This window comes from Neorhizobium sp. CSC1952 (assembly GCF_030378245.1).
Taxonomy (GTDB): Bacteria; Pseudomonadota; Alphaproteobacteria; order Rhizobiales; family Rhizobiaceae; genus Neorhizobium; species Neorhizobium oryzae_A.
This window is the reverse complement of sequence record NZ_CP128416.1, coordinates 3,678,866-3,735,802: the sequence shown is the minus strand read 5'-3', so window position 1 is coordinate 3,735,802 and position 56,937 is coordinate 3,678,866. Positions and strand designations below refer to the sequence as shown.

Below are 56,937 nucleotides of genomic sequence, written 5' to 3'. Positions count from 1 at the left end.
CCGGATCCGGCGGGTCAACATCGCTTCGATCGCCGATAGCCCGTCATAGATCAGCACCGCGAGCGCGCCGACGATCAGGCCGCCCTGTAGGATGAAGGCGAGATTGTTCGATTGCAGCCCGGCGATGATCACCTCGCCGAGCGTCCTTGCCGCCACCGTCGAACCGATCGTTGCCGTCGCAAGGCTGATGACCACGGAAAGCCGGATGCCGGCAACGATCACCGGCAGCGAAAGCAGCAGTTCGACCTGGACAAGACGCTGCAGCGGCGTCATGCCGGAACCGCGCGCCGCTTCCATCACGGAGCGCGGCAAGTTGGTGAGCGCCGTCAGCGTATTCTCGAAGATCGGCAGCAGGCCATAGAGGAAAAGCGCTATCAGCGTCGGCTTCTCGCCGAAGCCCACGGCCGGCACGGCGAGCGCCAGCACCGCAACGGGCGGAAAGGTCTGGCCGATATTCACGAGGCTGCGGGAAAGCGCCAGGAATTCCGCGCCGAACGGCCTTGTGACGAGGATCGCCAGCAGCACAGCGATGATCGTCGCGGCCAAAGTTGCGATGAAGACCGTCCTTAAATGCTGGAGCGTCAAACCGAGAAGGCTTCCCTGATTGTAGATGGCCGGTGCATTCGGCTGCACCAACGGCTTCAGCAGCGGCTCGAAACTCCCCGGCGACACCAGAAAAGCAACCAGCAGAACGAGCAGCAAGCCGCGAAGGATCGTCGGCGCCCAGACCTTCATCGGCGCCTCGCGCCGCGCTTGAGAAGTGTTTCGAGAGTGACCCGCCCCATGGGCGCGCCGCTGGCCGAGATGACCGGCAACGCTTTCCGCCCGGTCCAGATCAGGTCGGCGAGCGCCTCCTGCTGGCTCCTGTCCTCGCGGATCGGCTCGCCCTCCGCCTCGCCGGGCTCCGCCGCCGCTCCGGTCCTGGCGATCGAAAGCAGGCGGAACGGCCGCTCGCCATCGCCGATCAGCGTCTCGACGAAAGGTGTGGCCGGAGCCCGCACGAGTTCTGCGGGCGGACCGTATTGCAACACCTTTCCCTTGTCCATAACCGCAATGTTATCAGCCAGATGGAACGCTTCGTTCATGTCATGCGTGACGAGCACGATCGTCGTGCCGAAATGCTTCTGAATCGCCAACAGGTCTTCCTGCGCCTTGGCGCGGATGATCGGGTCGAGCGCTCCGAAAGGCTCGTCCATCAAAAGCACGTTCGGTTCGGCGGCAAGCGCCCGGGCGACGCCGACGCGCTGCTGCTGACCGCCGGAAAGCTCGTGCGGATAACGCGGCCCGAAGGTCTTCGGGTCGAGTTGGAAAAGCGTCAAAAGCTCCTCGACCTTGGCGTCGACGCGCGACTTCTGCCAGCCGAGCAGGCCCGGCACTGTGGCGATGTTCTGCGCCACCGTGCGATGCGGGAAAAGCCCGTGCCCCTGGATGGCGTAACCGATCCGGCGACGCAGTTCATAGCCGGGGATCGAACGGTTGTCCTCGCCGTCGAGCCTGATCGATCCCTCGCTCGGCTCCACCAGCCGGTTGATCATCCGGATGAGCGTCGTCTTGCCCGAGCCGGACGTGCCGACAATCACGGTGACGGTCCGCGGCTCGATCACCATCGAAACATCGTCGACCACGGTTATGCCGTCATAGCGCTTGGTGATGCCGTCGATCTCGATCATCTGCTGCTCGCTCCGTTCGGTCCGCGCGTGTTCATTTCGACCAGGGCATCCAGCACGACAGCCGCGGCGAAGGCGAGCGCCACGGTCGGCACGGCGCCGAGCAGCACGAGATCCATGGCGGTCTGCCCGATGCCCTGGAAGACGAAGACTCCGAAGCCCCCGCCGCCGATCAGCGCCGCGATCGTCGCCATGCCGATGTTCTGAACGAGCACGATGCGTATGCCTGTCAGGATGACCGGCAGCGCCAGCGGAAACTCGATCTGGAAGAGCCGCTGCCGATCGGTCAAGCCGATGCCGCGGGCTGCATCGTTTGCCTCGCGCGGCACGCCGGCAAGACCGACGACTGTGTTGGCGACCACCGGCAGAAGCGAGTAGAGGAAGAGCGCTACGAAAGCCGGCGCGACGCCGATGCCGTGAATGCCGATCGCCGCCGCACCCGGCACGGTGGCGGAAATCCATGCCAGCGGCCCGATCAGGATGCCGAACAGCGCGATCGACGGGATCGTCTGGATGAGGTTCAATGTATTGAGCACCGCTGCCCGGAGCGGTTCAACCCGGTGACAGAGGATGCCGAGCGGCAATCCCACCACGACGGCGGCGAACAGCGAGCCGAGCGCCAGCGTCACGTGCCGGCCCGCCTCGATCCAGAAGACGTCGGCGCGGCCGGCATATTCCTTCATGATCGACAGCCCGTCCCAGCTTCCCGACATCAGGATCGCTCCGACCCCAATCGCCGCAAGGATCAGGAACAGCACGCGCATCCAGGGCGGCGGCGCAAGCCGCGTGATCGCATCGGCGGCCAGCAACGCGGATGCGAACAGCAGGAGCCAGAAGCCCGAGGCCGGAGAGACGCGGGCATAGCTGTTGCCGTCGGGTGTCAGAAAGCTTGCGGCGAGACCGATCGAAAGCGTCAAGGCCGCCAGTGCAGCGGCCGCCGCGACCAGCTTCAGCCATGGGGAAGTTCGGAAGAGTGCTGCGATTGCGGCCATGAACAGGATAGCGAGCAGGCCGAAACCCGCCCATCCCGGCAAGGCGTCGAGGATCGCCCTCGCTTCTCCCTGCAATATGCGATTGGGCTTGAGCGTTGCAAAGGCCGCCCAGAAAGTCCCGTAGGCCGCGATCAGGGCGATGACGATGCCGAGCTTGTCGAACTTTATCCTCAAACCGCTCCCCTGCCTCGCGGTATCCAAATCCCGATGAAAAAGCCGGATGCTTCGAGGCACCCGGCTCATGTTGGCACGAAAGCCGCCCGAAACGGAACTACTTCAGGAAGCCGTTCTTCTTGAGGAAATCCTCGGCGACCGCCTTGGCCGGCTCGCCGCCCACCTGGACGCGGCCGTTGAGATCCTGCAATGTCACGAGATCGAGCTTTTCGAAGACCGGCTTCAGCAGGCTTTCGATATTCGGATTTTTCTTGAGCGCCTCCTCGCGGATGATCGGCGCGGGCTGGTAGACCGGCTGTACGCCCTTGTCGTCTTCCAGAACCACGAGACCGGAAGGCGCGATGCCGCCATCGGTGCCGTAGACCATGGCCGCATTCGCCCCGTTGGTCTGGTTGGCAGCCGCCGCGATCGTCGCGGCCGTATCGCCGCCCGACAGCGTGATCAGCTGCTCCGGCTTCAGCTGAAAGCCGTATGTGGTCTGGAAGGCCGGCAGTGCCGCGGCGGAATTGACGAATTCGGAAGAGGCCGCGAGCACGATCTTGCCGCCGCCCGCAACATATTTGCCGAAATCCGTAAGCGTCTTCAGGTTGTTGGCCTCCGCGACATCCTTGCGCAGCGCGATCGCCCAGGTGTTGTTGGCGGAGGACGGCGTCAGCCAGACGATCTTGTTGGCGTCGTAGTCGAGCTTCTTGACCGCTTCATAGGCCTGCTCCGGATTTTTCCAGGCCGGATCGTCGCCCTTTTCGAAGAAGAAGGCCCCGTTGCCCGTATATTCCGGATAGATGTCGATCTCGCCGGCGGTGATCGCCTTGCGGACCACCGGCGTCGCGCCGAGCTGGATACGGTCGGTCGCCTCGATGTTGTTGGCCTTCAGCATGGCGAGGATGATATTGCCGAGCACGCCGCCTTCGGTATCGATCTTGGAAGAGACGACGACCTGGGCATTGGCCATGGTGGCCGAAACACCGAGCGCGAAAGCAATGCCCAGCAGCTTCGTTTTCAGAGACATAACAGGACTTCCTCCAGATTGCGGGCATATGCTCGCATAGATTCAAAACGAGAACAAATGAAAAACCTCCGTCTATGTAGGGCGGCTCGCGGAATGTGCGAGTCCCCTTCAACGGTCCTCGGTTTGAATTCAACGACGCTAATGAACGAGCAAGGAGGTACGGGGCTCAGGTGCCGGGCACGATCACGTCGGCACGATCACGTCTGAATGGCCACTGCCGGCCAGGGACTGACGGACAAGACCGCCGGCCTTCATCTCCGCGACGAATGCCGCAACGAACTGTGCCGCGAGGAGCCTTGTCGAGCTGACGCCGACGGCCTGCGGAATGGTCATGAACGGTGTCGGCATCACAACGAATGCGGGGTGATCGGCCGCCACCTTCCGCATCGCCTGCCGAACGCCGGCAAGGCCGTCGAGCTGACCGGCATCGAGAGCTGCGGTTGCTTCGGCGAAACTGTCGAAGCGCGTGAGCCGGCCGCCTTTGCCGCTCCGCGACAGGTGGAGTTCGTAAGCGCTGCCCTTGACAGCCCCGATCCGCAGCTGAAGCCGGTCCACGTCTCCCGGCGTTTTCGCCTTGCCATCGGCGCGGACAAGATACGCTCCTTCGATCAGCACATAGGGTTCGCTATAGGCGATCCGCTCGGCGCGCTCAGGGTCGATCGCCAGAAAGCAGACGTCCCATTCGCCTGTATCGACGCTGCCGGAAACCGCGCCGGCCCTGTCGTAATGCCGGAAGGCGATCGGAAGCTTCAGCCGGTCGGCCAGCGCCCTCGCCAGATCGACGGAAACACCGCTCGGGCTGTCTTCTGTCGGCCCGCGGCGAACAAGGACGACGTTCCCGTGATTGAGCGCGCATTTCAATGTACCGGAAGGCGCGATCTCCTTCCGGACCGCATCGAGATCGAACGGCCGCAAGATTTTCCTCCCGATTGTTTTCAGGGCGCCTGGATCGATTTCATCCAGTCGTCTTCGCGCGGATACTGGGTCACCATGAGCTCCAGTCCGCTCTCGCCGGCCTGGAGCATGGGCGCGTCATCGCTGGAACGGACGAAGATCAGCGAAAACGGCGTGTAAATCGCACCTTCGAAGATCAGGCTGCCGTTCAGGACGATGAGAAATTGGCCGCCGGACGCGCTCGGATCGGGCGCCCGCGTTGTCATCGACGGACCGAGGCGGATGACCTTGACGTTCATTCCGTCATCGTCCGGCTGTTCCTCGATCACCGTCTCGACGGAAATCTCCGTACGGTCGCGCAGAACAGGATCGATGGAAAGCGTCACCGGCTCGGAAACGCGGTGACGCCGCTTGGTCGGCCGCAGTTTCTCGCGGATATCCGGGGTGGTCAGATAGACGAGGCCGGCGTCCGTCTTGCTGCGCAGCGTAAGATAGGAGAGGCCCTGGGCGCCGGCGATCAGCGGCCCGTAACCGGTGTGATGGTCGGCATAGTGGACCGTCACGAGACGTACTTCGTCCCGGCCGATCGTGCCGCTCCCGGCGACGAAGACCTGGAACTGATCGACGATGTGAAAATGCGAATCGAGCTTCTGGTGGGCATTGAGATCGAGGCGAAACGCCTGGGGCTCCGGCGTCGCGACATCGGAATTCTTGCCGAACAGGTTGATTTTCCAGGACTGGCCGCGGCGAAAGCGGCTCGGTTCCTTCTCTGAATACGACGCGGCCTGCATGTTGATCCTCCTCTTGTTGACAAACTTGCCATCCCCTGCGGCGGCTGATCCGCTGTCAGCCGACGACCTTCATGTCGAACTGATGCTTGCTGGCCCCGCAATCCGGACATATCCAGTCGTCCGGCACATCCTCCCAGCGTGTACCGGGCGGCACGCCGCCATCGGGATCGCCGAGCGCCTCGTCATAGCGATAGCCGCAAAGCACGCATTCCCAGATTTTCAAGCCGTTTCGGTCCGCCACATTTTCCGACGTCGCCACCATTCTCCTCCAGAATGAAATTGACCCAGGAAACGCTACGCCACATGGTGGCCTATCACCAGATGTTAAGCCTCACTATCAGACATAACAAACCGGCATAACTCGAATGGGAGGAAAGAATGGACATTCGGCAGCTCGGATATTTCGTGCGCGTGGCGGAGCTCGGCAGTTTCAGCCGCGCTTCGGCGTTTCTGCATGTTGCACAGCCTGCGCTCAGCAGACAGGTGCGGAACCTCGAGATCGAACTCAAGGAAAGGCTGCTCGTCCGCAACGGCCGCGGCGTGGAAGTCACCGAGGCGGGCGAGCGGCTGCTCAGCAACGCCCGCGGCATTCTTCGGATGGTCGAACGGACCTATGAGGACATCGACAATGCGCGCACCGGCAAATCGGGAAAGGTCGCGATCGGCCTGCCCGCCACGATTTCCATCGCCATCGCCACCGCACTGATCCGCCGCCTGCGGGAGGAGCTGTCGGACGCCCAGGTGACGCTCATCCACGGCCGCTCCAGCCAGTTGCAGGAATGGCTCCTCTCGGGCCGCATCGACATGGCGATCATGTACAACGCCCCCTCCTCGCCCATGCTGGAAATTCATGATCTGGTCGACGAGAACCTCTATCTGATCGGCTCGGAAGATGCTTTCGACGACCCGGACCCCGTGCCTTTGGAAGCCTTGGCGTCCCTGCCCATGGTCATAGCCTGCCGCCCCAACAGCACGAGGGTGATCGTAGAGTCGGAACTGGCGCGCATGGGTCAGAAACCGAATATCGTGTTCGAGCTCGATCCGCTTGAAACGATGTTCGACCTGGTGCGTGATGGTTATGGTTTCACGGTCGCGTCGATGCGGACGCTGAAATCCAAAGGTGCCGGCTCGGGCCTTGCCACGCGCAAGATCGTCGGGCCGGAACTCGTTCTCTCCGTGGAGCTCGTCCAGCCAGCCCGCAGGCTCAACAACAGGCTTCATGAGGCCGCCTTCCGGATACTCAGGGATCTGAGCCTGCAGCTCCTCAAGGACGCGCAGGCGTAGCATCTCCAGATGCAGCGATGCCTCAGGTATCGGCGGCCACCATGTTGACGACCCGCTCGGGCCTGCCGTCCAGAAAAGCCTCGATCAGGCGAACGGCATCGCCGTAATAGGTGCCGAGCATCTCCCGCGTGAAATAGCCGAGATGCGGCGTGATCACCACATTCGGCATGCTGCGGAACGGATGATCCGCCGGCAGCGGCTCTCTTTCATAGACGTCGAGCCCCGCCCCGGCGATCGAACCGCTTCTCAAAGCATCGATAAGGGCTCGCTCATCGACAATGGCACCCCTCGCCGTATTGATGAGGAAGGCGCTTTTCTTCATCGCCTGCAGTTCCGGCGCCCCGACGATGCCGCGGGTCCGGTCGCTGAGAGCGAGATGGATGGTGACGATATCGCTGGTGGCAAAGAGCTCTTCCTTCGACACGCGGCGGGCGCCGGCGGCCTCCGCCTGCTCGTCCGTCATGTTCTGGCTCCAGGCCTGCAGGTCCATGCCGAAGACCCGGCCGATCTCGGCAACGCGGCGGCCGAGCCCGCCAAGTCCGAGAATGCCGAGCGTCTTGCCGCCGACGGTCGTTCCCGCATGATGCTGCCAGCCGCCCTGCCGCATCATCCGGTCCTCGGAGGCTATGTGCCGGGCGGCCGACAGGATCAGCCCCCAGACGAGCTCCGCGACCCCGCCCGCGCCGGCACCGGAGACCGGCGTGTTGGAGACGGGGATGCCGCGGGCCGCAGCAGCCGCGACATCCACCGTGTCGTAACGCTTTCCCGTCACGACGATATATTTCAGCCGCGGCAGCCGCCCGATCAGCGCGGCCGGGATCGGCATCCGTTCCCGGAGCGTGCAGATGACGTCGAAGTCGGCGAGTTCCCTCGCCGCCTCGTCCGGTACGGCAAGCGGCCTGTCGAACACGACCACGTTGGCACGGGATTTCAACGGCTCCCAATCGGCGATCTTCTGTGAAATGCCGATATAATCGTCCAGAACGGCGATGTTCATCGTCATTGGAAATCCCGTGCTTCGTGGTGTCTCGACAAGCTGGCAATCACGGCGACCGGATTATTTCCGGTCCCATTCCTCCGCCCATATCGCCAGGGGATCGAGCGTGCCCTGCCGGAAATTCACCAGGTCGGGCACCGCCACATAGGCGCGCGGATAGAAATAGAGCGGCAGCATCGGCAGATCGTCGGCGAAAATCTTCTGGACGTCCGCCCATTTCTCCTTGGTGGTTTTCGGGTCGAGAGCCACTTCCAGTTCGGAAATCGCTTCATCCATGGCCGGGTTCGCATAGCCGGAGAAATTATTGCCGACGCCGTTGTTCTCCGCCTTCGGAATGGAATCCGAACCGAGCGCGATGTGCGGGGATACCGACGGTGAGAAGTCGATCGAGGACATCATGAGCGCCTTGAACTTCCGCTTGCGCGCCATCTCGCCGTTGAATTCCTGGAGCGGCACGAAGTTGTTCTTGATCTCGACGCAGACGTCCTTCATCTGGCTTTGGACGACCTGGGCGATCTGCTCGCGGGTCTGGTTGCCGGCGGTCGACACCAGTTCGAGCGAAAGACGCTCGCCCTTGTCGTTCACGCAGATGCCGTCCGGGCCCGGCTTCCAGCCGGCGCTCGCCAGCAGCTCCTTGGCCTTCTCCGCATCGTATTTGTAGATCGTCATGTTCTTGTTGTAATAGGCGTTCTCGTCGCTGAGGATGCCGTTCGCCACCGGCTGCAATCCGCCGAACAGTTCGTCGCTGATCGCCTGCCGGTCGATCGCGTAAAGAAGCGCCTGCCGCACCGATTTATCCTGCAGGATCGGATTGTCGAAGTTGACCGCGATGCGCTCCACGTTAGTGCCGTAGTCGATATAGTATTTGAACTTGGTCGGCTGCTGGCCGCGCAGGTCGAGCATCTGCGAAAAGCTGATGCCGCCGGGGCTGACCGGCACCGCATCCACCGCGCCGGCCAGAAGGTTCTGAAGCAGTGCCGACGAATTGTCGCGATAACTGAAGATGATGCGCTGCAGGTGTGGCTTGGTGCCCGGCCAATGGGGATTGGGCTGGAAGACGATGCGCGTGCCGATCTGGTAGTCGCTCAGAAGAAAGGCGCCGTTCCAGAGGCCGGGATTGGTCGGCTGGGTATTGTAGAGCGATTGCTTGACATAGGTGTCGAGCGTCGGATTGGCGGCATAGACCGGCCCTTCCAGGTGCTCCGGCAGGATCTGATCCCATGAATTATAGCTGGAGAGGACCTGCGGCAGGGTCAGGACGACGGTGCGGTCGTCGACGATCTTCAGGTCCGTGGCGCGATCCCAGGAATTGTAGTTGGAAAATCCGATCTTCGGATCGCGCGCCATCTTCCAGGTGAACTCGATGTCCTTGGACGTGACCGGTACGCCGTCTCCCCAGGCGAGCCCTTTTCTCAAGGTGAGCGTTACCTGCATGCCCTTCTTGCCGTCGGGCAGGTCGACGATCTTGGCGAGCCCGTTCTCGATCGTCGGCAGCGTCTCGCACAGAATGCACTGATTGACGACGTTTTCGTCGAAGGCGGTGATCGGCCTCAGGGAATAGTTGATCGTCAACCGCTTGGTGTTGTTGACCTGGATCAGCGGATGAAAATTGGTCAGGAACTGGATCTGGCCGACGACGAGCTGATCCTTGCTCGGCTGGGCCATCGTCGTTGTCGAAGCCAAAATCGCGATTGCAGTCCCGGCCAGCGCGACCTTGGCGAATGTTTTGAATTTCAACCCTACAGACGTCATTTTCTCCTCCATAAGACTTCTGTTTTCAGGCATGTCTCAATGCGACCGCGAGCCCGTCTCTGAGCGCGGGTCGAATGCGGACCGCACCCCGTCGCCGACGAAATTCACCGCCATCACCGTCGTGAAGATCAGGAGACCCGGATAAACCGCGAGCAGGGGCGCAGAGATGATCAGCTGCTGGGCGTTGGTCAGCATGTTGCCCCAGGTGGGAGTGGGCGGAACGATGCCGAAGCCGAGGAAGCTGAGGGTCGATTCGAACAGGATGATGCGCCCGACCGACAGCGTCATGGCGACGATCAGAGGGGTCGCGATATTCGGCAGCACGTGCACGAAGACATTGTACGGTCCCTTCGCGCCGCTCACGGTCGCCGCCCGCACATAGTCGACGTCGCGCACGGTGATCGTGCCGGCGCGGGCGATCCTGGCGATCGTCGTCCAGTCTACCAGCGCGATGATGATCACGATCCTCAGGAAAACGACGGCCGGCGAGCTGGCTGCCTCCGGGCTCAAGCCGATCTTCGTCAGATCGACCGCGCCGAGCACGATGAGAACGGGGATGAGCGGCAGCGCGATGATGCAGTCCGTCATCCGCATGAGGATATTGTCGAACTGCCCGCCGATGTAACCGGCCGTGACGCCGATCGCTATGCCGATCACCGCCGTGATGAGGGTTGCGAGGAGCCCGACCGCGATCGACACCTGGCCGCCGTGTAGCAGCCGCAGCAGAACGTCGCGGCCGAGATCGTCGGTTCCGAGCCAGTGCTGGGCCGACGGCGGCCGGAAACGCCGCAGAAGGTTCGTCGCGTTCGCATCGATGCCGGTGAAATGTTCGATCGGGCCGGCCATCGCGCAGGCGATCGCCATGAGTGCCAGGAAGACGAGCGAGATCATCGCCAGCTTGTTGTGCCGGAAACGCTCCCAGCGCTTGCTCCAGACTGAATTCCTGCCGGCCTCTGCCGGCGCTTTGTCGGCGGTGACGGTGCTCATTTCAGGGTAATCCTCGGATCGAGCCAGGCATAGGCGAGGTCGGCAAGCAGGCTCGACAGCAGGGTGACGATCGTCGCGAGCAGGAGCCCGACCAGGGCCAGGTTGAAATCGATATTGCTGATGGCGTCGTAGATGATCTTGCCCATGCCGAGCATGCCGAAGATCGTCTCCACGACGAGCGCCCCGGAAAACAGCGAGCCGAAGCCGAGGGCCAGCACGGTCACCATGGGGATCAGCGCATTGCGGAGTGCATGGCGCATGACGACCGTCGTCTCCGACAATCCCTTCGCCCGGGCGGTGCGGACGAAATCCGAATTCAGCGTCTCGATCATCGAGGCGCGCACGTAGCGCACCAGCGGCCCGACATGGAAGAACGTCAGCACCGTCACCGGCAGGATCATGTGGACGAGCTGTTCCGACATGGACGCATCGCTGAGAAGCGGCGTGCCGCTGGCCGGCAGCCAGCCGAGCTTGACCGAGAAGACGATGATCAGGATGAGCGAGGTCCAGAAGCCCGGAAGCGAGATGCTCGCGAATGCCAGCAGGCTGATGATGCTGTCCGTCCAGCCGCCGGGCTTGCGGGCGGCAAGCGCGCCGAGAAGCATTGCGAGCGGGATGCTGATCAGTTCCGTCAGGACCAGAAGCTTGGCCGTCTGGATGATCGCCGGTCCGAGAACGTCGAGCACGGGCCGGAAATAGACGCTGGAATAGCCGAGATCGCCATGGAGCGCCGAAGTGAGCCAGTGCCCGTAGCGCGTATAGAGCGGCTGGTCGACACCGTAGAGCGCCCGCATCTGCGCCATGGTCTCCGGCGTCAGCGCCGGGTTTCCCTCCAGCATGTTCTCCACCGGATCGCCCGGCATCAGCCCGATCAGCATGAAGAGCAGGAGCGACATCACCAGTATGACGAGGACCGCTTGGAGAAGGCGCGATATCGTGTATCTCAACATCGGCTCAATCCTTGAAATGACAGGCAGAAAGCTGCGTTGGCCGTCCGGGGGCCGGCAGAAGCGCCGGCCTTTCCCTGCGGCATATGTCCTCCGCCCGCGGGCAGCGCGTGTGGAAGACGCAGCCCGACGGCGGCGAAAGCGGCGACGGGATCTCGCCCTTGAGGATCTGCTCCTTCTTGCGCCGTCCCCTGCCGATGCGAGGCACGGCGGCAAGCAGCGCCTGGGTGTACGGGTGGCTGGGCGTGACGAAGAGATCGTCGCGGCTCGCCACTTCCATCAGCCGTCCGAGATAGAGAACCGCGACCCTGTCCGCGAGATGCCGAACGACGCCGAGATCGTGGCTGATGAAGATATAGCTGATGCCGTGCTCCTGCTTGATGTCGTCGAGGAGATTGAGCACCTGGCTCTGGATCGAGACGTCTAGCGCCGAAAGCGGCTCGTCGGCAACGATCATCTCCGGCTCGGCGATCAGCGCGCGGGCGATCGCGATGCGCTGCCGCTGCCCGCCGGAAAACTGATGGGGGTAGCGGCGCGCCGCTTCCGGCGGCAATCCCACCTGCCCCAGCACCTCCGTCGCCCGCGCCAATCGCTGTTCCGACGGCACGCCCTTGAGCCTCAACGGTTCGGCGACGATCTCGCCGACCACCATGCGCGGGTCGAGCGCCGAAAACGGATCCTGGAAGATCACCTGCACGGGACGCTTGCCGTCCTCGCCGTCGACGGGAGCGCCGTGGAAGCTGACCGTACCCTCGCTTTGCCTGCGCAGGCCCGCCACGACGTAGCCCAGCGTGCTCTTGCCGCTGCCGCTTTCGCCGACGAGCGCCAGCGTTTCGCCCCTAAGAACCGTCAGCGAGACGTCGTTCACCGCCTGAAGCCAGACCTTGGGCTTCAGAAAGCCACCCCCGAGGGGAATGTTCACGCTGATATTGTCCAGTCTCAGAAGCTCGGTCATGGCGCCACCTTGAGGCAAGCGACCTGATGACCGGGAGCAACCTCCGCGAGTTCCGGTTCGACCTTCCGGCACCCCTCATCGGCAAGCGGACAGCGGCGAGCGAAACGACATCCGGCGCTAATGTCCGAAACCACCCGGCCCGGTATCACATAGAGCCGCTTCACCTGCCTGTCGGGATCGGGAAGCGTCTTGATCAGCCCTTGCGTATAGGGATGCAGCGGATTGGAGAACAGTTCCTCGGCCGGCGCGTATTCGACTGCCTTGCCCGCATACATGACCATGATCGAATGGGCGACCTCGGAGACGACCGCGAGATTATGGCTGATGAACTGGATCGACATCTGCGCCTCGTCCTGAAGCGTCAGCATCAGGTCGAGGATCTGGGCCTGGATGGTCACATCCAGGGCGGTCGTCGGCTCGTCGGCGATCAGAAGCTGCGGCCGGCAGGCGAGCGCCATGGCGATCATGGCGCGCTGGCGCATGCCGCCGGAAAGCTGATGCGGATAGTCCTCCGCCCGCCGCGCCGGAGACGGGATGCCGACCTGTGCCAGCAGATCGACGGCGCGTTTGCCCGCCTCCTTCTTCGAAAGCCCCTCGTGCCTGACCAGCACCTCGGCGATCTGGCGCCCGACGTTCATCACCGGGTTCATAGCCGTCATCGGCTCCTGGAAGATCATCGCGATCTCCCGGCCACGGATATGCCGCTGCTGCCGCTGGGTCATCGAAACGAGATTTCGACCGCCGAAATTGATCTCGCCGCCGATCGTCCCGTTGGCGGGAATGAGACCCAGCAGGGCGAGCGAGGTCATCGTCTTGCCGCAGCCGCTCTCGCCGACAATGCCTAGGGTTTCGCCCCGGGCGATCGAATAGCTCAATCCCCGGACGATGTGCGTGCTGCCCGCTCCGGCAGGAAAGCTCACCGTCAGATCGCGGACATCCAGCAGTGAGACGCCGTTCGCGGACAAGGCGACCGGCTGCCCGCCGTCAACGCGCTGGCTGGCCTGTTGCATGCGTTACCTCCCTTTCGCTCGACGGCCGGATTTCGATAAAAACTCCGGCCATCGTTATCTGCGCTGAACCTCTGGCGACATCCTCCTCCGCCACCGGTTCACGCCTTCTTACTAGAGGTCGACGATCCCGACACCGTTCTCGATGACCACCCTGGTTCCGAACGGTTCGGACAGGCGGCGGTAGCGATCGAGGATGCGGACGGCGTCTTCCCCCTTGGCGAGCATCGGGCGCCCTTCCGTGAAAGGATGCTCGCCGTTGCCCGTCCGGCGGGTCTGGCCCGCCTCAGGCGTGGATTCGCGGCCCATTTCCACCGGGTGCAGGCGGATACGCTTCAGCTTGCGGTCTTCCATCTCGAGCTGGATGACCGCCGAGCTCCACCAGGTATCCGAAGGAGTGTCGAGACCCGGATGCAGCGGATGGGCGGCGGGCGTCAGCATCGGCAGTCGGTCCACGTCATGACCCCACGCGTCATAGCTGTCGTAGGGTACGCGCTGGATGAATTCCGACTGGGCGAAGAAATTGCCGATACCGTAGATGATCGGCTTGCCCTTGTAGATTTCGATGCCGAGCGTGCGGTGCCAGCCATGCCCGACATAGATGTCGGCGCCGCCGTCGATGACCGCATGGGCGAATTCCTTCACGAATCCCGGAGGCGTGTCGCCGCGCGGTCCGTCCGAGACGCTGAAATGGTGCGCCACGATCACCAGGTCGGCCATCGCACGCGCCTCGTCGACGGAGCGCAGATTGCGTTCCAGATCGCGCTTGTGGCAGCGGCTGATGATCTCGAAATGATCGCCGACGAAGAAGGAGTCCGGATCGCCCCATTGCTGCGCGCCCGGCAGCTGGATGCCGAACGACCCCTCGCGTCCGTGCTTCGGCTTCTTCATGACGTTCAGCTTCTCGCCGAAATCCTTGAGATTCCTGGCCGTCTGCTCGTCGACCATGAATTCGAAGGTGAGCCGCTGGGGATTGACGCCGGGGCGGCCGCGCAGCGCGCCCTTCGGCTGGCCCGCCCACATGAAGTGCTGGTTGCCGGAGCTCGTCGAGACGAGCGCGACACGACCGTTCCTCTTGTCGACATAACCGGGCTCGCTCGCAAGTTCCAGATCGGCGCCCGTGCCGGCGGTGACGATGCCGGCCGACTTCATGTGCTTCTTGGTCGCGAAAAGCCCTTCGGGACCGAAGTCGAAACTGTGATTATGGGCCGTCGACATGATGTCGAAGCCGGCCCATTTGAGATCCTTGGCAACCTCCGGATCGGCCATCATGAAGCTGCCGATACCCTGCCCCCGCGCCGGCCACTTGAGCTCGTCATATTCGGCAAAGTTCATTTCCAGATGGCCGTAGGTGACGTCGGCATCCTTCAGCAGCTCCCAGACCCGAAGGAACTCCGGCTCCTCGTGCATGTTGAACGGACGGCACACCATGCATTCGCCCGCCAAACTTACTCTCCAACTCCGCGATGATGTCATCAAATCCTCCACACGCCGAGCATGGCGGTCGGTGACCATGCACCGACGCCGCGCCCCCGCCGCATCCGCCTACGATTTCCTGGGTCTGAAGCTCTCCCGATGCGACAGCGGCGATCTATCTCCCCCGTCGCATCTTCACGGTATCACTACAGGGAGATATTACTAGTTTCGCTGATTTGCTTTCAGATATAGCAAAGCGGCATAGAGCACGATGCGCCCCTCAGCGTGTCAGATAATCGGCGCAGACGAAGGCGAAGAGGATGAGCAGCCAGGCGCCGGCGCCGAGCGCGGCGATCCGCTGCAATCCTTCTTCCTCGTTGAGATGCATGTAGTGCCAGTAGATCAGGCCGGACTTGCCAAAGGCTATGCCGAGGCTGACGGCCAGGCCGGCAGGTCCCTTCAACATGAAACTCGCCGTCACCGTCGCGGCCAACAGCAGCACGAGCGCGAACCAGACGAGGACGAACGAAACGGTTTTCTGCATGCCGTCACCGCGCCAGATAGAGGACGGGATAGAGGAAGACCCAGATCACATCGACCAGATGCCAGTAGAGCCCGGCCGCCACCGGTACGATCACGCGCTCGGGCAGCAGCAGTCTGCCGGAAACGGCGCGGATCGCTATCACCAGAAGCAGGAGGATGCCGATCAGAAGATGGAGGGCGTGCAGACCGGTCGCCACGAGATAGAGGTCCATGAACGCCCGCTGGACCGGGGTAGAGATCTTCAACGGGGCGCCCAGACCGGGCAGCAGGCCCTCCGCATGTTCCAGGGAATATTCATAGACTTTGATGGCTAGGAAGACGGCCCCGAGCGAAGCTGCAGAGAAAAGCCACGCGCCGGTGCCGCGCCTGCGGCCCCGCTTCGCACAGTCCACCGCGAGCGCCACGAATAAGCTGGAGGTCAGCAATACCGCGGTGTTGATCGCGCCGATCCAGACATGCAGCGCCTTCGAAGCCTCCACCACCTCTGCAGGATGCAGAAGCCGCATCACCGCCGCGACGGCGAAGAGGCCGCCGAACAGCATGATCTCGCTGCCAAGAAAGACGTACATGCCCAGCATCGCCGCATCGCGTTGCTGGCGGGCATCCCGGTAGGGCTCGGCGACGGGCCTCGTCTCAACCATCCTCGCCCTCCATCTCGATCTCGTAATCGTAAGGCGGCCGGTCGACCACCGGGATTTCATCGAAATTATGCTTCGGCGGCGGCGACGGTGTCGTCCATTCGAGCCCCGTCGCACCCCAGGGATTGTCGCCGGCCGGTGCGCCGTAGCGCATCGACCACGTGAGATAGACGAGCGGCATCAGATAAGCGAGTCCGAGGAGACTGGCACCGGCGGACGACAGCACATGCAGCATCTGGAACTCCGGCGCATAGACGTGGTAGCGCCGCGGCATGCCGAGATAGCCGAGCAGGAACTGCGGGAAAAAGGTGAGATTGAAGCCGAGAAAGATGAAGATCGCCGCCAACCGTCCCCAGACGAGCGGATAGGTGCGGCCGACGATCTTCGGCCACCAGTAATGCAGCGCGCCGAAGAAGGCCGAAACCGTGCCGCCGACCATGATGTAGTGGAAATGCGCCACCACGAAATAGGTGTCGTGGACATGCACGTCCACCGCCAGCATCGCAAGCATCAGTCCCGTCAGACCGCCGACGACGAAAAGGCCGATAAAGGTCATGCCGTAGAGAAAGGGCGGATCGAGCGAGATATGCCCCTTATAGAGCGTCGCCGCCCAGTTGTAGACCTTGATGCCGGAGGGCACCGCCACCGCGAGGCTCAGGAAGGAAAAGACGGCGCTCGCATACATGGACTGGCCCGCCACGAACATGTGATGACCCCAGACGAAGAAGCCGATCACGGCGATGGCGATCGAGGAGCCGGCGACGAACTTGTAACCGAAGACCGGCTTGCGGGCCGCTGCGGCGACGAGCTCGCTGACGACGCCGAGCGCCGGCAGCACCATGATGTAGACTGCCGGATGGCTGTAGAACCAGAAGAGATGCTGGTAGAGCAGCGGGTCGCCGCCGAGTTTCGGATCGAAGATGCCGAGGCCGAACAGCCGCTCCGCCGCGATCAGCACAAGCGTGATGGAAAGCACCGGCGTCGCAAGCACGAGGATCAGCGAAGTTGCGTAAATCGCCCAGACGAAGAGCGGCAGCCTGTCCCAGGTCATGCCCGGGCAGCGCAGCTTGTGAACCGTGACGATGAAATTGAGGCCGGTGAGGATGGATGAGAACCCGGCGATGAAGACAGCGACGGCAGCCAGCACCACGTTGCCGTGAGAGAACATCGACGAAAGCGGCGTATAGAAGGTCCAGCCCGTGTCGACCCCGCCGGCGATCAGTACGAAGAGCGTGAAGCCACCGGCAAGAACGAAGATGTACCAGCTCAGCAGGTTCAGTCTCGGAAAGGCGAGGTCGCGCGCGCCGATCATCAGCGGGACCAGGAAATTGCCGAACGTGTTGGGGATCGACGGGATCAGGAAGAACCAGACCATGATCACGCCATGGATGGTGAAGGCGCGGTTGTAGCCCTCGTTGGTCAGGAGATCGCCCGCGGGCGTCAGCAAATCGAGACGCATCAGCGCTGCGGCGGCACCGCCGATCATGAAGAATGCGGTGATGGCGAAGAGATAGAGGATCGCGATCCGCTTGTGGTCGCGCGTGAAGAACCAGGACCCGAGACTGTACCCGGCACGCAGATAGCTCTGCCGCTCGGTCTCCGTCTCCGACAACCCTCTATCATGCCGATCGGCCTGATCCGGCCACTCTTGCAGCGCCGTCATTGCGTCAGGTCTCCAGGCCCCAGCGATTTGATATAGGCGACGATCTTCAGCACGTCTTCTTCGGACAGCACGTTCTCAAAGGTCGGCATGATCGCCGGGTAACCGGCGGCGACCTGCTTCTGCGGCAGGAGAATGCTGTCGCGGATATATTGTTCGTCGGCGATGATGGTGGCGCCGCCTTCGAGGGCCACGGGCTTGCCGAACAGCCCTTCGAGCGGCGGCGCTTTCACGGTGGAGGCCGGTCCGTGGCAACCGCTGCAGCCGCGGCCGCGAAAGAGCGCTCCGCCCTGGGCGGCCAGAGAACAGTCGACCGTCGACTGCTGCAGCCAGCGGGCATATTCGGCCGGCGTCTGGATGACGAAGCTGCCGCCCATGACGGAATGGTCGGTGCCGCAGAATTCCGCGCAGGCAAGCCGGTAGGTACCGGGCTTGTCGGCATTGAACCAGAGCACGGTATAGCGGCCCGGCACCACGTCCTGTTTCAGCCTCAGTGCCGGGATGTAGAGGCTGTGAATGACGTCCTGCGAGGCCATCACGAGTTTCACCGGCTCGCCCGTCGGCACATGCAATTCGTTGATCTCGCCCTGCCCTTCGGGGTGCTGGAACTTCCACATCCATTGCCTGGCGACGACATCGATTTCCAGCGCATCCTTCGGCGGATGGTAGAGCCTGGCGAAGAGGTCGGTGGACCAGACGAAGAAACCGATCAGCGCGAAGAACGGAATGATCGACCAGGAAACCTCGAGCCAGACATTGCGGTCCTGCGGATGCTCCCGATCGGCCGGTCTGCCACGGCGATATTTCGCAGCGAAGAGGACGATCACGACGAAGACCGGCGCCGAAAGCGCCACGATCAGCACCGTGAAGGCGATGACGAACAGATCGATCTCGCCGCCATAGCCGGAGGCCTGCTCGGGCCAGAGGGATAGCGGACCGCTCATGTCCGCCCCTCCCTTGCGCGACGCCGCTCCCTTAACAGGGCGACCGCGATGGCACCGGCTCCCACAAGCGCCGTGCCGCCTCCGCCGATCCGCAGCGCCGTCCAGACGATCGAGGAATATCGCCCCGTCGCCGGATCGTAGTGATAGCAGAGCAGCAGAAGCCGGTCGCCCCAGCTTCCGGTCCGGCCCTGCCCCGCTTCGGTCAGCGCCAGCTTGAGGTCGTTGGCCGCGGGCGCCAAGCCGTAGAGCCAGCGGCTCAGCCTGCCCTCCGGCGTGAGGACCGCAACCGCCGCGAGATGGGCATATTGCTGGATCGTGTCGTCCCAGGCGTAGCGGTAGCCGAGCGCATCGGTAACGGCGCGGATGTCCTTCTCCGTGCCGGTCAACGCGTGGACGCCGGAGGAGGCGGTTTGCGAAAAGCGTTTGCGCAGTTCCGTGAGCGAATTCGCCGCTTCCTGCCGTCCCTCCTTCGGATCGATGCCGAAGGCGATGATCGTAAAATCCCGCCCCGGCTGGAAATCCTGCGCCTCAACCGCCTCCATGAGACCGGAAAGCGTTACGCCGCAGATATTCGGGCAATCGTGCAGCACGGGCGCGAGCAGGATCGGCTTACCCTCTGAAAGCTGCCCCAACGTCGTGGCACGGCCGTTCTCGTCCGTGAACGGCAGATCGAACGGCACCTGGACGCCTGGCCTCTGATCGATCCCGGTCGCTTCGAACGGGTTTAGGGCGAATGCTGCCGATGGCAGCAGCAGAAGCCATAGAAACATAAGATATCTCATGGCCCTCCCTCCCTTCGATCCCGATCCGGCCAGCCTTGCGTTGCGATGATTTCCATCGCCCGTTCGATCGGGATTCGCGCACGCCCTGTGTTCCGATCGGCCCAGCCATATCCCTGCAGCCTGGCCCGGATTGCCTCTTCGGCCCGTGGCTGGTCACCGGCGGGGTTCACCTCCAGCCGTGGTCCGGCACGAAGGTTTTCAGCCCCGAATTGCGACGGTGGCGGCGCCTCCTCCGGTGAAATGCCGGAAACGATGAGCGCGACGATCCCGAAGAACATGGCGACGAGCAGGAACAGGCCGACAAGCGCCAGCACCACATGCCGGGCCGAGACATCTTTCCGCTCGAAACCGGAAGCCTCGCTCATGCGCTCCTCCTCCTTCTCGCCTTTGCCGCGACGGCTGCCGCCCCCAGGAAAATGGCCGAGGGATAGAGCAGCAGCATCCCGATCAGCGCCAAGCCGAAAGAGGCTGTTGCAAGACCCATTCCGGCTCCCGCAGACGGCAGGACCAGCCAGGCGCATTCCAGCAGGCCGCCGAAAAGCACGATCACGGAAAGCGCAATCAAAAAACGCCGGTGCCCCCGGATAGGCGGAAAGAACAGCAGGAAAGCCGGCAGCAGACGCGATGCCGCCATCAGGTACTCGACGATCGCCCAGCCGCCCTCGCCTCTCTGCCGGTACCACGCGACGCCCGGCGGCAGGTTGCCTGACCACAGGATGAAATATTGCATGAAGGCGACATAGGCCCACAGCAGGAGCAGGGTCAGCAGCAAGGGGCCGAACACCGCGATCTGCTTCTCCCCTCTGCCGGGCAACCGGAAGACGATCAGTGCCGCAAACGCCGTCAGCACCTGAGCAGCGAGAATATAGAGCCCGAAGCCGGACGAATGGAATTTGGGATCGAGCGACATCAGCCAATCGACGGAAAGCACGCCGTGCAGGGGCACGAAGGCGACGAGGCCGAAGACCGAAAGCGCCGCCCGGCCGGGCGGCTGCCTGCGCAGCGCAATGACGAGCAGCGACGCGCCGCAAAGGATGACAAGGGTTCGGACGGCAAAGAATGCCGGTGCCAGATAGGCGGCCTTGAAGCCCGAAAGCTCGGCGCCTCCGGCCCAGGGATAGATATCCGGCAGCCCGAACAGGACCGGCAGAACGAGCACGATCAGCAGCGGGAAGCCCAGAGCCACAAGGTCCGTCTGCGGCTGGAGCATCTCACGCCACTGACCGGGAATGATCCGGAGCGTCAGCGCCAGGCACAGGCTCCCGAGCGGCAGCGCACTGACGAACGCGAAAGCCGCGAGCCAGCCGGTGAGAGCTGCGTGGGCATCCATGCTCGCCATCGCAAGCGCGATAAGGCAGAGCAGCGCCCCGACCGCGCCGGAAAGAGCGGCTATCCTGCGGTCCTCGACCGTCATGATCCGCTCCCTTCGAGTTTCCGCCTTTCGTCTTCGGAAAGTGCCGAGGCAGGCGCATCCTGCGACAACTGCAACGCCCGGACATAAGCGGCGATCGCCCAGCGGTCTCGGGGCTCGACCCGGTCCGCATAGGAGTACATGACGCCATGTCCCCGAGTGATGACATCGGTAAAATAGCGGCTTGGAGCATCGCGGAGCCGCTCGATATGGAAACTCGGCGGCGCCGGAAAACCCCGCGCCGGGACACGGCCCCGCCCGGTGCCGGCCTCGTCATGGCAGGGCGTGCAATAGATGCCGAACCGCTCGCGGCCGCGTTCCATGAGAGCCGTGCTCATCTCCGGCCTTTCGGCAAGCTCCCGCTCGCGCGCCGGATCGCCGCGCGCCACGGTTCCTTCCGGCGGGGCCTGCAGCGCCTTGCCGTCGGCAAATAGCGGGCTTTTCTCGTAGGAATCGTAACGCGGCTGATGGCTCATGTCGTCGCAGGAGCCCAACATCAAGATCAGAGGGAGAAGCGCAGGCAGAGACTTCATGCCGGCTCCTCCGTGTGTTCCACGACGGTAATCCGCACCGGCGAGAGGCCTTCAAGAAACCGCTGCGTTTTGGCCTTGTCGAAGTGCTCGTCATTGCTGAAGACGACCAGGAAAAACTTGTCGGAACTGGCGAGGTGGAACTCGTCCACGTCGAAGACGGGATGATGCAGCCGCGGCAGCCGGTTGAGGATCAGCATGCCGAATACGGCCGCGAGCACTGCGAACAGCACCGTGAGCTCGAAGGTGATCAGCATGAACGGCTGCCAGGCGATGATCGGCCGGCCGCCGATCTCGATCGGATAGGCATGGTTCGTCCAGACCTGCAGGCCGAAAGCCGTCACCGCCCCGAGACATCCTCCGGCAAAGGTCAGCCAGGGAAGCCTGTTCTCGTCAAAGCCGATCGCCTCAGCCATCTCCTCGACCGGATAGGGCGAATAGGCATCGAAGGCCCGGATCCCCGAACGGCGCGTCATTCTCACCGCTTCGACCAGTTGCTCCGGCCGTTCGAACTCGGCAAGCACGCCGAAGACTTCCGTTTCGGGAGACGGCTCACGCATGTTCGAGGTCTCCTGTCTCGCGCAGCGCTTCCTTCACTTCGAAGGCGGAAATGACCGGCAGGAAGCGGATAAAGAGCAGGAAGGGCGTGAAGAAGACGCCGAGCATGCCAAGGTAGAGACCCCATTCCCATATGCTCGGATGGTATTCGCCCCAGGAGGAGACGAGATAGTCGCGATAGAGCGACGTCGTCAGCAGCATGTAGCGCTCGTACCACATGCCAACCGTCACCGAGAGCCCGATCAGAAAGAGCGCGACCGGCTTCTTGCGGATGCCTGCGAACCACAACAGTTGCAGCGGCAGGAAGTTGAGGATCACCGCGCTCCAGTAGCTGTAGGCATAAGTGCCCGCGAGCCGGTCCGTCAGCGTCGCCAGATCCTGCTGCTCGCCGCTATAGAGCGTGTCGTAGATCTCGGCCCAGTAGCCGTAGGCAGTCATCAGCCCGGTCGCGAGCAGGAAGCGGCCGAGGAGATCGAGATGCCGGCCGGTCACGAGGTCCGCAAATCCGAGCGCATGCCGCAACGCAACCGCGATCATCAGCACGACTGCAAAGCCGGAGAAGGCGGCTCCCAGCACGAAATAAGGCGGAAAGACAGTTGAGTTCCAGCCGGGGATCGGCCCGGCGGCAAAGAGAAGCGAAATCTCGGAATGCACGGAGACGACCAGAGGCACGGCGATCGCAGCCGTCATCCGGTAGGCCTGGTTCCAGCGGGCCCAATGCCGCGCGGAGCCGCGCCAGCCGAGCGACAGCAACCCGTAGAAGACCTGCTGCCCGCGCTTCTTCGCCCGGTCGCGCACCGAGGCCAGGTCGGGAATGATGCCGATGTACCAGAAGAGCACCGAAACCGTGAGATAGGTCAGCACCGCGAAGAAATCCCAGGAAAGCGGGCTCTTGAACTGCGGCGAGATGGTCATCGTGTTCGGATAAGGCGCCATCCAGTAGAAGTACCAGGGCCTGCCGAGATGCAGGATAGGATAAAGGCCGGCGCAGACGACGGCAAAGAGCGTCATCGCCTCGGCGAAACGGTTGAGCGAATTGCGCCAATGGGCACCGAGCAGCAGGAGCAGGGCCGAGATCAGCGTACCGGCATGGCCGATCCCGAGGAACCAGATGTAGTTGGAGATCGCCAGCCCCCAATTGACGGGGATGTTGTTACCCCAGATGCCGACACCGTAGATGAGGAGCACCGCGGCGGAGACTGCAAAGCAGAGCAGCAGGAGAAGCGAGACGGCGAAGAAAGCCCACCAGACGCGCGGGTGGGGATAGCGCAGCGGAATGCGGGTGATCTCGTCGGTGATGCGCGCGTCTGCCACGATGTCGCTCATCCGACATCCTCCCCGGATGTCCCGCCCGCCTCTATCCGCGCCAGATAGGTCGTGCGCGGGCGGGTATTGACCTCCTCCAGCAGGGCATAGTCCCGCGCCTCGGCCTTGCGGCGGCTGACGGTGGAATTGGGATCGGCGACATTGCCGAACGTGATCGCCTGGGCCGGACAGGCCTGCTGGCAGGCCGTGACGACTTCGCCGTCGCGGATCGGCCGGCTCTCCTTGTCGGCCGCAATCTTGGCTTCCGCGATCCGCTGGACGCAGTAGGTGCATTTCTCCATGACGCCGCGGCTGCGCACCGTGACATCCGGATTACGCATCGCCTGGATGGAAGGCGGGTCGTCGCCGGTGAAATCGAACCAGTTGAAACGCCGCACCTTGTAGGGGCAGTAGGAGGAACAGGTGCGCGTGCCGATGCAGCGGTTGTAGACCTGCAGGTTCAGCCCATCGATCGAATGCACCGCGGCGTTGACGGGGCAGCCCATCTCGCAGGGCGCCTGTTCGCAATGCATGCAGGTCACCGGCTGGTGATAGGATTTCGGCGCGTCTGCCTCACCCTCGAAATAATGGTCGATGCGCAACCAGTGCATTTCGCGGCCCTGGGCGACGAGCTCCTTTCCAACGACCGGAATGTTGTTCTCCGCCTGACAGGCGGTGACGCAGGCATTGCAGCCGATGCAGAGGTCGAGGTCGATCGACATGCCCCACGAGGGATCTTCCACTGGTCGCCTGGGATAGAAGGACGGAAATTCTCCGGCGGCGGCGACCTGCCTATCCTCGGCCTCCACCGTCCGCACGAAATCGAAGCCGTCCATGGCCTGATGGGCCTGCGTCGTCGCGATGAGCTGCCGTTCACCGGTCTTTTCGATTTCGGCACCGGCGATGTGCCAGGGAGCACGGGTGCTCCGGAGGATATTGGCATTGTAGCCGAGCCCGGCCGCAATCGAATCCCGATGCGACCGGCCATAGCCGAGCGTCAGCGAGATGGTCTCAGCCGCCTGCCCCGGCATGATCCAGATGGCGCCGAGGATCGATTGGCCGGCAACGGACACTCTCACCTCTTCGCCATTGGCCAGCCCGCGGTCTCGGGCAAAATCGGGACTCACGCCGACGACATTGCCCCAGGTGATCTTGCTGATCGGCCGCGGCGTTTCCTGCGCCCAGGCATTGTCGGCCAGCGATCCATCCCAGACACCGGCGTCGGGACGGATATGCAGAACCATCCCGCTCGCTGGAGCGGGCGGCGCGGAAACGGCGCGATCGACGATCGGAGGCACCGAAAGCGGCAAGGCGCTGCCTTCGACAACCCCCTTGTCGAGGATCGCGCGCCAGCGATCGTCGAAATCGGCACTCCATGCCTGCCGCCATGTCGCTTGGACGAGTTCGCGATCGTTCGCCTGCCGGCCAAGCAGGTTTTCCAGCACCACATGCGGCGAGCGCACGTCGAAGAACGGCCGCACCAGCGGCTGGATCAGGACGACCGATCCATCCACGGCACGGGCATCGCTCCAGCTTTCCAGATCGTGCTGCAGCGGCACGTGCCAATGGCAGAGCGCCGCGGTCTCGTCATCGTAGAGACCGGCATGGATGCGCAGCCCGACTCTGTCCATCGCCTTGGCAAAATCCAGATCGCCCGGTGCGGCATGGACCGGATTGGCGCCGAGCACGGCAAGGACCGTCACGCGGCCCGCCCGCATGTCTTCGGCCAGCACTTCGAGCGATCGCGCGCCGTCCGGCGCCGAGGCCGGGATCGGATCGGAGAAGCTTAATGTGCCGCCGAGACTGCCGAGCCTCTCGTTGATCAGCAGCGCCAAGGCCTGCAGGTCAGGGGAATAGCAGGAGCCGGCCAGCACCAGCGATCGTCCACCTGCGCCGCGCAACGCGGTTGCAACCTGGCTCAGCCAGTTTCGATGCCGATCCGAAAGGCTTTCCGGCAGGCTGCCGATCCCGAACTCCGCCCCGAGCGCCTGAAGCAACGTCGAAATCTCGTCCACCGAAGCAGCCACTCGTCTGTCGGCACTTGAACCGGTGATCGACAGGACGGGCTCCGCCACCATCAACCGAGATGGTCCCTGCCCTTGCTGACGCATCCGCCGCCGGTCGGCAAAGAGCCCGGCATTCCTTGTCTGAGATGGGCCCGGCCCCAGAAAGTCGTCGTCGAAGCTGACGATGACCTCGGCCCTTTCGAATGCGGCATGCATTTCCATCGGTCGGCCGAATATCTTCTCCGTTGCCGCCGTCCGGCCGTCGGCCGGGACGGGATCGCAGATATGCCAGCGCGCTTTCGGCCATCGCTCGATCAGCAGGGCGATCTGGCGCAAGAGGGTCGGCGAACTCGTAGGGCCGGTCAGCAGCCGGAATCCATCACCCTGCACCGCGTCGAGATTTCCGGCCTGCTGCGCCATGGCGGCGTCGAAGGCGCTCCAGTCCGCCGGCTTGTCGAAATGACGCGGCGCCTGCGATCGGTCGGGATCGTAAAGCCCGAGCAGCGACGCCTGCGTGAAGGCGTCTGTCGCGCCACGGCTGGCTGAATGGTCCGGATTGCCTTCGAGCTTCACCGGCCGCCCCGCAAAAGTCTTGCCGAGCACCGGCTGGGCGTAGCCCGCGAAGCCGACCGCGGTGGCATACCAACGCGCCTCACCCGGCGTCATGCCTTCCGGCATGTTGACGTAAGGATAGGCCTTTTCATCGGCCTCTCCCTTGCATGCGGAAAGTCCCGCCAGGGCAAGCGAGGCACCCATGACCTTCAGGAGCGTGCGCCGGTCGATCTCCCTTGCCGCGAGGGAAGGAAAGCGCTCCTCCATGAAGGTCCGGAACTCGGCTGTCCCCGTAAGCTCCTCCAGGCTGCGCCAGAACTGCCGGCCGGTCCTGCCCTTGAGCTTCGCTTTAATCGTCTCGACGGCATTGGAGGAAACGGCCGACATGATCCCTCACCGGTGACATATGTTGCATTGAGTGAGCTTGGCGGGCTCGATCCCGTAGGTCTTCGCCATCAGCGCGCCGTATTCCTTGTGAGCACTGGGATCGCGATCCCAGTCTGTCCAGTCCATCCGGGTCATCTCGTCCGGGGGCCTGAGATTCGGCGCCGGGTCCCTATGGCAATCGAGGCAGAACTTCATCTGAAAGGGCTTTGCACGCGACATCAGAGGCATCTGGTCGACGCGGCCATGGCAGCTCACGCACGGGACGCCTTTGGTCACGTGGATGGAATGGTCGAAATAGACGTAGTCCGGCAGCCGCGCGACGCGGTTCCATTCGAGCGGCTTGCTCTCGGCAAGGCTCTGCCGCACCGGAGCGAGCATCGCGGCACCCGTCCATATCTGCGAATGACAGCTCATGCAGATATGGGTGGCCGGCAGGCCGGCCTTCGCACTCGTCTCCACGGACGTATGGCAGTAACGGCAGTCTATGCCGAGACCGGCGACATGATGCTCGTGACTGAAGGGCACCGGCTGGTCCTGCACCCACCCGACCAGCGTGCCGTAGCTCGACTCCGCATAGCCGCCGACGAAAGTTGCAAGACAGACGAGAAGGATGAGGATCCCCAGCAGGATCGCACGAAGACGCGTATCAGCGGACGCCGTGAAGATCTGTGCCAACAGAAGAACCCCATCCACACGAAGGTACAAAACACCGTTCGCAGCGGAAGGTTCCAGCCCGGGAAAAGCTTGCTGCGCCGCAGTAACGTTACTGTTCCCTCCAGGAACCTAAGTGGGCTTCCGGCGTTTCGAATGCTTCCACAGCCAATTCTCAGAGGCATATCGTGGCCCAAGTTCAGCGCACCGTTCCCGATGACGAGGCGAACCGCCCGGCCGATCCCGAAGACAAGGACCGGACCGAGGAACCGCAGGCATCCGCCCATAAGCAAGATGAAGAGAAGCGGTCGCTGGTCCGGCGACATCCCGTCTGGACCGCTCTTGCCGCCATCGTCCTGATCGCTCTGGCGGTTGCTGTCTATTTCGTCTGGTCGATCTATTTCCACCCTTACGAGACGACGGACGACGCCTTCGTCGACGCCCGCAGCTTCTCGCTGGCAGCCAAGGTTTCCGGTTATATCGACGAGGTGGCGGTCACCGACAACCAGCACGTCGCTGCGGGAGCGGTGATCGCCAGGATCGCCCCGCGCGACTACCAGATTGCCGTCGGCCAGGCCGAGGCGCAGGTTGAATCCGCAAATGCGGCGATCGCCAATGCGGCCGCACAGATCGAGGTCGCAACCGCCGCCGTGGACGAGGCCCGCGCGCAGGAAGCTTCCACGCTCGCAGCGCTGCAGTTCGCCAAGGACGAAGCGGCCCGCCAGCGGCAACTCCTCCAGGGCGGTGCCGGCAGCCTGCAGACCTCGCAGCAGGCGGAATCGAACCTCAGACAGGCTCAGGCCGCCTATAACCAGGCGCAGGCGAGCGTCACGTCGGCGATGAAGAACAGGACGGCGGCCGAAGCCCAGCGCAACAGCGCGGCAGCAAGCCTCAAGCAGGCGCAAGCGCAACGCGAAAGCGCCGAACAGAACCTGGGCTACACGACGCTGACCGCAGCCCAACCCGGCCGGGTCGTGAGGCTGAGCGGCTCGAAGGGCCAGTTCGTCGAAGCCGGCCAGGCGATCGCCATGTTCGTTCCGGACGAGGTTTGGGTGACTGCGAATTTCAAGGAGACGCAACTCGCCGACATGCGGCCCGGCCAGCCGGTCGACCTGACGATCGACGCCTATCCGGACCATGTTCTGCACGGCAGGGTCGACTCGGTCCAGCCCGGGTCGGGCACGGCCTTTTCGCTGCTGCCGGCGGAAAACGCGACCGGCAACTACGTGAAAGTGACCCAGCGCGTGCCCGTGAAGATCGTCGTCGACCAATGGCCGACGGACGTTGCGATCGGCCCCGGCATGTCGGTCGTGCCGACGGTTACGGTGAGACCGAGGAGCTGACGTGGCAACCGCAGGAGCGATAGGCGGCGCCGAGCCGGTCGACAGCGGCCGGAGCACCAATCCTTGGCTGGTGGCGGTGGTCGTGGCGCTGGCCGTCTTCATGGAAGTGCTGGACACCACGATCGCCAACGTCGCGCTGCGTTATATTTCCGGCGGCTTGGCGATCAGTTCCGACGAAGCCTCCTGGGTCGTCACGACCTATCTCGTTTCCAACGCCGTGGCGCTGATCGCTTCGAGCTTTATCGCCCAGCGCTATGGCCGCAAGCGCTTCTATCTCGTCTGCCTGGCCCTCTTCACCGTCGCCTCCATTCTGTGCGGGCTCGCCTGGAACCTGCCCTCGCTCTTGATCTTCCGGATGATACAGGGCTTTGCGGGCGGCGGCATGGTGCCCGTCTCGCAATCGATCCTGACGGATTCCTTTCCGCCGGAAAAACGCGGCCAGGCTTTTGCGGTCTTCGGCATCGCCGTGGTCGTCGCTCCGGTGGTCGGCCCGACGCTCGGCGGCTACATCTCCGACAATTTTTCCTGGCACTGGTGTTTCCTGATCAACGGTCCGGTCGGCGCCTTCGCCTTCGCGCTCGTCTATTTCCTCGTGCAGGAGCCGGAAGCGCTCCGCAGGAAGCGCGAGGAGATGCGCCGAAAGGGCATCCGCTTCGACGTGACCGGATTTCTTCTGGTGGCGACCTTCCTCGGCGCCCTGGAACTGGTGCTCGATCGCGGCCAGGTGGAGGACTGGTTCGACTCCACGTTCATCATCGTGGCGACCGCGATCTGCGTCGTCGCGCTGCTCGCCTCGATCCCGTGGCTGCTGACCGCCAGAAACCCGGCGGTCGACATACGGCTGCTCGCGACCCGGCAATTCGGCTCCTGCGTCGTCGTCATGCTGGCGATCGGAGCGATCCTGATCGCCACGACGCAATTCGTGCCGCAGGTGTTGCAGGAGAACTATGGCTACACCGCCACCTGGGCAGGAATGGCACTCTCGCCCGGAGGATTGGTGACCATGGTGATGATGTTCGTCGCGGGCCGGCTCACCTCGAAGATCCAGCCGAAATATCTGATCGCCATCGGAGCGGGGATCATCGCCTTCTCCATGTACGACATGACCCGCGTGAACCCCGACCTGAACTTCGGCTTCTTCGTCTGGTCGCGGCTTTATCTCGGCCTCGGCCTGCCGCTGATCTTCATACCCATCATCGCGGCCTCCTACGACGGGCTTCGTCCCGACCAGATAGATCAGGCGTCAGCGCTCATCAACGCGGCGCGCAATACGGGCGGCTCGATCGGCGTTTCGGTCGCCTCCAACGTGTTGGCCGACCGCGAACAATGGCACCAGAGCCGGCTGGTCGAACATATCGTGCCCTCCGATCCCACTTACGTCGAGACGATGCGAAATCTGCAGCATTTCTTCGCGGAGCGCGGCTCGACGATGGCGGATGCGCAGAACCAGGCGATGGGCCTCATCGGCGAACAGGTGCGGATGCAGGCAAGCTATCTCGCCTATATCGACGTCTTCTACGTCCTCGCGATCATCTCCGCATGCGCAATCCCGCTGGCGCTCATCCTGCGCAATATCGCCCTGAAATCCGGAGGCGGCGGCGGAATGCACTAAGCGGCCCCCGTCCGTCAATCCGAGTTTGCCAGATCGATCAGCGCTATTCCGAGACCCGGCTGTTCCCGGCGCCTCAGATGCGCAGGCGTCTCGCGGACGACGACCTCGAGCGTGGGGCGCACATGGCCTTCCATGAAATGACCGCCCTTGGTGCTGCCGTCGGAAAGGCCGAGAACCGCATGGAGATGCAGGCTCGCCTTACCATCGTCGCTTACCGCAATGTCGCCGATCGCGCTCAAGACCTCCGATTGCTCCGGTACGGGAATCTTCTTGTAGCTCTTCTTCTCGAACTCGAAGAAAGCGATCGTGGCGCGGCTGAAGGCACCGATCGCCGTTACCGACGCAGCGCTGATGCCGTTCTTTTCCGCAAAGGCCGAAATGCTGGAAAAAGCCTCGTCTCCCTCGTCCAGAACCAGGATGAAGGTCCGTTCGCCCGCGTCGCTTGCCAGAAGTTTGTGTTTCACCGCTTCACCTTTCTGTTTCCGATGAAGTCGAAAGCGCCAAGCCTGCGTCGGGTTCCCAAAGTATCCCCGACGTCCCCTATCATCGCTTCGCTGAACTCATCGGCCTCAAGGCCTGTTCGTCGATACGCCCGAAGACCTGGGCTCCGCATGGGATGAGGCCCTGGCCGCCGACCGTCCGGTCGTGCTGGAGGTGAAGACCGATCCGGAAGTGCCGCCGCTGCCGCCCCATTTCACCTTCAAGCAGATCAGGAACATGACGGCATCGCTCGCCAAGGGCGATCCCAACGAAGCCGGCGTCATCCGAGGCACCGTTCGGCAGGTGCTCAGCGCAGTCCTGCCGAGCGGCAGGCATTGAACGTCACTCTGCCGCCTGCCGGAGCGGTACGAAGCCGATCGCCTGATGGCTGGGACCCTGCTGCTTGAGAGTGCGGAGCATTTCCTCGTATTCGCGCTCCATTTCAGGCGTGACGGACGGCCTCGTCTCCGCCAGGGCACGTTCGAAATGTCCCGAATTTATCTTGTCGGCGTCCAGCTCCTCCCGCAGCGCCAGAAGCCCGGCCCGGCGGGTCAGATCCTCCAAGTCGGCGCCCGTATACCGCTCCGTCCGTTCCGCGAGCTGATCGAGGTTGACATCCTCGGCAAGCGGCATGTTCTTGGTGTGGATCGCCAGTATCTTCCGTCGGCCCTTCGCATCCGGCACGGGAACGTAGACGAGTTCGTCGAAGCGGCCCGGCCGAAGAAGAGCAGGATCGAGGAGGTTCGGACGGTTCGTGGCGGCCATCACCACCACGCCCTGCAGCTCTTCCAATCCGTCCATTTCCGCAAGGATCGTATTGACGACGCGTTCCGTCACGGCCGGCTCTCCCAGTCCGCCGCCGCGGGCAGGAGCAAGGGAATCGATCTCGTCGATGAAGATGACGGTGGGCGCCACCTGCCGGGCGCGCTCGAACAGCCGGGAAACCTGCTGCTCGGATTCGCCGTACCATTTGGAGAGCAGGTCGGAGGATTTGGTAGCCACGAAATTCGCCTCCGCCTCACGCGCGACCGCCTTGGCAAGCAGGGTCTTGCCGGTGCCCGGCGGTCCGAAAAGGAGGAAGCCTTTCGCCGGCCGGATGCCGATCCGGCGGAACGACTGCGGCGACTTGAGCGGAAGCTCCACCCCTTCGCGCAGACGCATCTGTGCCTCGTCCAATCCGCCGATATCGTCCCAGCCGACATCCGGCACCTGGATCATGATCTCGCGCAGCGCGCTCGGTTGAATGCGCTTCATCGCGCTCAGGAAATCGTCCTGCTTCACGCTCAGATTCTCGAGCACCTCCGCCGGGATGCCTTCGCGCAGGTTGAGACCGGGCAGGAGCCGCCGCAGCGAGTCCATCGCGGCCTCCCGCGAGAGCGCCCCAAGGTCGGCCCCCACGAAGCCGTAGGTGGTCCGGGCGATCTCGTCGAGATTGACGTCCTCGGCAAGCGGCATGCCGCGGGTGTGGATTGCCAGGATCTCATGACGTCCCTCCTGGTCCGGCACGCCGATGATGATTTCCCGGTCGAAACGTCCCGGCCGCCGCAAAGCTTCGTCGATCGCATCCCGCCTGTTGGTCGCGCCGATGACGACGATGTTCTGGCGCGGCTCCAGACCGTCCATGAGCGTCAGGAGCTGGGCGACGATCCTCCGCTCGACCTCGCCGGTGACCTGCTCACGCTTCGGAGCGATGGAATCGATCTCGTCGATGAAGATGATCGCGGGCGCGCTCTGCGACGCCTCCTGGAATACCTGCCTCAATCTCTCTTCGGATTCACCATAGCGGCTGCCCATGATTTCCGGACCGGCGATATGGAAGAAGTTCGCTTCCGTCTCATTGGCGACGGCCCGTGCCAGCAGGGTCTTGCCGGTCCCGGGCGGGCCGTGCAGCAGAACGCCCTTCGGCGGCTCGATCCCCAGCCTCTGGAAGAGTTCGGGATGACGCAGCGGCAGTTCCACCATTTCCCGGACCTGATCCACCGACGAGCCGAGGCCGCCGATATCGTCATAGGTGACATCCGCTCGCCGGGCCTCCTTCGGCTCCTCGAACTGCGGGCGCAGTTCGATCGTCGTTCCTTCGCCGACCTGCACGATGCCGCGGGGCTGGGTGGAAACGACGACGAGCCTGATTTCCTGCAGACCGTAAGCCGGGAGATCCAGCATGCCGCGCAGCATCTCTTCACGGGGGCTGGAGCGAACCCGTTGATGCACGGACGTGGAGATCACGTCGCCGGCCGCCATCGGCCGATGCAGGAAGGTGCGGCGAAGCGCGTCTCCGGAGCCTTCAAGGCGCAGGTTCTTTTGCGCCGGCGCCAGGACGATCCGGGTGGCCGGGCGGGCATCGGCCTTGCGTATCTCGACGAAATCGCCGCTCGTCACGCCCGCATTGACGCGCTGCAGGCCGTCGAGCCGCACAAGGTTCAGCCCTTCGTCCTCCGGATAGGCGCGCACGGCGACCGCCGCGGTGTGCCGCTTGCCCAGGATCTCGACGATCTGCCCTTCCTGGATGTTGAGTGCGGTCAAAGCCTGTGAGCTGAAGCGCGCCACGCCATGCCCCGCATCCTGAGGTCTGGTATTGGCGACCTGGAGCTTGACGCCCTGTTCCTCGCCTTCGGGCATGGGATCCTCCTGCGTTCAAGATGGGTGTCCGGTGAACTGGCAGATCGATCGTTGGTTCCACGCTATCACGAAACCAGGCTTTGGCGAAGCGCTACGGCGTTTCAGAGATGTGGAGGCGGATCGGCGGCATAGTGCCGTTCGCCGCGGCGGCAGAGATAGACCTCCCTTTCGGGATTGTCCTCGATCACGAAACCCGAGCTTCGCAGCATCGCCTCCACCGCCGCCTTGTTGGGGATGAACCAGTTGGTCGGATCGGACGCGTATCGCTCTTCGACGAAGTAGAGCCTGGGATAGCCCCGACGTTCGAAGATATCCCATTCCGAAAAGTCGTAGTCATCCTTCAGGTCGCAAATGCGCTCTTCTCCCCTTTGGAGGCATTGGAAGAGCATCCGGTCGCCCACCGCATGATCATGGAGAAGATCGAGCGCCAGCAGCGGGTGGCGCAAGTGGTAGAGCACACCCATGAAGATCACGAGGTCGAACTTCTCCTTCAACCGGCCGACCTCGTAGACCGACATCTCCTGGAATTCGACGTCCAGCCCGCACTGCTCCGCCACAAAACGGGCCTGCCGGAGATAATGCGGGTCGGAATCGATGCCGAGCACGCGGCCCGCATTGCGGCGCTTCATCTCGAAGGAATAGAAGCCTGCGTTGCAACCCACATCGAGAACGCTGCGTCCTTCGAGATCCTCCGGCACGGCATGCCGGAAGCCTTTCCACTTGAAGGTCGGATAGTCGCCGAGGAAATGATCGGGAGCTGTCTTGATCCCCTGGATCTCCATGTTCTGGAACCAAGGGCCGAGCTCGGCGATCCTTTCCTTCAGCTCCTCTTTCGTGCTGTTCCTTCGTGCATCCATGCCGTCAGGCTCCGACAGATATTTCGGGAGAGCTGATCGGACGCCGCACGCGGGACCGCCGCCGGAGAGCCTTGCCGTCGCCGAGGGCCGCCGTGAACCAGTCCGCGGTATGCCGCAAGCCCTCCGAAAGAGGCACTTTCGGTTCCCATTTCAGGAGTTCCTTGGCGCGCGATATATCCGGCCGGCGCCGCTGCGGATCGTCCTGCGGCAAGGGCTTGCGGACGGCCTTCGATGCCGTCGGGACCATTGCGAGCACCATTTCGGCAAGCTCGTTGATCGTGAACTCCCCCGGATTGCCGAGGTTGACGGGCGCTTCCGGATTGGGGTCCACATCCATCAGCGCTATCAGGCCGGCGACCAGATCGCTCACGAAGCAGAACGAGCGCGTCTGCTTGCCCGTCCCGTAGATGGTGAGCGGCTTGCCCTGGATCGCCTGCACCAGGAGATTGGAAATGATGCGCCCGTCGTTCGGCTGCATGCGGGGCCCATAGGTGTTGAAAATTCGGGCGACGCGGGCATCGACCTTGCCGGTGCGCAGCATGTCGAAGCAGAGCGTCTCGGCCGCACGTTTGCCTTCGTCATAGCAGGCCCGCGGCCCGATGCAGCTGACGTTGCCGCGATAGTCCTCGCGCTGGGGATGTTCGACCGGGTCGCCATAGACTTCGCTCGTCGAGGCCTGCAGGAACGAGGCTGCGTGCCGCTCGGCAAGCGAAAGCAGGTTTCCCGTGCCGGCCACGCAGGTCATCATCGTATGGACCGGATCGGCCTGATACTGCGGCGGCGAAGCGGCACAGGCGAGATTGTAGATCTGGTCCAGGGTTTCATCGACCTCCGCCAGGTCGCAGATATCCTTTTCGATCAGGCGGAAGCGCGGATGGTTCCTGAGCGGCCGGACATTGTCTTTCGATCCGGTGATATAGCTGTCTACGCAGATCACCCGATCGCCTCGGGCAAGAAGCGCGTCACAGAGATGCGAGCCGACGAAACCGGCACCGCCAGCGACGAGGATAGTCTTGCCTTTTTCGTTTCGGGTCCTTTGCAGCATTACGATCTCCTTAGGCTGAAACACACACAAGCGTTGACGTCTTCGGTTGCTCGCGCACCGGCAATTCTTCCAGGGCAGCCGCCAGTTCGCGGGCCCGCGCAAGACCCGTATGGCCTCGCAACACCCTCGCCCTCGCGGCCAGCGCGATCGACCTGCGGTCTTTCTCGCTCACCTCCGTAAGGGCATCGATCACATCCACGGTCCGCCGCGCTATGACGATCGCCTCGCCGTCGGGCAGCAGATCGTCGAGGCCTCGCCAGAAATCGCTGATGATCGGTGTCCCGCAGGCGGCGGCCTCGAACAGGCGCACGCTCGGCGACCAGCCGGCTGCGATCATGTCGGCGCGAGTGACGTTCAGGGTGAAGCGCTGGCGGCTGTAGAAGCTCGGATGTCCGGAAGGCGGCAGATGCTCGATCCGCTCGACATTGGCCGGCCAATCGATCTCCGGCGGATATTGGGGACCCGCCACCACGAAACGAAGCTCCGGCAGCCGCCGAGCCGGCTCCAGAAGAAGCCTTTCGAGTGTCGGCTGACGATCGGGGCTATAGGTTCCGAGATAGCCGAGATCCCACCGGACCGCCTCTCCGGTGCCGTCGTAGCGATCCGCATCGACCGAGCAATACAAGGCCATGGCCTTGCACGCGCCGTAACGCTTCTTAAGCCTTTCCAGCACCTCTCCGCCGGAAAAGGAGAAATAGGCATCGAGGAGCGGAACCTGGCGTCGCGCCAGATATTCCTCGTCTCCCCGGTCAAGCTTCGCGAGTGTCACCGGTGTATCGATATCGTAAAAGCAGAGCCGCTTCGGGTGAAGCGCCGCAACCTTGTCGATCACTGCCGCGCCCTCCGGCACATAGGAGCCGACGATTACGGCATCGGCCGCTCGAAGACGATCCGCATAGGTCCCGGTCAGTTCGTTGAGATCGGAATAATAGGCGAGGTCGCAGAAGTCCGGATCGGGAAGATCGCGCTGGTCGGCATACCAGGGAACGTCCCGCTCCAGAAACAGCACGTCGTGCCCGTCCGCCTTCAGCCCCCGGATCAGAGCTCGGAAGGTCGTCGCATGGCCATTCCCCCAGGAGGAGGAAAGCGAGAGGCCGAGGATGACGATATCGAGGCGCTCTTTCATTCCGCAGCCTCCATCCGGGAGCCCAACCGAGCCCGAAAGATCGCATCCACCTTTTCGGCGCGATGCGCATAGGTGTGCTCCGCAAGCACGCGGGCAAGCGCATTCTCGCCCATCGTTTTCGCTCGCTCGGGCGTCAGTTCGGCGAGAAGGTCGACGACGTCCTGCCCGTCGCGCGCGACCAGAACCTCCTCGTCCGGCTTCAGGAATAGCTCTATGCCCTTCCAGTAGTCGGTGATCAGGCAGGCGCCGGCGCCCGCCGCCTCGAAGACGCGGGTCGCCGGCGAGAAGCCGTTTTCCGCCATGCTGGCCCGAGAGATGTTGAGCACCGCTTTCGGCGTGATGTTGAAGGCATTGTGGTCGCGGGTGGAGACATGACCGATGTAATTCACATTCGGCGACATGGACTTGTCCTGCCAGCCGGATCCGCCGAGCAAAAAGGTCTGCGCCCGAAGCCGCGAGGCCGGTTCCAGAAAGAAGTGTTCGACGCGTTCCTCTCGGTCCGGCAGCCGGTTGCCGAGGAAGCCGAGGTCGGCGGCAAAGCGAAGATCCTTGGCGACCGGATGATGGGTCTCGGGGTCGAGGGCGTTGTAGATCGGAATGCAATCCGCCGCGCCGATGGACCGGTAGGCGTTCACGACGGGATCACCGCCGCCGTATGTCAGCACCATATCGATATCCGCAAGAGCCTTGCGCAGCGGATGTTCCGGCGCGGCGCGCAGTTCGGCAAGCGTTGCCGGCGCATCCACATCCCAGAATATCTTGAGCGCACCCGGCTTTGCCGCGCGCAGAACCTCTTCAAGGAGAAGATCGTCCTCGAAGCCCACTCCGCTCGCCTTCACGACGATGTCCGCCTGCCCGGCATGAGGGGTCACGGCCTTCAGGGCCTCGATCGTGCCGTCGTAGACGACCACCTTGCACCAGTCCGGTGGATCGATGTCGCGGTTCTTCTGGCGGTCATAGACATCCGGTTCGTAGAAGGTGATGTCATATCCCTTGGCCGCCAAAGCGCGCAGGAGACCTCGGTAATAGGTAGCGGCGCCGTTCCAATAGGCAGACACGAGGCTTGAGCCATAAAACGCGATCTTCATTCGGCGGCCTCCCTGACGGCAAGCTTTCCGGTGACGCGAGCCGTGCCGCACGCCGCGAGGATGGAAAGCAGTTCATCGACCCGATGGCGGCACGTGTGCCGGGTGCGGATGGTTTCGAGGCCGGATTCGATAAGATGCGCAGCCAGACCTTCGTCGGAGAGAACCTGCCGCAGCAGGCGCTCCATCTCCTCGCCGTTGCGGGCAACGAGATAATCCTCCCCCGCCTTGAAGAGATTTTCGCCGTCGTTCCAGGGAGCGGAGATCAGCGGTATGCCGCAGGCCAGGGCCTCGAAAACGCGGATGGTCGGAATGCCGGGAAGGTTTTCGACATAAGGCCGCCGCGGTATGTGCACCGTCACCTTGTGACGGGCGAAGGCAAGCGGCGCCTCCGCGTTGGCGATCCAACCGCCGTAGGCGATGCCGGCTTTCCGAAGGGCCTCCAGCGCATGGTCGGGATAGCGCACCCCTCGAACCGTCGCATCGAGGCCGAGCTTCCTCACCGGCCGCACCAGAAATTCCATGATCTCGCTGGAGCGCTCGTCGTCGCCCCAATTGCCGATCCAGATGACATCGCCGGTCCTTGCGATCTGAGGTCTCGGCCGGAAAAGCCGATCGTCGGCCGCCTCGTGCCAGGTAAAGACGGCCCTGCCCCAGCCGGCGCGGAGATAGCGCTCGCGTAGCGTTTCGCCGAAGGCGAGAACGCCGTCATAGTCGTCGAGTTTCAACCCTGCGATATCGCTTTCCGCCGACACGGCCCGGTGATGCGTGTCGTGAAAGAGCAGCGTGAACCTGCCGCCGGCGGCCCGCGCCCGGCCGATCCGTTCCACGAGTTTCGGCTCTGTCCATTCATGGACCACCACGACATCGGCATCGGCAACGGCGGCCTCGTGATCGAACCCCTTGCCGTAGATCTGCGACCGCAGTTCGGGAAACGTCTCGCGGAACTTCTGGATTGCGACCGCCCCCTGATCCTTCAGAAGGTTCGCGCGGCTCCAGGAACCCTCCGGCTCCAGCGCCAGCGCCTCATGGCCACGGCGGATCAGGTCGCGCATGACGCCGCGCAGGAAATGCGCGTTGCCGTGGTTCCAGTCGGAAATCAACGAATGCGTGTAGAAGACAAATCTCATGATCACTCCGCTGCTGTCAGGGTGTGGCCCTGATGAAGAAGGCCGGAATAGATATGATTGACTGCCGCGGCCTGAACCTCGACGCCGAACATCTTCGATCGCTCGTAGGCTTTGACGGCCAGCACGGCCCGTTGGCCGTCATCGTCCGCCAGAAGGTTGAGAGCATCCGCAAAAGCCCCCGGATCGTGAGGATCGGCAAAGAGAGCCGCGCCCTCCCAGAGCTCGCGATAGGTCGGGATATCGGACAATGCCAATGCCGCCCCTGCTCTGGCGGCTTCCAGCGGAGCAAGCCCGAAAGGCTCGTAGACGGAAGGAGACGCGACGACGGCCGCCTGCCGCATCAGGACCATTGCGCGGCGATGGGAAAGCTCCCCGCGATAGTCCGCGTTTCGGAGCGCCAGATATTGTCCGTTCGGGCCACGGTTCGCGCCGGCCATGACGACCGGCCAGCGAACCCTTGCCGCGGCCGCATCGAGCATCACGCCATTCTTGCCGTCGTCCCACCAGCGGGCGGCGGCGAAGACGAATTCCTGTTTGGGTCCGGCCGCGTTTTCGAGACGGCTGGCATTGTAGATGACTTTCAGGTTCGAGATAGGCCCGTAAGCCGCCTCCATCATGGCGGCATGACTATGGCTTGGGGCGAGCACCACGTCCGCCCGTTCGAAACCCTCACGGTTCACGCGTTGCTGCCAGCGCCAGCCCTCCGGAACCGCAGAACCCCTTACGCCGGCAAACCACGTGACGACGCAGGAATGGGAGACGACCACGACCGGCATCGGCACGTCGAGCCCTGCCGCCTGCGACGGCAGATTGAGATGCAGGAGATCGACCTTCTTCTGCCGTGCAAGGCTGGACAGAAGGCGCGGCACCTCTTGCAGCGCGGCTTCGCCATCCACCATCCAGTCGAGCGGCGCATCGAACCAGACGAGTTCACCGAGAGCCTCGGCTTCGAGTATCTGCTCCCGCGACGGCCTTGGGCCGAAACCGGCAAAGCAGGTCCGCACGCCGTGATGCTTCAGCCCCCCGGCCAGATCCATCGCATAGCGCCAGACGCCGCCGACCGCATCGACGGTCATCAGCACTCGCGGGGATCGCGTCTGTGCCTGCCGTATCATGCCCGTACCTTCCGCTTTTCCTGCAGCAGCGGACCTCCCCCGAAGCGGTTGTCCACCAGCCACTCCGCCAGGTGCCTGAGGCCGTTGCGCCAGCGCACGCGCGCCTGCCAGCCGAGTTCCTCTTCCAGCTTTCGGGTGTCGGCGACGAAGAAATACTGGTCGCCGGCTCGCCATTCCCCGAACGATGTCTCCACCGGGTGACCGACAAGCGCTTCGATCTCGCCCAGCACCGCCAGGATGCTGACCGCATTGCGCGGCCCACCCCCGAGATTGAACGCCCTGCCCTTGATCGCGGCGATATTGGCAAGCACCGCTCGATAGGCGGAAACGGCATCGTCGACGTGAAGGATGTCGCGCACCTGTTTTCCGTCGCCATAGATGGAGATCGGCTCCCCGCCGAGCGCGCGGATCAGGAAATGCGCCACCCATCCCTGATCTTCCGTGCCGAACTGGCGCGGCCCATAGATGCAGCTCATGCGCAAGACGGCGGTGGGAATGCCGTAGGACTTCGCATAATCGAGGACATATTGATCGGCGACGCCCTTGGAGCAGCCGTAGGGCGTGCAGAAATCCAGGGGCCGCCCCTCGCCGATACCGTTTGCCCGCATGTTTTCGTCGGCGGGCACATAGCGTTCGTCGAGTTCGAGCATCCCGATGTCTTCGAGAGCGCCATAGACCTTGTTGGTGCTGGCAAAGATCACCGGCGCCTTTTTCCCCGCTTTGCGAACGGCTTCGAGCACGTTGAGGGTGCCGCGCGCATTCGCCTCGAAATCATCGACCGGATGGACGAGACTGGTCGTCACCGCCGTTTGCGCGGCGAGATGGAAGACCGCCTTGGCATCGGCAAAGGCAGCTTCAATATCGCGGAAGTCCCGGACGTCTGCGAGAACCGGATGCACGCGGGCGCCATGCCGCTCCGTGAGCCATGCAAGGTTCTGCTCGACGCCCGGCCGGGAGAGATTGTCGAGGATGACGACATCCTCCCCATCCCGCAGGAGGCTGTCCGCGAGATTGGAGCCGATGAAGCCGCTGCCGCCCGTGACCACCACGGGTAAGGCGTCCTTCGCGACATTCGGCGCCGCCGGCTTCGTCGCCATGCTCATGATACCAGCCCCCGCTCTTCGAGCTGCCGCTTCATTTCCGCGCCCCGATCGATGGCGCCGGTGCTTCTCACCCATTCGGCAAAAGGCTCCAGCGCATTCTCGAGCCGGTATCTCGGCTCGAAGCCGAGAAGCTCGCGGGCCTTCGAAATATCGGCGAAGCAATTGCGGATATCGCCCGAGCGGGCCTTGTTCAGGATCTCCGGCGCGATATGCGGAACCCCCATCGCCTCGGCGAGCAGGGCCGCCACCTCGGCGATCGTATAGGCCTGCCCGCTGCCGATATTGATCACATGTCCGGCCGCATCAGGCTTTTCGAGCGCCAGACGGAACGCGCGCGCAACGTCCCGGACATGCACGAAGTCGCGCCGCTGCCTGCCGTCCTCGAAGATCATCGGCGCCTGGCTGTTCGCAAGCCTGGAAGCGAAGTTGGCGAGCACGCCGGTATAGGGATTGGAGAGCGCCTGACCGGCGCCGAACACGTTGAAGAGGCGCAGCGCCACCGCTTCGACACCATAGGCTTCGCCGAAGATCAGCACCTGTTTTTCCTGCGCATATTTCGTCAGAGCGTAGATCGAGGCGAGGTCGACCGGCTTCTCCTCGTCGGTCGCAACCGGCGTGAGAACTTCGCCGTCCGGACCGAGCGGGTCCCATTGGCCCGCCTTGATGCGTTCGCTCCTGCGTCGGACGAAACCGAGCTGCTCACCTTCGGACGTCAGGTAGCGGCCCTCGCCATAAACGCTCATCGACGAGGCGACGACGATCCGCTTGACGGGCCGGCCGATCATGGTTTCGAGAAGGACGGCCGTTCCGAGATCGTTGCCGCCCACGTAGCGGGCGATCTCGTACATCGACTGACCGACGCCGACTTCGGCGGCGAGATGAATGACGCCGTCGACGCCGTCCAGCGCCTCCTCGACGGCTGCCTTGTCCCGCACGTCGCCGCGGACGATCTCCGCCGCTTCCGGGACCATGGCTTCCGCATCGCCATGAACCTGGTCGATAAGAGCGTCGAGAATGCGTACGCCGTTGCCTTGTTCGAGAAGTTCTTCCACCACATGACGGCCGATAAAGCCGCAACCGCCAGTAACAAGAATTGTTGCCATTGACTGCCTCGGGACTAGAGGAATGAAGGTGACTATGGCCGCCGAACAGGGCTCGGGAACAAAAGTTCCTTCATCAATGACATCTTTGTCTTCTATGACTTCATCAATGATCTTCCCCGCTGAATGAGGCTCTCCGACACCGACTGCCGTCTCGCTCTGCAGAAGATCGGCCCGCCGGAACTGGCGGAGAAGAGATAGCAAGGCATAAGGCCGGTCGAATCCGGCAACATCATCCTCTTCCGGAACTCTCGGCGTGGTTTGTAGTTCCAACCCGCGTCGGTCGTGTGAGCCGACATCCAGCAGAGAGGCGGAGCATGAATATCATGGCGAAGGCCCCGACGGGCTTGATGAAGGCTGCGGTCATTGCCGGTCCCGGCCGGATCAGGCTGGAATCCTTGCCCCTGCCCGAGCCGGGCTCCGGTGAGGTGCGGATCCGATTGGAGGGCTGCGGCGTCTGCGCCTCCAATCTCGTGCCCTGGGCAGGACCGGAATGGATGAAATTCCCGACCGAACCGGGGGGACTTGGTCACGAAGGCTGGGGCCGTGTCGATGCGGTCGGCCCCGACGTCGACGGCGTCGCGATCGGCGATCGTGTCGCCGCCCTCAGCTATCACGCCTATGCCACTCACGACATCGCTCCTTCCGGCATGGTGGTCCGCTTGCCGGAGGCCCTGGACGGCCAGCCGTTTCCGGGCGAGCCGCTAGGTTGCGCCATGAACATTTTCCAACGCGCCGACATTCGGGCCGGCCAGACTGTGGCGGTCATCGGCATCGGCTTCCTCGGCGCGCTGCTGACGCAGCTTGCCGCCCGATCCGGCGTACGGGTGATCGCGATCTCCCGGCGCCCCCATTCGCTGGAACTGGCAAGGCGGATGGGCGCTGCCGAAACCATTCCGCTCGACGATCACTGGCGCATCATCGAAGAGGTGCGAACGCTGACCGATGGCCGTTTCTGCGACCGGGTGATCGAGGCGGTCGGCAAGCAGTGGCCGCTCGACCTCGCCGGCGAACTCACACGAGAACGCGGCAGGCTCGTCATCGCTGGCTATCACCAGGACGGTCCGCGGCAGGTCAACATGCAATTGTGGAACTGGCGGGGGCTCGATGTCATCAACGCCCACGAGCGTGACCCGGCCGTCTATATCGGGGGCATTCGCGAGGCGATCGACGCGGTCGCCGACGGCCGCCTCGATCCATCGTCTCTTTACACGCACAGCTATCCGCTCGATCGGCTCGACAAGGCCCTGAACGATACGCGCGATCGCCCCGGAAATTTCCTCAAGGCATTGGTGATGTATCCATGAACGAAGTAATCTCCGAACAGAAGCTTCGAGCTGCTGCCAAACCTGCACGGCTTGGATTTCTGGGCGTCGGCTGGATCGGACGTCACCGCATGAACGCGATCCTGGATGACGGCCTGGCGCAGGCGGTGGCGATCGCCGATCCCTCCCCGGCCATGGCGGAAGAGGCCCGCAAGCTAACCCCGGAAGCCCGCCTGGCCGGGAACCTGGACGAACTGCTCGCGGAAGACCTGGACGGCGTGGTGATCGCGACGCCGAGCGCTCAACATGCCGAACAGTCGATAAGGGCGCTGAAGGCCGGTTTCGCGGTCTTCTGCCAGAAGCCGCTCGGCCGCACCGCCGAAGAAGTCACGGCGGTGGTCGAAGCGGCAAAGGCCGCAGACCGATTGCTCGGCGTCGATCTCTCCTATCGCCGGACCGAGGCCATGCAGCGGATCAGGCAGATCATCCGCTCGGGAGAACTGGGAAAAATATTTGCCGCCGACCTCACCTTCCACAATGCCTATGGCCCCGACAAGGCCTGGTTCTACGACAAGGCGCTCTCCGGCGGCGGGTGCGTGATGGACCTTGGCGTGCACCTCATCGATCTTGCGCTGTGGACTCTCGACTTCCCGAAGGTCGTCGATGTTGCGAGCCATCTCATGAGCGCCGGCAGCCCGGTCACTCCCGGGATTGACCGGGTCGAGGATTACGGCGTCGCGACATTGACCCTCGACAACGGTGCGGTGGTCCGTATCGCCTGCTCCTGGCGGCTGCAGGCCGGATGCGATGCCGTGATCGAAGCGGAATTCTTCGGCACGGAGGGCGGCGCATCGATGCGCAACGTGAACGGATCCTTCTATGATTTCACCGCAGAGCGTTTCCGGGGCACATCGCGCGAGCTCCTGACCGAGCCGCCCGACGCATGGGGCGGCCGCGCCGCCACCGCCTGGGCAGCACGGCTTGCGCGGAGCGCGACCTACGACCCGGCCTGCGAAAGGCTTATCGACGTCGCCGGCGTCATCGACCGGATCTACGGCAGGCGGGATTAGACGGAACGCCCTTTACCAGGCCTTTCGTCTTTCGCCGCTCTGTCCATTTCCCGACAGCCGCCAGGGTATGGTGGCGACGGTCAGCCGCGGATTGCCGGACCTCAGAAGCCGTGAGCGAAGCCGCCCTGCCCTGTTCATGTGGAGCAGCCTCTGCCACCACTTCTCCTTGACGGTTTCGGGAATAAGTACGGTGACTGCTCGTTCGGGCGCATCGGCATCCAATTTCTCGATCAAGCGCAGCAATGGTTCATGAAGTTGCCGGTAAGGCGACGGTACCAGGATCAACCGCGGAGGGTTCAGCCCCTGTGCGGCGGCCGGCTCCTCGACTTCGGCCTTCCATTGGTCATGCAGTGCCTTCTCGTTCTCGTCGGAGTCCGGTCCTCCCAGGCGCACGACATGCACGGCCACGACATCGGGCGAGATCGTCAGGGCGAACTTGATCGCCCGTTCGCTCAGGCGGTTCCATCCCTCCGTCACGATGAGGACGGTCGGCGGCTCGATGTCTTCGATCACGATCGGACCGGGATTGCGCAACTCCGCCTCGAGCGAAACGTAGTAACCTTTGATCGCCTTGAGGAGCACGATGGTCAATGGTACCGCGATCAGCGTTATCCAGGCGCCTTCCGCGAACTTCGCGACGAGAATGACGAGAAGCGCGGCACCTGTCGAACAGGCGCCTATCGCATTCATCGCGAGCTTTCCGGGATGGCGCTCCGAGTGCCTGCGCCAGTGCACGACCATGCCGGCCTGCGAGATCGTGAAGGTCAGGAAAGCCCCTACCGCGAATAGCGGTATCAGCCTTTCCGTGATGCCGCCGAACGAGACAAGCAGCAGGGCTGCAAAGCCGCAAAGGAACAGGATGCCCGCCGTGAAGACCAGCCGCCGCCCCGGCTGGGCGAAGACCTTCGGAAGATATTCGTCTCCGGCAACCATCCGGCAAAGGCGCGGAAACCCAACGAAGCTCGTATTGGCGGAAAGGCAGAGGATGGAAAGCAGGCTCGCCATCGCGACGTAGTAGAACGCGTTGTAACCCGATACCGCGCCGATCAGTTGGGAAAGAACGCTCTGATAGCCCGTTTCGGTCTGATCCATGGCGCCGATGCCGAAAACGCTCGCGACGGTCGCGATGCCGGCGAGAAGCATTCCGAGAACGGCGACGATGATGGTCAGTGTGACATAGGCGTTGCGAAGAACGGGCTTTCGGAAGGACCCTACGCCGTTGGAGACCGCTTCCACCCCCGTCATCGCCGTACAACCGCTCGCAAAGGCGTGCATCAGCAGCCAGACGGTCGCCTCCCCTGAGACCGGAGGCAGCGGCGGTGGAGCGACCACCGGGGCAGGATCGCCCTCCAGCACGATCCTGATCACTCCGTAGCCTATCACGCCGAGGAAACAGCAGATGAAAAGATAAGTCGGCAACGCAAAGAGCCAGCCCGCCTCTCCCGTTCCCCGCAGATTGGCAAGCGTAACGATTGCGACGATCCCGATGCAGAGCGGCAATATGTAGGGATGAAGGGCCGGCAGAGCGGAGACGAGCGCGCCGACGCCCGCCGAAACACCCACGGCGACATTCAGCACATAGTCGATCATCAGCGCGGCCGCGGCCAGAAGACTTGGATATTCGCCGAGATTTTCTCTTGCCACGACATAGGCGCCGCCGCTGGTGGGATAGGCCGCGAGCGTCTGACGGTAGGAAAAATAGAGGATCGCCAGCAGCAGCACGATACAGGCGATCACCGGACCTGCGTAAAAAAGCCCCGCGGCGCCCAGAGGGATGAGCACCGTGAGCGCCGCTTCCGGTCCATAGGAGGAGGAACCGAGCCCATCCAGCCCCATGGCGGGAACGGCCTCGACCCAGCCTATCTTCTTGTCCTCCTGTTCCCGGTTGGAAAGGCGGCGGCCGAAGAGGAAGGTGCTGAGGTTCAAGGGGAACTCCTTGCGCGCGGGACATTTGCGGCAACCGAACTGCGGGCGGTTGCGCGGAGTTCCGTCCTAAAGCGAAGAAGAACAGCCGCCGCTGCCGCCGTATCCGCCCGTCGGGAACGAAATGAGAGACGGCTTGTTCGGCCCATGAAGAAGCCCGTCCAAACTCTTCTCAACTGCGCGGAGGAAACGCATGCCAGTAGCCCCCTCACGTCGCCGGCTGGAAATCGAAGTGGTGGAGTTGATTCCCGCACTTCGACGATTTGCCGCGCGTTTCTACCGCGCACCGAGCGACATCGACGATCTCGTCCAGGAGACGCTTTTGAAGGCGATCGCAAACCTCGAAAAGTTCGAGGAAGGAACGCGTCTGAAATCCTGGCTCTTCACAATCATGCGCAATTCCTTTTGCACCAGGTTCAGCCTTTCGAAGCGGGAACATATCGGAATCGAAGATAGCCTCGCCAATCGCCCGGCCGTTCAGCCCCTGCAGGAATGGTCCCTGCGCGGCCGCGAACTGGAAGAGGCGCTCGTCCGCTTGCCGGATCACTATCGCAGCGCCATCGAACTGGTGTTCATTCAAGGCGTGAGTTACGAGAATGCCGCCGCGCGGTGCCATTGCCCGCTCGGCACGATGAAAAGCAGGGTCAACCGCGCACGCCTCCATCTGGCGCGCGAACTTGGCGAAGACGTGAACTGATTTCTCCCGAAATCAGCAATATCCCTGCATCTCGGTGAAACTTTTCAGTCGAGCGCCCGTTGGACTGATCATCGAACGGAACGACCGTCATGTTCGATTTCGCTTATGCACGCGACCGGATGATCGAGGCCCATGTGGCTCGACGTGGGCTCAGGGATCCGAAGCTTCTCCGGGCATTGCGCGAAGTGCCGCGCGAGGCTTTCGTGGAACCGGGCTTCGAGGAATTTGCCTACGAGGATTCGCCGCTTGCGATCGGCGAAGGGCAGACCATTTCACAGCCCTATATCGTCGCATTGATGATCGACAAGGCGGAGATCGAACCTGGCGATGCCGTCCTGGAAATAGGCACTGGTTCCGGATATGCGGCCGCAGTGATGAGCCGGCTTGCCGGACATGTCTACACGGTCGAACGGTATCGCAGTCTTGGCGACCAGGCCCGGAAGCGGTTCGGGAAGCTGGGTTTCGACAATATCGCCGTCCGGATCGGCGATGGCACGAAGGGCTGGCCGGAGGCCGCTCCGTTCGATGCGATCCTGGTTGCGGCCGGAGGGCCTTCCGTTCCGCAGGCGCTCAAGGAACAGCTCGATCTCGGAGGGCATCTCATCATTCCGGTCGGATCGGAAGGCGAGCAGCGGCTCATCCGCGTCACGCGCACGAATGCAACGACATTCGAGGAAGAGTATCTTGGAGGCGTTCGCTTCGTGCCCCTGATCGGCGAGCAAGGCTGGCACGAACCGCGCCATACGGCGAAACCGCGCGAGCGGAGCTTGCCCGAACTGATCGCCGAAGCGGCGGAACCGCTTCCCGCCTTCGAAGACCCGGACTTCGGACAGCTCTTCGACCGGTTCGCAAGCCGACGGGTCGTGCTGCTCGGGGAGGCAAGCCACGGCACGTCGGAATTCTATCGGGCTCGCGCGGCGATCACGCGGCGCCTCATCGAGCGGCACGGTTTCAATATCGTCGCCGTCGAGGCCGACTGGCCCGATGCAGCCGCCGTCGACCGTTACGTGCGCGATCGGCCCGGGAAGCTGCTCGAGGCTCCTTTCCAGCGGTTTCCCACCTGGATGTGGCGCAACAAGGAGGTTTCCGGTTTCATCGGCTGGCTGCGCGAGCACAACCAGGACGTTTCGGAGGCAGAAAAGAGAGCCGGCTTTTACGGGCTCGATATCTACAACATGAGCGGCTCGATCGCCGCGGTACTTGCCTATCTCGACGAGGCCGATCCGGACGCCGCAGCGGTCGCACGGCAACGGTACGGCTGCCTGACGCCCTGGCAGAACGAACCTTCCACCTATGGACGCGCCGTGCTGACGGAGGGCTACGGAAAATGCGAAAAGGCGGCCGTCGCCCAATGCCGGGATCTGCTGGCACGTCAGCTCGACCGCTCGCTTCGGGATGGCGACGAGCTGTTCGACGCCGCCCAAAATGCACGGCTGGTGGCATCGGCCGAACGCTACTACCGCATCATGTATTACGGCGGTTCGCAATCCTGGAATCTCCGCGATACCCATATGTTCGAAACGCTGGAGCAACTTCTGAAAGCTCGCGGACCAGGTTCCAAAGCGGTCGTCTGGGCGCATAACTCCCATATCGGCGACGCCCGGCATACGGACATGGGCACCGCGCGCGAGGAGATCAACATCGGCCAGCTCTGCCGCGAGCGCTTCGGCGACAAGGCTGCATCGATCGGTTTCGGTACCCATGAGGGAGAGGTCGCCGCCGCAGACGATTGGGATGGCGAGATGCAGGTGAAGACCGTACGCCCGGCGTTGGACGGCAGTTACGAGCAGCTCATGCATCAGGCGGATTCGGACCGTTTCCTCCTCGACATGACGAGACATCCGCCGGTGGAACAACGGCTATTGGAGCCGCGGCTCGAACGCTTCATCGGCGTGATATACCGCCCCGAGACGGAACGCCTCAGCCACTACATGTATGCTTCGCTACCGCGCCAGTTCGACGCCTTCGTCTGGTTCGACAGGACGAACGCGGTTGCGCCTCTGCTGTCGGAACATGTGCAGGAAGGCGCGCCGGAGACCTATCCTTTCGGTCTCTAGCCGAAGCCCGAACAACGCCGGAAGCGGGAAGGATCAACCGCCCGATCCGTTCGAGGGATTCGCGTCGGGCGGAAGCGTGTCGGGCCGGATCACGCGCGACCTGCCGGTGTCCGGAGCGGGTTCGACCATCTCGCTGTCGCCGACGCCCGGCGCCTTCAGCACGCCGTTGCAGTCGTCGAGCTTCTTGGAAAGGTTCCGGTCGCCGGTTTCGGGCGCTTCCTGCTGACGGTTTTCCGGCTCCGCAGGGGCGGCGCATTTCTGTGGCGACGGAGCCTGGGCCGCCGCATCTTCTACCGGAAGAAATGCAGCCATCAGCGATACCGTCGCAAAAAGTGCTCCTGCCGCCTTCACAGATATCTTCGTCATGTCGATGCACCTGGCTTACCCGAACGCGATCTCCTCCGCCGTCTGGGCAATATCCTGCCGCCGATGGTTTTTCGTTCGCCCCTTTGCCGCCAGGATAAGGTCCAGTTCGGCGGAGGAAGCGCCGAACCTGTCGATCAGCCGCGCCGCTTCCTGCTCGCTGATGCCGTAAGTCGTTGCGAGTTCATGGCGCGTATACTTGGCCGGTTCGTCGGTTTCGTCGGGATTGGGATTGGGTTCCTCGTCGGGCAGCCGGTCCGGCTCCGGCTCCTCGATCGGCGGGATCGGGGTTGCCGGCGGAGGCACGGGCGGCTGCGGATTCGGAACGGGGTCGGTAGGCGGTTGTTGCATTGTTTTTCTCTGTTTTTCTTTCACTTTCTAAACGTCAACTGAGGAGCCGGGCGATGGTTCCGAGATCTTTCGGGTCTGCCCCGGGCCAAAAGGTCGCACCTGCGGGAGCCCGCGGCTGTATCTGGCAGGAAGGTTGGAAAGCGGAAGTCGAAGAGGATGCCCGTTACGAATGGAGCCGGCAGTGGCCGCCGACTCCATTCCTGATTCCGCACTCGCGTTTATTGCGCGTGGGTGCCACCGGGGCGGGCGATTTTCTTGAGCCCCGCGCCGGCGGCTGCGGCTTCGGCAAGCGCCGCGTCGCCGAGCGAGATCACGCCCGTCAGACGCTTGTCGCGGTTGACGACGGGAAGCCGGCGAACCTGGACCTGCCCCATGTTGCGGGCGACATCATCGACGTCGTCGTCCTCGAAACAATACTTGACGTCGCGTGTCATCACCTCGCGAACCTTGGCGTCGCCTGCCAGGCCATCCGCCAATCCCCGCACCACCATATCCCTGTCCGTGATGGCTCCGACCAGGCGATCGCCGTCGCCGACCGGCATGAAGCCGATTTCCTGATCGGCCATTTTCCTGGCGATCTCCGCGATGGTCTGCTGAGGGTTGGCGATCTGCACGTCGCGCGACATGATCTCCGATACTTTCATGGTTCATCCTCCTTTGCTGTGCCGGCCGTTTCCCGGAGGTTTCAATGCACTTCGAAGGTGCCGGTCAGCGATGTTTCCGAAAGCGCATGCCTGCGCGCCTCCTGCCACATGGTTTCGATGCCGGCGGAATCCGGCACGGTGAGTTTCGGAACGTCGAGCGCGGCCAGCCGGAAATGGTAGTGATGGGTTCCATGACCCCTTGGGGGTTGCGGCCCGTCATACCGGGCATTGCCGAAGTCATTGCGGGAAAACCGCGGGCCGCCGCCCGGCGCCGTATCGGCGCTCTCGGAAAGCTCGCTCCAGCCGACGGGAATGTTGAACACTCCGCAATGGCGGAAGGTGCCGCTCGGAGCATCGGGATCTTCCACGACCAGTGCGAGGCTCTTCGCTTCCTGAGGAATGCCGCCCCATTTCAGCGGGGGCATCAGGTTTTCGCCAAGCCGGGTATATTTCTCCGGAATTGCCTCGCCTTCGGCAAACGCCGGACTCATCAACGTCATGCCCATGTCCATGTCCTCCGTTTTCGCTGTCCGCAACCCGATGCCGCCGGTCAGGTCTCAATGCAGCTTGGCGGGATCCGGCCAGAGCTCCCGGATCTCCTCCGGCAGGCCTTCCCGCACCTTCCGCGCCTCATCGGGGTCGAGAAAATGGGAAAGGACCCGGAAAACCGATCGAACGGCCTCGTTCACGTCCACGGGCCTTGCGGACGAGAGCTCTTCGTTGACCTGCTCCAGGAAAGCATCCAGCGACCGGATGCGCGACGGCTGTTTGGAGGGATCGTACTGGTCGTAATAGGTCCCTCGGATCAACAACGGCAGCTGCGCCGAAAGATGCGCGGCCAGATCCGCCGGCAGCCGGTCGCGAAGGGTGTGCAGGACAGCGCTCAGCATGCGCCATGCGAGCTGGCGATCGGGCCCGTGGTCCTCCATCAGATCGTCCAGCCAGATGTTGGTGATTTGCAGCGTCTTATCGAAGACGGCAAGACCCGAAGCACTCATGGCTTCACCTCCATGATCATGTTTCGTGTATCCCTCGAACTGAGCAGCCGGGCCTTGGTTCCACCATTGCCGGGGGTATTTCAGCCGGGATCCGTCGGCCCCGCGCTGCCCTGCTCTTCGACAAAGATGCCCCACGCCGCCATGAAGAGGGCCGCGATCAGCGGCCCGATGACGAAACCGTTGATTCCGATGAGCGAAATGCCGCCGATCGTCGAGATGAGGACGACATAGTCGGGCAGTCTGGTTTCCTTCCCAACGAGGGGCGGTCTGAGCAGGTTGTCGACAAGACCGATGACCAGAACGCCGATCGCCACGAGAATGAGCGCCTTGATCCAGAAGCCGGTGAGCGCGAGGTAGATTGCGGTAGGCACCCAGATCAGCGCGGCCCCCACCGCCGGCAGCAGCGACAGGAAGCTCATGAGGACGCCCCAGAGCAGAGCAGGCCCCACGCCGAGAGCCCAGAAGGCGACGCCGCCAATCGCTCCCTGCAGGATCGCGATGATGATGTTGCCCCTGACCGTGGCTCGAACGACCGAGGTGAATTTGGACGTGAACTGGAGCGTGTGGGCATCGCTCAACGGCAGGGCATTTCGGACGATCCGCGCCAGGAAGCGCCCGTCCCGGAACAGAAAAAACAACAGGTAGAGCATGACGCCGAACGTGACGAAGAACTGAAGCGTGTTCTGGCCGAAGCTCAGTGCGCGACCGGCGAAGAAGCCGCCGCCCTGCACGAGCGACGACGAGATGCGGTCGCGCAGCTCCTGGAAGCCGTTCAGCTCCAGCGCCTGAAGCCTTTCCTGCAGGAACAGCGGCAAGGCGGCCTGCAACTGCTGGAGAAGCCGCCGGACGTCGATCTCACCGTTGTCGATGCGCTGATAGAGATGATTGCCCTCCTGGATGAGCGAGCTGAGGACGATCAGCCCCGGAATGATGACGAGGCAGAGGCAGATCAGGACGGAGAGCGCCGCGGCGATATTCCGGCGCCCATGCAGGCCCGCTTCCAGCCTGGCGTGAAGAGGAAAGAAGATGATCGCGAAAACGATGGCCCAGAATATCGCCGAATAGAAGGGCAGGATGACGGCGATGAACGCGAGGGTCACCAGAATCAGAAGCACATAGAAGCTGATACGCTGGATAATCATACTGGGCACCGAACTGGATCCTATTCCCTGAAACCAAAATAGCAGATCAAGGTTCGATGGTTATTGCCAAAAGTCGCGGCGCCCCCGGCACCAGGGAATGCATGGCGGCGGACGCCATGACGCTATATTTGGAAAAGGGGAGAGAAATGTCACCTGAAGACATCGTTTTTCGATTGGGTATCGCCAGCCTTGCCGGCACGCTGCTCGGCCTCGACCGCGAGATGCGCGGTATCGCCGCCGGTATAAGGACCCATGCTCTCGTCGCGCTCAGCGCGGCGGTGATCACCGTCTCCGCGATGATGATCTATGACGATCTCAGCCTGCGCGGCGCGACGAATGTCGATCCGCTGCGGGTTGTCCAAGGCCTGGCGCAGGCGGTCGGCTTCATAGCCGCCGGCGCGATCTTCTTTTCCAAGGGCAACGTTCACAACCTGACATCCGCCGCGAATATCTGGCTCGCCGCAGCGATAGGGATCGCGGCAGGCGCCGGCCAGACCTTCCTGTTGATCGTGGGGGTCGCGCTGGGCGCAATCATCGTGACGGTCGTTCGCATTCTCGCACACTTCATCCCGGGAAGCACGAAATCCGACGACGAATGACGCACCGACACCGCCGAGCCGGGTTTACGCGGAAGCGAACGGCCCTAGATGACCAGAGGCCGGGAGATCGGCGCCAGCGCGGATACGCATCGTGGAGCGAGCATGACTACCGATCAGGTCTGCCTGACATTCAACGCCGGATCGTCAACGCTCAAGATCGGCGTCTTCGATATCGGAGGCGGCCGGGCAAGGCCGATCGGCAAAGGCAAGATCGATTTCGGAGAAGCCGGTGTCGCGCTTCGCTATGCGATCGGCAGCGAGGCGTTCGAGCGCAAACTGTCCGGTGATCACGAATCGGGCTTCGGCGAAGTCGTGGAAGAAACGCTCGACAGCCTGCTTCCGCGCCTCGCAGGCGCGACGCTGGAAATCGCCGCTCATCGCGTCGTCCATGGAGGGCTGCGCTTCCGGGGTGCCGCCCGTCTGGACGGCGACGTCGTCCGGCAGATCGAAGACATGGTTCCCCTGGCTCCGCTGCATCAGCCGCAGGCCCTGAAGGTGATCCATGCCCTGCGGGAGCTTCGGCCCGATCTCCTGCAGACGGCCTCGTTCGATACTGCGTTCCACGCGACGCAACAGGACATCGTCCGCCGCCTCGCCATCCCGCGGGACCTGCACGATGCCGGCCTGCGCCGTTACGGCTTTCATGGCCTTTCCTACAAATTCATCGCCGGAAAGCTTCAGGAAATCGACCCTAAGGCCGCAGCCGCGAAAGTGGTTGCCGCACATCTCGGAAGCGGCGCCAGTCTCTGCGCCATGGAGGGCGGTGCCAGCCGCGATTGCAGCATGGGCTTTTCGGCTCTCGACGGTATTCCCATGGCGACGCGGCCCGGCTGGCTCGATCCGGGCGCCATCCTCTATCTTCTGCGCGAACGCACGCCGGAGGTCGGTGAGATAGAGAATTTCCTCTACCATCGATGCGGCCTTCTCGGCGTTTCCGGCATCAGCGGCGACACGCGCGAGCTTCTGCAAAGCGCGGCCCCGGAAGCGAAGGAAGCGATCGATCTCTTCTGCTTCCGCATCGCCGGCGAAATCGGCCGCATGGCCGTGACCCTCGGCGGTCTCGATGCCGTGGTCTTCACGGCGGGCATCGGCGAGAACCAGCCGGAGGTGCGGCGGCGCGTCTGTGCTCATCTCAAATGGACAGGGCTGGAACTGGACGAAGCCCGCAACAGGGCCGGCGAGACGGTGATCGGCACTCCATTGAGCAGGATCAAGGCATTCATCATTCCCACGGACGAGGAACAGGTGCTTGCAAACGAAGCCCTGCCCTTTCTCGGCAATCCAGGCTGAAGGAGACGGAGATGGACAACAGTGCGGAAACCGTTCTTACCGATACCGAACTGCAATTGATCGACCGTTACTGGCGTGCGGCGAACTATCTCTCCGTCGGACAGATTTATCTTCTCGACAATCCGCTGCTGTCGGAGCCTTTGAGGTCGGAGCATATCAAGCCGCGCCTGCTCGGCCATTGGGGCACGACGCCGGGGCTGAATTTCATCTATGCGCACCTCAACCGGATGATCAGGGCCTACGGTCTCGATGTCATATACATCTGTGGCCCGGGTCACGGCGGGCCCGGCATGGTGGCGAACACCTATCTCGAAGGCACCTACAGCGAGATCTATCCGGACGTGCCTGAAACCGCCGACGGCATGCGCAGGCTCTTCAGGCAGTTCTCCTTTCCCGGCGGCATTCCGAGCCATGCCGCACCGGAAACGCCCGGTTCGATCCACGAAGGCGGCGAGCTCGGTTATGCGCTGGTGCATGCCTTCGGAGCGGCCTTCGACAATCCCGGCCTGACCGTCGCCTGCGTGATCGGCGACGGCGAGGCCGAGACCGGCCCGCTCGCTGCCGGCTGGCATTCGAACAAGTTTCTGAACCCTGCGCGGGACGGCGCCGTCCTGCCGATCCTGCACCTCAACGGCTACAAGATCGCCAACCCGACCATCCTCGGACGTGCGAGCAACGACGATCTCAAAAACCTGTTCATTGGCTATGGCTACGAACCCCTCTTCGTCGAAGGCGACAAGCCCGCGGACATGCACAGGAAGATGGCGGCGGCCTTCGATCAGGCGTTCGGCCTCATCCGGGCGATCCAGCGGAACGCACGCGACGGAGTTCCGTCACCAGGAATGCCTCGGTGGCCGATGATCGTGCTGAGAAGCCCCAAGGGCTGGACCGGTCCCAAGGAGGTCGACGGAAAGAAGGTCGAGGGCTTCTGGCGCTCGCATCAGGTTCCGGTCTCCAATTGCCGTGACGACGACGGCCACCGGCAGATTCTCGAAGCCTGGATGCGCAGCTACGACCCGCAGGATCTCTTCGACGCCGATGGCCGCCTGAAGCCGGAGCTGAGGGCGCTGGCGCCCGAAGGCGAACGGAGGATGGGTGCAAATCCGCACGCGAACGGCGGCCGGCTGCGACAAGAACTGATCGTCCCTTCGATCGGCGGTTATGAGGTCGAGATCGCCGAACGCGGCAGCCGTCAGGTCCAGTCGACGGAGATATTCGGCCGCTATCTGCGGGACGTCCTGACGCTGAATGCGCAGCAGAAGAATTTCCGCGTCTTCGGCCCCGACGAGACCGAGTCCAACAGGCTGGGCAGCGTCTTCGAAGCGACCGACCGCGTCTGGATGGAAAAGATCGAACCCTACGACGTCCACCTGTCGCGGGACGGCCGCGTCATGGAGGTCCTCAGCGAACACCTCTGCCAGGGCTGGCTCGAAGGCTATCTGCTGACCGGCCGGCACGGTCTCTTCTCCTGCTACGAGGCCTTCATCCACATCGTCGATTCCATGTTCAACCAGCATGCCAAATGGCTCAAGGTTTCGCGCGAGCTGGAATGGCGCGAACCCATATCGTCGCTGAACTATCTCCTGACGTCCCATGTCTGGCGGCAGGATCACAACGGCTTCTCCCATCAGGACCCGGGCTTCGTCGACCTCGTGGCGAACAAGAAGGCCGATATCGTCCGCATCTACCTGCCCCCGGATGCCAACACGCTGCTATGGGTGGGCGACCATTGCCTGAGAACCTACGATCGCATCAACGTCATCGTCGCAGGCAAGCAGCCGGAGCCGCAGTGGCTGACGATGGAAGAGGCCGTGAAGCATTGCGAGGCCGGCATCGGCATCTGGGAATGGGCGGGCAACGAAGAAAAGGCGGCGGAACCGGATGTCGTCATGGCCTGCGCCGGCGACGTTCCGACCATGGAGACGCTGGCCGCGGTCACGCTCCTGCGCAAAGCTCTGCCCGACCTCACGGTCCGCGTCGTGAATGTCGTGGACCTGATGGCGCTGCAGTCGAAGGAACATCATCCGCATGGGCTGGAAGACGCACAATTCGACCGGCTCTTCACCGCCGACCGGCCGGTGATCTTCGCCTATCACGGCTATCCCTATCTGATCCATCGGCTGACCTACAAGCGGACCAACCACCGCAACATCCATGTCCGCGGCTTCATCGAAGAGGGTACGACCACCACTCCCTTCGACATGACGGTGCTGAACGAACTCGACCGCTTCCATCTCGCCATCGAGGCGATCGAGCGCGTGCCGGGGCTGAAGGAGAAGGCCGCGCATGTCGTCGAAACACTGCGCGGCAAGCTCGATGAGCATCATCGCTATGTCCGCGAGCATGGCGAGGATATGCCCGAAGTGCGGAACTGGACGTGGAAGAGCTAGGCGCCTCCGCGTCTGCCGGATGAAGAGACCCGTCAGACGATCCCGCCGCCTCCGGCGGTGGAGGCCGGACGCTCGGCGGCGACCTTTCTCCGGTATCCGCTGGCGCGATAGGCCGCGATCGGGTCGATAGCACCGCCCGCCCGGCGGCGGGCTTCGGCCAGGATCGGCTCGACATCGGTGCGGTAGGCGCGCTTCAGGGTTTCCGACGCCATCAAGGCGTCGTTCTCCTCTTGGAACCCGTCGAGCGCCCCGCGATCGACGAGCAGCGCCTGGGCGTAGGCGCGGCGGATTTCGTTGGCGCTGGAAATCAGGCTCTCGATCGGATCGGTCACGTTATGCGACTGATCGATCATATGGGCCGGATGGAAGCCTTTGACGCCGCGATGTTCCGCATCGACCAGTTCGTTGAAGACGAGGAAGAGCCGATAAGGCTCGATAGCGCCGGCGTCGAGATCGTCGTCGCCGTATTTCGAATCGTTGAAATGGAAGCCGCCGAGCTTGCCGAACTGGATCAGCCTGGCGACGATCATCTCGATATTGGTATTCGGCGCATGATGGCCGAGGTCGACGAGGCAGAAGGCCTTCTCCCCGAGCGTGCTGGCGATCAGGTAGTTCGTGCCCCAGTCCTGCACCACCGTCGAATAGAAGGCAGGCTCATACATCTTGTGCTCGGAGAACAGCCGCCAGTCGTCCG

General features: G+C 63.2%; 53 protein-coding genes and 2 pseudogenes (2 of these 55 only partly in view). 11 read left to right on the top strand and 44 right to left on the bottom strand.

Annotated elements, in window-relative coordinates; all coding sequences use genetic code 11:
* From QTA58_RS18200 to QTA58_RS18170, 7 genes are all read right to left on the bottom strand, one after another.
* Positions 1-735, bottom strand: partial view of an ABC transporter permease gene (locus QTA58_RS18200; RefSeq protein ID WP_289669979.1) — the 5' portion only. It extends 6 nt beyond the left edge of the window; only the first 735 of its 741 coding nucleotides appear in the window; it begins with the start codon at positions 733-735; its stop codon lies beyond the left edge, outside the window.
* Entirely contained in the window at positions 732-1,670 is a 939-nt protein-coding gene (locus QTA58_RS18195) for an ABC transporter ATP-binding protein (protein WP_289669978.1), read from the bottom strand. The genes QTA58_RS18200 and QTA58_RS18195 overlap by 4 nt, the downstream gene beginning before the upstream one ends.
* Entirely contained in the window at positions 1,667-2,833 is a 1,167-nt protein-coding gene (locus QTA58_RS18190) for an ABC transporter permease (protein ID WP_289669977.1), read from the bottom strand. Before QTA58_RS18190 ends, QTA58_RS18195 begins: the two co-directional genes overlap by 4 nt.
* Positions 2,834-2,930: 97 nt before the next feature.
* The gene (locus QTA58_RS18185; protein ID WP_085424802.1) at positions 2,931-3,842 is read right to left on the bottom strand and encodes an ABC transporter substrate-binding protein; all 912 of its coding nucleotides are present in this window, start codon (positions 3,840-3,842) and stop codon (positions 2,931-2,933) included.
* A 183-nt stretch (positions 3,843-4,025) separates the two neighbouring features.
* Positions 4,026-4,757, bottom strand: coding sequence for a transporter substrate-binding domain-containing protein (locus QTA58_RS18180; RefSeq protein WP_289669976.1), 732 nt, complete (start codon positions 4,755-4,757; stop codon positions 4,026-4,028).
* 20 nt (positions 4,758-4,777) lie between these two features.
* Positions 4,778-5,527: a hypothetical protein gene (locus tag QTA58_RS18175; protein ID WP_289669975.1), complete on the bottom strand. Its 750-nt coding sequence runs from the start codon at positions 5,525-5,527 to the stop codon at positions 4,778-4,780.
* Positions 5,528-5,582: 55 nt separating this feature from the next.
* Positions 5,583-5,750 (bottom strand): rubredoxin, encoded by a 168-nt coding sequence (locus QTA58_RS18170; RefSeq protein WP_085425137.1) that lies wholly within the window; start codon positions 5,748-5,750, stop codon positions 5,583-5,585.
* A gap of 155 nt (positions 5,751-5,905) precedes the next feature.
* On the opposite strand from QTA58_RS18170, the gene QTA58_RS18165 reads away from it, so the two are divergent.
* A complete protein-coding gene (locus tag QTA58_RS18165) occupies positions 5,906-6,811 on the top strand; it encodes a LysR substrate-binding domain-containing protein (RefSeq protein WP_085424805.1) in 906 nt (301 codons plus the stop codon).
* 22 nt (positions 6,812-6,833) lie between these two features.
* On the opposite strand, the gene QTA58_RS18160 is transcribed toward QTA58_RS18165, so the two are convergent.
* From QTA58_RS18160 to QTA58_RS18070, 19 genes are all read right to left on the bottom strand, one after another.
* On the bottom strand, positions 6,834-7,814 hold the full coding sequence (locus tag QTA58_RS18160; protein WP_289669973.1) for a D-2-hydroxyacid dehydrogenase family protein: 981 nt from the start codon (positions 7,812-7,814) through the stop codon (positions 6,834-6,836).
* Positions 7,815-7,868: 54 nt separating this feature from the next.
* Positions 7,869-9,560, bottom strand: a complete 1,692-nt coding sequence (locus tag QTA58_RS18155; protein WP_289669972.1) for a peptide ABC transporter substrate-binding protein — start codon at positions 9,558-9,560, stop codon at positions 7,869-7,871.
* A gap of 36 nt (positions 9,561-9,596) precedes the next feature.
* Complete coding sequence (locus QTA58_RS18150; RefSeq protein ID WP_289669971.1) at positions 9,597-10,547, bottom strand: ABC transporter permease; 951 nt, start codon at positions 10,545-10,547, stop codon at positions 9,597-9,599.
* Complete coding sequence (locus tag QTA58_RS18145; RefSeq protein WP_289669970.1) at positions 10,544-11,497, bottom strand: ABC transporter permease; 954 nt, start codon at positions 11,495-11,497, stop codon at positions 10,544-10,546. Before QTA58_RS18145 ends, QTA58_RS18150 begins: the two co-directional genes overlap by 4 nt.
* Before the next feature lie 4 nt (positions 11,498-11,501).
* The gene (locus QTA58_RS18140; RefSeq protein ID WP_289669969.1) at positions 11,502-12,449 is read right to left on the bottom strand and encodes an oligopeptide/dipeptide ABC transporter ATP-binding protein; all 948 of its coding nucleotides are present in this window, start codon (positions 12,447-12,449) and stop codon (positions 11,502-11,504) included.
* Positions 12,446-13,459 (bottom strand): ABC transporter ATP-binding protein, encoded by a 1,014-nt coding sequence (locus QTA58_RS18135; protein ID WP_289669967.1) that lies wholly within the window; start codon positions 13,457-13,459, stop codon positions 12,446-12,448. The genes QTA58_RS18140 and QTA58_RS18135 overlap by 4 nt, the downstream gene beginning before the upstream one ends.
* A gap of 111 nt (positions 13,460-13,570) precedes the next feature.
* Positions 13,571-14,902, bottom strand: coding sequence for a CapA family protein (locus QTA58_RS18130; protein WP_289669965.1), 1,332 nt, complete (start codon positions 14,900-14,902; stop codon positions 13,571-13,573).
* Between the two features lie 250 nt (positions 14,903-15,152).
* A complete protein-coding gene (locus tag QTA58_RS18125) occupies positions 15,153-15,416 on the bottom strand; it encodes a cytochrome C oxidase subunit IV family protein (protein ID WP_289669964.1) in 264 nt (87 codons plus the stop codon).
* A gap of 4 nt (positions 15,417-15,420) precedes the next feature.
* Entirely contained in the window at positions 15,421-16,056 is a 636-nt protein-coding gene (locus QTA58_RS18120; RefSeq protein WP_289669963.1) for a cytochrome c oxidase subunit 3, read from the bottom strand.
* Positions 16,049-17,716, bottom strand: coding sequence for a cytochrome c oxidase subunit I (locus tag QTA58_RS18115; RefSeq protein WP_289669962.1), 1,668 nt, complete (start codon positions 17,714-17,716; stop codon positions 16,049-16,051). The genes QTA58_RS18120 and QTA58_RS18115 overlap by 8 nt, the downstream gene beginning before the upstream one ends.
* Entirely contained in the window at positions 17,713-18,657 is a 945-nt protein-coding gene (gene coxB, locus QTA58_RS18110) for a cytochrome c oxidase subunit II (protein WP_289669961.1), read from the bottom strand. The genes QTA58_RS18115 and coxB overlap by 4 nt, the downstream gene beginning before the upstream one ends.
* Positions 18,654-19,439, bottom strand: a complete 786-nt coding sequence (locus QTA58_RS18105) for an SCO family protein (protein WP_289669959.1) — start codon at positions 19,437-19,439, stop codon at positions 18,654-18,656. The genes coxB and QTA58_RS18105 overlap by 4 nt, the downstream gene beginning before the upstream one ends.
* Positions 19,436-19,804: a hypothetical protein gene (locus tag QTA58_RS18100; protein WP_289669958.1), complete on the bottom strand. Its 369-nt coding sequence runs from the start codon at positions 19,802-19,804 to the stop codon at positions 19,436-19,438. The genes QTA58_RS18105 and QTA58_RS18100 overlap by 4 nt, the downstream gene beginning before the upstream one ends.
* Complete coding sequence (locus tag QTA58_RS18095) at positions 19,801-20,853, bottom strand: hypothetical protein (protein ID WP_289669957.1); 1,053 nt, start codon at positions 20,851-20,853, stop codon at positions 19,801-19,803. The genes QTA58_RS18100 and QTA58_RS18095 overlap by 4 nt, the downstream gene beginning before the upstream one ends.
* Positions 20,850-21,383 carry a cytochrome c gene (locus QTA58_RS18090; protein WP_289669956.1) on the bottom strand — a complete coding sequence of 178 codons (534 nt, stop codon included), beginning with the start codon at positions 21,381-21,383 and terminating at the stop codon, positions 20,850-20,852. Before QTA58_RS18090 ends, QTA58_RS18095 begins: the two co-directional genes overlap by 4 nt.
* Entirely contained in the window at positions 21,380-21,940 is a 561-nt protein-coding gene (locus tag QTA58_RS18085) for a DUF3341 domain-containing protein (protein WP_085424820.1), read from the bottom strand. The genes QTA58_RS18090 and QTA58_RS18085 overlap by 4 nt, the downstream gene beginning before the upstream one ends.
* Positions 21,933-23,264, bottom strand: coding sequence for an NrfD/PsrC family molybdoenzyme membrane anchor subunit (gene nrfD, locus QTA58_RS18080; RefSeq protein WP_289669955.1), 1,332 nt, complete (start codon positions 23,262-23,264; stop codon positions 21,933-21,935). Before nrfD ends, QTA58_RS18085 begins: the two co-directional genes overlap by 8 nt.
* Positions 23,261-26,188 (bottom strand): TAT-variant-translocated molybdopterin oxidoreductase, encoded by a 2,928-nt coding sequence (locus tag QTA58_RS18075; RefSeq protein WP_289669954.1) that lies wholly within the window; start codon positions 26,186-26,188, stop codon positions 23,261-23,263. Before QTA58_RS18075 ends, nrfD begins: the two co-directional genes overlap by 4 nt.
* A gap of 6 nt (positions 26,189-26,194) precedes the next feature.
* Positions 26,195-26,863: a cytochrome c3 family protein gene (locus QTA58_RS18070; protein ID WP_289669953.1), complete on the bottom strand. Its 669-nt coding sequence runs from the start codon at positions 26,861-26,863 to the stop codon at positions 26,195-26,197.
* A gap of 164 nt (positions 26,864-27,027) precedes the next feature.
* On the opposite strand from QTA58_RS18070, the gene QTA58_RS18065 reads away from it, so the two are divergent.
* Together QTA58_RS18065 and QTA58_RS18060 are read left to right on the top strand one after the other, a co-directional pair.
* Complete coding sequence (locus QTA58_RS18065; protein WP_289669952.1) at positions 27,028-28,182, top strand: HlyD family secretion protein; 1,155 nt, start codon at positions 27,028-27,030, stop codon at positions 28,180-28,182.
* 1 nt (position 28,183) lies between these two features.
* Positions 28,184-29,794: a DHA2 family efflux MFS transporter permease subunit gene (locus tag QTA58_RS18060; protein ID WP_289669951.1), complete on the top strand. Its 1,611-nt coding sequence runs from the start codon at positions 28,184-28,186 to the stop codon at positions 29,792-29,794.
* Positions 29,795-29,808: 14 nt separating this feature from the next.
* Here QTA58_RS18060 and QTA58_RS18055 read toward each other — a convergent pair whose 3' ends face one another.
* The gene (locus tag QTA58_RS18055) at positions 29,809-30,258 is read right to left on the bottom strand and encodes a PPC domain-containing DNA-binding protein (RefSeq protein ID WP_289669950.1); all 450 of its coding nucleotides are present in this window, start codon (positions 30,256-30,258) and stop codon (positions 29,809-29,811) included.
* Between the two features lie 53 nt (positions 30,259-30,311).
* Between QTA58_RS18055 and QTA58_RS18050 the strand changes: the two are divergent.
* Positions 30,312-30,613, top strand: a pseudogene (locus QTA58_RS18050) (thiamine pyrophosphate-requiring protein); the annotation flags it as partial.
* Between the two features lie 3 nt (positions 30,614-30,616).
* On the opposite strand, the gene QTA58_RS18045 reads toward QTA58_RS18050, so the two are convergent.
* From QTA58_RS18045 to QTA58_RS18005, 9 genes and pseudogenes are all read right to left on the bottom strand, one after another.
* Positions 30,617-32,893, bottom strand: coding sequence for a CDC48 family AAA ATPase (locus QTA58_RS18045; protein WP_289669949.1), 2,277 nt, complete (start codon positions 32,891-32,893; stop codon positions 30,617-30,619).
* Between the two features lie 101 nt (positions 32,894-32,994).
* Entirely contained in the window at positions 32,995-33,750 is a 756-nt protein-coding gene (locus QTA58_RS18040; RefSeq protein ID WP_289669948.1) for a TIGR04290 family methyltransferase, read from the bottom strand.
* Between the two features lie 4 nt (positions 33,751-33,754).
* Complete coding sequence (locus tag QTA58_RS18035) at positions 33,755-34,795, bottom strand: UDP-glucuronic acid decarboxylase family protein (protein WP_289669947.1); 1,041 nt, start codon at positions 34,793-34,795, stop codon at positions 33,755-33,757.
* 10 nt (positions 34,796-34,805) lie between these two features.
* Positions 34,806-35,921 carry a glycosyltransferase gene (locus QTA58_RS18030; protein WP_289669946.1) on the bottom strand — a complete coding sequence of 372 codons (1,116 nt, stop codon included), beginning with the start codon at positions 35,919-35,921 and terminating at the stop codon, positions 34,806-34,808.
* Complete coding sequence (locus QTA58_RS18025; RefSeq protein ID WP_289669944.1) at positions 35,918-37,009, bottom strand: glycosyltransferase; 1,092 nt, start codon at positions 37,007-37,009, stop codon at positions 35,918-35,920. Before QTA58_RS18025 ends, QTA58_RS18030 begins: the two co-directional genes overlap by 4 nt.
* Positions 37,006-38,136, bottom strand: a complete 1,131-nt coding sequence (locus QTA58_RS18020) for a glycosyltransferase (protein WP_289669942.1) — start codon at positions 38,134-38,136, stop codon at positions 37,006-37,008. The genes QTA58_RS18025 and QTA58_RS18020 overlap by 4 nt, the downstream gene beginning before the upstream one ends.
* A gap of 2 nt (positions 38,137-38,138) precedes the next feature.
* Entirely contained in the window at positions 38,139-39,251 is a 1,113-nt protein-coding gene (locus QTA58_RS18015) for a glycosyltransferase family 4 protein (protein WP_289669939.1), read from the bottom strand.
* Positions 39,248-40,339 (bottom strand): annotated as a pseudogene (locus QTA58_RS18010) (SDR family NAD(P)-dependent oxidoreductase); the annotation flags it as partial. The pseudogene QTA58_RS18010 and the gene QTA58_RS18015, both read right to left, overlap by 4 nt.
* An 11-nt stretch (positions 40,340-40,350) precedes the next feature.
* Positions 40,351-41,457: an NAD-dependent epimerase/dehydratase family protein gene (locus QTA58_RS18005; protein ID WP_289669938.1), complete on the bottom strand. Its 1,107-nt coding sequence runs from the start codon at positions 41,455-41,457 to the stop codon at positions 40,351-40,353.
* Positions 41,458-41,771: 314 nt separating this feature from the next.
* On the opposite strand from QTA58_RS18005, the gene QTA58_RS18000 reads away from it, so the two are divergent.
* Positions 41,772-42,761, top strand: a complete 990-nt coding sequence (locus tag QTA58_RS18000) for a zinc-binding dehydrogenase (protein ID WP_289669936.1) — start codon at positions 41,772-41,774, stop codon at positions 42,759-42,761.
* The gene (locus QTA58_RS17995) at positions 42,758-43,789 is read left to right on the top strand and encodes a Gfo/Idh/MocA family oxidoreductase (protein WP_289669934.1); all 1,032 of its coding nucleotides are present in this window, start codon (positions 42,758-42,760) and stop codon (positions 43,787-43,789) included. Before QTA58_RS18000 ends, QTA58_RS17995 begins: the two co-directional genes overlap by 4 nt.
* A gap of 12 nt (positions 43,790-43,801) precedes the next feature.
* Here the strand turns inward: QTA58_RS17995 and QTA58_RS17990 are convergent, their stop codons facing one another.
* The gene (locus QTA58_RS17990; RefSeq protein ID WP_289669932.1) at positions 43,802-45,715 is read right to left on the bottom strand and encodes an APC family permease; all 1,914 of its coding nucleotides are present in this window, start codon (positions 45,713-45,715) and stop codon (positions 43,802-43,804) included.
* Between the two features lie 190 nt (positions 45,716-45,905).
* On the opposite strand from QTA58_RS17990, the gene QTA58_RS17985 reads away from it, so the two are divergent.
* A complete protein-coding gene (locus QTA58_RS17985) occupies positions 45,906-46,409 on the top strand; it encodes a sigma-70 family RNA polymerase sigma factor (protein WP_085424835.1) in 504 nt (167 codons plus the stop codon).
* A gap of 89 nt (positions 46,410-46,498) precedes the next feature.
* A complete protein-coding gene (locus QTA58_RS17980; protein WP_289669931.1) occupies positions 46,499-48,466 on the top strand; it encodes a protein-L-isoaspartate(D-aspartate) O-methyltransferase in 1,968 nt (655 codons plus the stop codon).
* Between the two features lie 33 nt (positions 48,467-48,499).
* Here QTA58_RS17980 and QTA58_RS17975 read toward each other — a convergent pair whose 3' ends face one another.
* The 6 genes from QTA58_RS17975 to QTA58_RS17950 all read right to left on the bottom strand — a co-directional run bounded on the left by QTA58_RS17975 (position 48,500) and on the right by QTA58_RS17950 (position 51,964).
* The gene (locus QTA58_RS17975; RefSeq protein ID WP_289669929.1) at positions 48,500-48,832 is read right to left on the bottom strand and encodes a hypothetical protein; all 333 of its coding nucleotides are present in this window, start codon (positions 48,830-48,832) and stop codon (positions 48,500-48,502) included.
* A gap of 15 nt (positions 48,833-48,847) precedes the next feature.
* Complete coding sequence (locus tag QTA58_RS17970; protein WP_289673357.1) at positions 48,848-49,180, bottom strand: hypothetical protein; 333 nt, start codon at positions 49,178-49,180, stop codon at positions 48,848-48,850.
* Between the two features lie 218 nt (positions 49,181-49,398).
* Positions 49,399-49,824: a CBS domain-containing protein gene (locus QTA58_RS17965; RefSeq protein ID WP_289669928.1), complete on the bottom strand. Its 426-nt coding sequence runs from the start codon at positions 49,822-49,824 to the stop codon at positions 49,399-49,401.
* A gap of 41 nt (positions 49,825-49,865) precedes the next feature.
* A complete protein-coding gene (locus QTA58_RS17960) occupies positions 49,866-50,330 on the bottom strand; it encodes a YbhB/YbcL family Raf kinase inhibitor-like protein (protein ID WP_289669927.1) in 465 nt (154 codons plus the stop codon).
* A 51-nt stretch (positions 50,331-50,381) separates the two neighbouring features.
* Positions 50,382-50,822, bottom strand: a complete 441-nt coding sequence (locus tag QTA58_RS17955; RefSeq protein WP_289669924.1) for a DUF2267 domain-containing protein — start codon at positions 50,820-50,822, stop codon at positions 50,382-50,384.
* Between the two features lie 80 nt (positions 50,823-50,902).
* Entirely contained in the window at positions 50,903-51,964 is a 1,062-nt protein-coding gene (locus QTA58_RS17950; protein WP_289673209.1) for an AI-2E family transporter, read from the bottom strand.
* A gap of 146 nt (positions 51,965-52,110) precedes the next feature.
* Here QTA58_RS17950 and QTA58_RS17945 point away from each other — a divergent pair, with 146 nt between their 5' ends.
* From QTA58_RS17945 to QTA58_RS17935, 3 genes are all read left to right on the top strand, one after another.
* Positions 52,111-52,563, top strand: a complete 453-nt coding sequence (locus QTA58_RS17945) for an MgtC/SapB family protein (RefSeq protein ID WP_289669922.1) — start codon at positions 52,111-52,113, stop codon at positions 52,561-52,563.
* 102 nt (positions 52,564-52,665) lie between these two features.
* Complete coding sequence (locus tag QTA58_RS17940; RefSeq protein ID WP_289669920.1) at positions 52,666-53,853, top strand: acetate/propionate family kinase; 1,188 nt, start codon at positions 52,666-52,668, stop codon at positions 53,851-53,853.
* A gap of 11 nt (positions 53,854-53,864) precedes the next feature.
* Positions 53,865-56,243 carry a phosphoketolase family protein gene (locus tag QTA58_RS17935; protein WP_289669918.1) on the top strand — a complete coding sequence of 793 codons (2,379 nt, stop codon included), beginning with the start codon at positions 53,865-53,867 and terminating at the stop codon, positions 56,241-56,243.
* Positions 56,244-56,275: 32 nt separating this feature from the next.
* On the opposite strand, the gene rhaI is transcribed toward QTA58_RS17935, so the two are convergent.
* Positions 56,276-56,937 carry the 3' portion of an L-rhamnose catabolism isomerase gene (gene rhaI, locus QTA58_RS17930; protein ID WP_289669917.1) on the bottom strand. Its footprint extends 631 nt past the window's final position, so only the last 662 of its 1,293 coding nucleotides appear in the window; the start codon falls outside the window, past its right edge; the stop codon is at positions 56,276-56,278.

Coding starts and splice junctions, on each gene's coding strand:
- QTA58_RS18040 (WP_289669948.1), bottom strand. CDS start 33,750: ATGGATGCACGAAGGAACAGCACGAAAGAGGAGCTGAAGGAAAGGATC.
- QTA58_RS18115 (WP_289669962.1), bottom strand. CDS start 17,716: ATGACGGCGCTGCAAGAGTGGCCGGATCAGGCCGATCGGCATGATAGA.
- QTA58_RS18195 (WP_289669978.1), bottom strand. CDS start 1,670: ATGATCGAGATCGACGGCATCACCAAGCGCTATGACGGCATAACCGTG.
- QTA58_RS18095 (WP_289669957.1), bottom strand. CDS start 20,853: ATGACGGTCGAGGACCGCAGGATAGCCGCTCTTTCCGGCGCGGTCGGG.
- coxB (WP_289669961.1), bottom strand. CDS start 18,657: ATGAGCGGTCCGCTATCCCTCTGGCCCGAGCAGGCCTCCGGCTATGGC.
- QTA58_RS18025 (WP_289669944.1), bottom strand. CDS start 37,009: ATGAAGATCGCGTTTTATGGCTCAAGCCTCGTGTCTGCCTATTGGAAC.
- QTA58_RS18135 (WP_289669967.1), bottom strand. CDS start 13,459: ATGCAACAGGCCAGCCAGCGCGTTGACGGCGGGCAGCCGGTCGCCTTG.
- QTA58_RS17995 (WP_289669934.1), top strand. CDS start 42,758: ATGAACGAAGTAATCTCCGAACAGAAGCTTCGAGCTGCTGCCAAACCT.
- QTA58_RS18030 (WP_289669946.1), bottom strand. CDS start 35,921: ATGAAAGAGCGCCTCGATATCGTCATCCTCGGCCTCTCGCTTTCCTCC.
- QTA58_RS18160 (WP_289669973.1), bottom strand. CDS start 7,814: ATGACGATGAACATCGCCGTTCTGGACGATTATATCGGCATTTCACAG.
- QTA58_RS18120 (WP_289669963.1), bottom strand. CDS start 16,056: ATGGTTGAGACGAGGCCCGTCGCCGAGCCCTACCGGGATGCCCGCCAG.
- QTA58_RS17985 (WP_085424835.1), top strand. CDS start 45,906: ATGCCAGTAGCCCCCTCACGTCGCCGGCTGGAAATCGAAGTGGTGGAG.
- QTA58_RS18165 (WP_085424805.1), top strand. CDS start 5,906: ATGGACATTCGGCAGCTCGGATATTTCGTGCGCGTGGCGGAGCTCGGC.
- QTA58_RS18075 (WP_289669954.1), bottom strand. CDS start 26,188: ATGTCGGCCGTTTCCTCCAATGCCGTCGAGACGATTAAAGCGAAGCTC.
- QTA58_RS17980 (WP_289669931.1), top strand. CDS start 46,499: ATGTTCGATTTCGCTTATGCACGCGACCGGATGATCGAGGCCCATGTG.
- QTA58_RS18100 (WP_289669958.1), bottom strand. CDS start 19,804: ATGAGCGAGGCTTCCGGTTTCGAGCGGAAAGATGTCTCGGCCCGGCAT.
- QTA58_RS17950 (WP_289673209.1), bottom strand. CDS start 51,964: ATGATTATCCAGCGTATCAGCTTCTATGTGCTTCTGATTCTGGTGACC.
- QTA58_RS17960 (WP_289669927.1), bottom strand. CDS start 50,330: ATGGGCATGACGTTGATGAGTCCGGCGTTTGCCGAAGGCGAGGCAATT.
- QTA58_RS17975 (WP_289669929.1), bottom strand. CDS start 48,832: ATGACGAAGATATCTGTGAAGGCGGCAGGAGCACTTTTTGCGACGGTA.
- QTA58_RS18105 (WP_289669959.1), bottom strand. CDS start 19,439: ATGAGATATCTTATGTTTCTATGGCTTCTGCTGCTGCCATCGGCAGCA.
- QTA58_RS18000 (WP_289669936.1), top strand. CDS start 41,772: ATGAATATCATGGCGAAGGCCCCGACGGGCTTGATGAAGGCTGCGGTC.
- QTA58_RS17945 (WP_289669922.1), top strand. CDS start 52,111: ATGTCACCTGAAGACATCGTTTTTCGATTGGGTATCGCCAGCCTTGCC.
- QTA58_RS18090 (WP_289669956.1), bottom strand. CDS start 21,383: ATGAAGTCTCTGCCTGCGCTTCTCCCTCTGATCTTGATGTTGGGCTCC.
- QTA58_RS18015 (WP_289669939.1), bottom strand. CDS start 39,251: ATGATACGGCAGGCACAGACGCGATCCCCGCGAGTGCTGATGACCGTC.
- QTA58_RS18145 (WP_289669970.1), bottom strand. CDS start 11,497: ATGTTGAGATACACGATATCGCGCCTTCTCCAAGCGGTCCTCGTCATA.
- nrfD (WP_289669955.1), bottom strand. CDS start 23,264: ATGAGCGACATCGTGGCAGACGCGCGCATCACCGACGAGATCACCCGC.
- QTA58_RS18140 (WP_289669969.1), bottom strand. CDS start 12,449: ATGACCGAGCTTCTGAGACTGGACAATATCAGCGTGAACATTCCCCTC.
- QTA58_RS18185 (WP_085424802.1), bottom strand. CDS start 3,842: ATGTCTCTGAAAACGAAGCTGCTGGGCATTGCTTTCGCGCTCGGTGTT.
- QTA58_RS18125 (WP_289669964.1), bottom strand. CDS start 15,416: ATGCAGAAAACCGTTTCGTTCGTCCTCGTCTGGTTCGCGCTCGTGCTG.
- QTA58_RS18155 (WP_289669972.1), bottom strand. CDS start 9,560: ATGACGTCTGTAGGGTTGAAATTCAAAACATTCGCCAAGGTCGCGCTG.
- QTA58_RS17955 (WP_289669924.1), bottom strand. CDS start 50,822: ATGAGTGCTTCGGGTCTTGCCGTCTTCGATAAGACGCTGCAAATCACC.
- QTA58_RS17935 (WP_289669918.1), top strand. CDS start 53,865: ATGGACAACAGTGCGGAAACCGTTCTTACCGATACCGAACTGCAATTG.
- QTA58_RS18035 (WP_289669947.1), bottom strand. CDS start 34,795: ATGCTGCAAAGGACCCGAAACGAAAAAGGCAAGACTATCCTCGTCGCT.
- QTA58_RS18085 (WP_085424820.1), bottom strand. CDS start 21,940: ATGCGTGAGCCGTCTCCCGAAACGGAAGTCTTCGGCGTGCTTGCCGAG.
- QTA58_RS18020 (WP_289669942.1), bottom strand. CDS start 38,136: ATGAGATTTGTCTTCTACACGCATTCGTTGATTTCCGACTGGAACCAC.
- QTA58_RS17940 (WP_289669920.1), top strand. CDS start 52,666: ATGACTACCGATCAGGTCTGCCTGACATTCAACGCCGGATCGTCAACG.
- QTA58_RS18175 (WP_289669975.1), bottom strand. CDS start 5,527: ATGCAGGCCGCGTCGTATTCAGAGAAGGAACCGAGCCGCTTTCGCCGC.
- QTA58_RS18045 (WP_289669949.1), bottom strand. CDS start 32,893: ATGCCCGAAGGCGAGGAACAGGGCGTCAAGCTCCAGGTCGCCAATACC.
- QTA58_RS17970 (WP_289673357.1), bottom strand. CDS start 49,180: ATGCAACAACCGCCTACCGACCCCGTTCCGAATCCGCAGCCGCCCGTG.
- QTA58_RS18150 (WP_289669971.1), bottom strand. CDS start 10,547: ATGAGCACCGTCACCGCCGACAAAGCGCCGGCAGAGGCCGGCAGGAAT.
- QTA58_RS17965 (WP_289669928.1), bottom strand. CDS start 49,824: ATGAAAGTATCGGAGATCATGTCGCGCGACGTGCAGATCGCCAACCCT.
- QTA58_RS18005 (WP_289669938.1), bottom strand. CDS start 41,457: ATGGCAACAATTCTTGTTACTGGCGGTTGCGGCTTTATCGGCCGTCAT.